The 57,671-nt window shown below is 59.3% G+C and carries 46 protein-coding genes and 4 pseudogenes; 36 read left to right on the top strand and 14 right to left on the bottom strand.

The window, feature by feature from the left end; genetic code table 11:
* The 4 genes and pseudogenes from G3N99_RS03010 to G3N99_RS03030 all read left to right on the top strand — a co-directional run.
* Positions 1 to 139, top strand: a pseudogene (locus tag G3N99_RS03010) (3-hydroxybenzoate 6-monooxygenase); the annotation flags it as partial.
* A gap of 16 nt (positions 140 to 155) precedes the next feature.
* Positions 156 to 449, top strand: a pseudogene (locus G3N99_RS03015) (HU family DNA-binding protein).
* Positions 446 to 1,572: pseudogene (locus G3N99_RS03020) on the top strand (PDDEXK nuclease domain-containing protein). The pseudogenes G3N99_RS03015 and G3N99_RS03020 overlap by 4 nt, the downstream one beginning before the upstream one ends.
* A 238-nt stretch (positions 1,573 to 1,810) precedes the next feature.
* The gene (locus tag G3N99_RS03030) at positions 1,811 to 1,975 is read left to right on the top strand and encodes a hypothetical protein (RefSeq protein WP_174984778.1); all 165 of its coding nucleotides are present in this window, start codon (positions 1,811 to 1,813) and stop codon (positions 1,973 to 1,975) included.
* A gap of 643 nt (positions 1,976 to 2,618) precedes the next feature.
* On the opposite strand, the gene G3N99_RS03035 is transcribed toward G3N99_RS03030, so the two are convergent.
* Positions 2,619 to 2,864 carry a helix-turn-helix transcriptional regulator gene (locus tag G3N99_RS03035; protein ID WP_041492845.1) on the bottom strand — a complete coding sequence of 82 codons (246 nt, stop codon included), beginning with the start codon at positions 2,862 to 2,864 and terminating at the stop codon, positions 2,619 to 2,621.
* A gap of 90 nt (positions 2,865 to 2,954) precedes the next feature.
* Here G3N99_RS03035 and G3N99_RS03040 point away from each other — a divergent pair, with 90 nt between their 5' ends.
* Positions 2,955 to 3,416, top strand: coding sequence for a hypothetical protein (locus G3N99_RS03040; RefSeq protein WP_174984775.1), 462 nt, complete (start codon positions 2,955 to 2,957; stop codon positions 3,414 to 3,416).
* 113 nt (positions 3,417 to 3,529) lie between these two features.
* Positions 3,530 to 4,048: a 3'-5' exoribonuclease gene (locus tag G3N99_RS03045; protein ID WP_174984772.1), complete on the top strand. Its 519-nt coding sequence runs from the start codon at positions 3,530 to 3,532 to the stop codon at positions 4,046 to 4,048.
* 81 nt (positions 4,049 to 4,129) lie between these two features.
* Here the strand turns inward: G3N99_RS03045 and G3N99_RS03050 are convergent, their stop codons facing one another.
* Positions 4,130 to 5,896, bottom strand: a complete 1,767-nt coding sequence (locus tag G3N99_RS03050; RefSeq protein ID WP_174984769.1) for a phage integrase family protein — start codon at positions 5,894 to 5,896, stop codon at positions 4,130 to 4,132.
* A 402-nt stretch (positions 5,897 to 6,298) separates the two neighbouring features.
* The gene (locus G3N99_RS03055; RefSeq protein WP_206121610.1) at positions 6,299 to 6,856 is read right to left on the bottom strand and encodes a hypothetical protein; all 558 of its coding nucleotides are present in this window, start codon (positions 6,854 to 6,856) and stop codon (positions 6,299 to 6,301) included.
* 474 nt (positions 6,857 to 7,330) lie between these two features.
* Between G3N99_RS03055 and G3N99_RS03060 the strand changes: the two genes are divergently transcribed.
* The 13 genes from G3N99_RS03060 (at position 7,331) to G3N99_RS03120 (ending at position 22,003) form a co-directional block, all read left to right on the top strand.
* Complete coding sequence (locus G3N99_RS03060) at positions 7,331 to 9,616, top strand: AAA family ATPase (RefSeq protein WP_206121611.1); 2,286 nt, start codon at positions 7,331 to 7,333, stop codon at positions 9,614 to 9,616.
* 1 nt (position 9,617) lies between these two features.
* The gene (locus G3N99_RS03065) at positions 9,618 to 10,631 is read left to right on the top strand and encodes a hypothetical protein (protein ID WP_206121612.1); all 1,014 of its coding nucleotides are present in this window, start codon (positions 9,618 to 9,620) and stop codon (positions 10,629 to 10,631) included.
* A 300-nt stretch (positions 10,632 to 10,931) separates the two neighbouring features.
* A complete protein-coding gene (locus G3N99_RS03070) occupies positions 10,932 to 11,708 on the top strand; it encodes a hypothetical protein (RefSeq protein WP_206121613.1) in 777 nt (258 codons plus the stop codon).
* 3 nt (positions 11,709 to 11,711) lie between these two features.
* The gene (locus G3N99_RS03075; RefSeq protein WP_206121614.1) at positions 11,712 to 12,347 is read left to right on the top strand and encodes a hypothetical protein; all 636 of its coding nucleotides are present in this window, start codon (positions 11,712 to 11,714) and stop codon (positions 12,345 to 12,347) included.
* A gap of 447 nt (positions 12,348 to 12,794) precedes the next feature.
* Positions 12,795 to 13,268, top strand: coding sequence for a hypothetical protein (locus G3N99_RS03080; protein WP_206121615.1), 474 nt, complete (start codon positions 12,795 to 12,797; stop codon positions 13,266 to 13,268).
* Positions 13,269 to 13,271: 3 nt separating this feature from the next.
* Positions 13,272 to 13,760: a hypothetical protein gene (locus tag G3N99_RS03085; RefSeq protein ID WP_206121616.1), complete on the top strand. Its 489-nt coding sequence runs from the start codon at positions 13,272 to 13,274 to the stop codon at positions 13,758 to 13,760.
* A complete protein-coding gene (locus G3N99_RS03090; protein ID WP_206121617.1) occupies positions 13,708 to 14,223 on the top strand; it encodes a Mov34/MPN/PAD-1 family protein in 516 nt (171 codons plus the stop codon). Before G3N99_RS03085 ends, G3N99_RS03090 begins: the two co-directional genes overlap by 53 nt.
* An 8-nt stretch (positions 14,224 to 14,231) precedes the next feature.
* A complete protein-coding gene (locus tag G3N99_RS03095; RefSeq protein ID WP_206121618.1) occupies positions 14,232 to 15,596 on the top strand; it encodes a hypothetical protein in 1,365 nt (454 codons plus the stop codon).
* 51 nt (positions 15,597 to 15,647) lie between these two features.
* Positions 15,648 to 16,361, top strand: a complete 714-nt coding sequence (locus G3N99_RS03100) for a hypothetical protein (protein WP_206121619.1) — start codon at positions 15,648 to 15,650, stop codon at positions 16,359 to 16,361.
* Between the two features lie 110 nt (positions 16,362 to 16,471).
* Complete coding sequence (locus G3N99_RS41725; protein ID WP_206121620.1) at positions 16,472 to 17,635, top strand: ATP-binding protein; 1,164 nt, start codon at positions 16,472 to 16,474, stop codon at positions 17,633 to 17,635.
* 19 nt (positions 17,636 to 17,654) lie between these two features.
* A complete protein-coding gene (locus G3N99_RS03110; RefSeq protein ID WP_206121621.1) occupies positions 17,655 to 20,267 on the top strand; it encodes a S8 family peptidase in 2,613 nt (870 codons plus the stop codon).
* A gap of 25 nt (positions 20,268 to 20,292) precedes the next feature.
* The gene (locus tag G3N99_RS03115; protein ID WP_206121622.1) at positions 20,293 to 21,774 is read left to right on the top strand and encodes a S8 family serine peptidase; all 1,482 of its coding nucleotides are present in this window, start codon (positions 20,293 to 20,295) and stop codon (positions 21,772 to 21,774) included.
* 13 nt (positions 21,775 to 21,787) lie between these two features.
* Entirely contained in the window at positions 21,788 to 22,003 is a 216-nt protein-coding gene (locus G3N99_RS03120; protein ID WP_206121623.1) for a hypothetical protein, read from the top strand.
* A gap of 1,527 nt (positions 22,004 to 23,530) precedes the next feature.
* On the opposite strand, the gene G3N99_RS03125 is transcribed toward G3N99_RS03120, so the two are convergent.
* Together G3N99_RS03125 and G3N99_RS03130 are read right to left on the bottom strand one after the other, a co-directional pair.
* Positions 23,531 to 23,830 (bottom strand): H-NS histone family protein, encoded by a 300-nt coding sequence (locus tag G3N99_RS03125; RefSeq protein ID WP_206121624.1) that lies wholly within the window; start codon positions 23,828 to 23,830, stop codon positions 23,531 to 23,533.
* A 490-nt stretch (positions 23,831 to 24,320) separates the two neighbouring features.
* Entirely contained in the window at positions 24,321 to 25,241 is a 921-nt protein-coding gene (locus tag G3N99_RS03130) for a hypothetical protein (RefSeq protein ID WP_206121625.1), read from the bottom strand.
* Between the two features lie 635 nt (positions 25,242 to 25,876).
* Here G3N99_RS03130 and G3N99_RS03135 point away from each other — a divergent pair.
* The 8 genes from G3N99_RS03135 to G3N99_RS03170 all read left to right on the top strand — a co-directional run bounded on the left by G3N99_RS03135 (position 25,877) and on the right by G3N99_RS03170 (position 39,146).
* On the top strand, positions 25,877 to 26,944 hold the full coding sequence (locus tag G3N99_RS03135) for a TnsA endonuclease N-terminal domain-containing protein (protein ID WP_206121626.1): 1,068 nt from the start codon (positions 25,877 to 25,879) through the stop codon (positions 26,942 to 26,944).
* 1 nt (position 26,945) lies between these two features.
* On the top strand, positions 26,946 to 29,336 hold the full coding sequence (locus G3N99_RS03140) for a hypothetical protein (protein ID WP_206121627.1): 2,391 nt from the start codon (positions 26,946 to 26,948) through the stop codon (positions 29,334 to 29,336).
* An 81-nt stretch (positions 29,337 to 29,417) separates the two neighbouring features.
* Positions 29,418 to 30,998 (top strand): ATP-binding protein, encoded by a 1,581-nt coding sequence (locus tag G3N99_RS03145; protein ID WP_206121628.1) that lies wholly within the window; start codon positions 29,418 to 29,420, stop codon positions 30,996 to 30,998.
* Positions 30,999 to 31,044: 46 nt separating this feature from the next.
* Positions 31,045 to 32,424, top strand: coding sequence for a TniQ family protein (locus G3N99_RS03150; protein WP_206121629.1), 1,380 nt, complete (start codon positions 31,045 to 31,047; stop codon positions 32,422 to 32,424).
* A 547-nt stretch (positions 32,425 to 32,971) separates the two neighbouring features.
* Positions 32,972 to 33,667, top strand: a complete 696-nt coding sequence (locus G3N99_RS41730) for a hypothetical protein (protein WP_241011442.1) — start codon at positions 32,972 to 32,974, stop codon at positions 33,665 to 33,667.
* Positions 33,668 to 34,704: 1,037 nt separating this feature from the next.
* Positions 34,705 to 35,775 carry a polyamine ABC transporter substrate-binding protein gene (locus G3N99_RS03160; protein ID WP_241011445.1) on the top strand — a complete coding sequence of 357 codons (1,071 nt, stop codon included), beginning with the start codon at positions 34,705 to 34,707 and terminating at the stop codon, positions 35,773 to 35,775.
* 235 nt (positions 35,776 to 36,010) lie between these two features.
* Positions 36,011 to 37,555, top strand: coding sequence for a DUF3138 family protein (locus tag G3N99_RS03165; RefSeq protein ID WP_206121632.1), 1,545 nt, complete (start codon positions 36,011 to 36,013; stop codon positions 37,553 to 37,555).
* Positions 37,556 to 37,574: 19 nt separating this feature from the next.
* On the top strand, positions 37,575 to 39,146 hold the full coding sequence (locus tag G3N99_RS03170) for an agmatine deiminase family protein (RefSeq protein WP_346778462.1): 1,572 nt from the start codon (positions 37,575 to 37,577) through the stop codon (positions 39,144 to 39,146).
* A gap of 165 nt (positions 39,147 to 39,311) precedes the next feature.
* Here G3N99_RS03170 and G3N99_RS03175 read toward each other — a convergent pair whose 3' ends face one another.
* The 3 genes from G3N99_RS03175 to G3N99_RS03185 all read right to left on the bottom strand — a co-directional run bounded on the left by G3N99_RS03175 (position 39,312) and on the right by G3N99_RS03185 (position 40,972).
* Positions 39,312 to 39,641 (bottom strand): hypothetical protein, encoded by a 330-nt coding sequence (locus G3N99_RS03175; protein WP_174937177.1) that lies wholly within the window; start codon positions 39,639 to 39,641, stop codon positions 39,312 to 39,314.
* 81 nt (positions 39,642 to 39,722) lie between these two features.
* Positions 39,723 to 40,142, bottom strand: coding sequence for a tautomerase family protein (locus G3N99_RS03180; RefSeq protein WP_174937179.1), 420 nt, complete (start codon positions 40,140 to 40,142; stop codon positions 39,723 to 39,725).
* 38 nt (positions 40,143 to 40,180) lie between these two features.
* Positions 40,181 to 40,972, bottom strand: coding sequence for an SDR family oxidoreductase (locus G3N99_RS03185; protein WP_206121633.1), 792 nt, complete (start codon positions 40,970 to 40,972; stop codon positions 40,181 to 40,183).
* 159 nt (positions 40,973 to 41,131) lie between these two features.
* On the opposite strand from G3N99_RS03185, the gene G3N99_RS03190 reads away from it, so the two are divergent.
* Complete coding sequence (locus G3N99_RS03190) at positions 41,132 to 41,638, top strand: helix-turn-helix domain-containing protein (protein WP_174945836.1); 507 nt, start codon at positions 41,132 to 41,134, stop codon at positions 41,636 to 41,638.
* Positions 41,639 to 41,672: 34 nt separating this feature from the next.
* On the opposite strand, the gene G3N99_RS03195 is transcribed toward G3N99_RS03190, so the two are convergent.
* A complete protein-coding gene (locus G3N99_RS03195; RefSeq protein ID WP_206121634.1) occupies positions 41,673 to 42,215 on the bottom strand; it encodes a carboxymuconolactone decarboxylase family protein in 543 nt (180 codons plus the stop codon).
* A gap of 257 nt (positions 42,216 to 42,472) precedes the next feature.
* Here G3N99_RS03195 and G3N99_RS03200 point away from each other — a divergent pair, with 257 nt between their 5' ends.
* From G3N99_RS03200 to G3N99_RS03215, 4 genes and pseudogenes are all read left to right on the top strand, one after another.
* Positions 42,473 to 42,784, top strand: a complete 312-nt coding sequence (locus G3N99_RS03200) for a winged helix-turn-helix transcriptional regulator (RefSeq protein WP_241011443.1) — start codon at positions 42,473 to 42,475, stop codon at positions 42,782 to 42,784.
* Between the two features lie 92 nt (positions 42,785 to 42,876).
* The gene (locus G3N99_RS03205; RefSeq protein WP_206121636.1) at positions 42,877 to 43,557 is read left to right on the top strand and encodes an HAD-IA family hydrolase; all 681 of its coding nucleotides are present in this window, start codon (positions 42,877 to 42,879) and stop codon (positions 43,555 to 43,557) included.
* Between the two features lie 225 nt (positions 43,558 to 43,782).
* Complete coding sequence (locus tag G3N99_RS03210) at positions 43,783 to 44,952, top strand: alpha/beta fold hydrolase (protein ID WP_206121637.1); 1,170 nt, start codon at positions 43,783 to 43,785, stop codon at positions 44,950 to 44,952.
* 127 nt (positions 44,953 to 45,079) lie between these two features.
* A pseudogene (locus tag G3N99_RS03215) lies at positions 45,080 to 46,045 on the top strand (D-2-hydroxyacid dehydrogenase family protein); the annotation flags it as partial.
* A 277-nt stretch (positions 46,046 to 46,322) separates the two neighbouring features.
* Here G3N99_RS03215 and G3N99_RS03220 read toward each other — a convergent pair.
* The 4 genes from G3N99_RS03220 to G3N99_RS03235 all read right to left on the bottom strand — a co-directional run bounded on the left by G3N99_RS03220 (position 46,323) and on the right by G3N99_RS03235 (position 49,538).
* Positions 46,323 to 47,462 (bottom strand): patatin-like phospholipase family protein, encoded by a 1,140-nt coding sequence (locus G3N99_RS03220; protein ID WP_206121639.1) that lies wholly within the window; start codon positions 47,460 to 47,462, stop codon positions 46,323 to 46,325.
* Positions 47,463 to 47,673: 211 nt separating this feature from the next.
* Entirely contained in the window at positions 47,674 to 48,135 is a 462-nt protein-coding gene (locus G3N99_RS03225; protein ID WP_174945822.1) for a cupin domain-containing protein, read from the bottom strand.
* A 94-nt stretch (positions 48,136 to 48,229) separates the two neighbouring features.
* Positions 48,230 to 48,568 (bottom strand): cupredoxin domain-containing protein, encoded by a 339-nt coding sequence (locus G3N99_RS03230; protein WP_174986218.1) that lies wholly within the window; start codon positions 48,566 to 48,568, stop codon positions 48,230 to 48,232.
* A gap of 25 nt (positions 48,569 to 48,593) precedes the next feature.
* Positions 48,594 to 49,538, bottom strand: a complete 945-nt coding sequence (locus G3N99_RS03235) for a metallophosphoesterase (protein ID WP_206121640.1) — start codon at positions 49,536 to 49,538, stop codon at positions 48,594 to 48,596.
* A 255-nt stretch (positions 49,539 to 49,793) separates the two neighbouring features.
* On the opposite strand from G3N99_RS03235, the gene G3N99_RS03240 reads away from it, so the two are divergent.
* From G3N99_RS03240 to G3N99_RS03250, 3 genes are all read left to right on the top strand, one after another.
* Positions 49,794 to 51,383, top strand: a complete 1,590-nt coding sequence (locus G3N99_RS03240; protein WP_174945817.1) for an inorganic phosphate transporter — start codon at positions 49,794 to 49,796, stop codon at positions 51,381 to 51,383.
* Between the two features lie 81 nt (positions 51,384 to 51,464).
* Positions 51,465 to 53,216, top strand: a complete 1,752-nt coding sequence (locus G3N99_RS03245; RefSeq protein WP_174937205.1) for an ABC transporter permease subunit — start codon at positions 51,465 to 51,467, stop codon at positions 53,214 to 53,216.
* Positions 53,217 to 53,227: 11 nt separating this feature from the next.
* Positions 53,228 to 54,574 carry a nitrate/sulfonate/bicarbonate ABC transporter ATP-binding protein gene (locus G3N99_RS03250; RefSeq protein WP_174945815.1) on the top strand — a complete coding sequence of 449 codons (1,347 nt, stop codon included), beginning with the start codon at positions 53,228 to 53,230 and terminating at the stop codon, positions 54,572 to 54,574.
* 27 nt (positions 54,575 to 54,601) lie between these two features.
* On the opposite strand, the gene G3N99_RS03255 is transcribed toward G3N99_RS03250, so the two are convergent.
* Positions 54,602 to 55,480, bottom strand: a complete 879-nt coding sequence (locus tag G3N99_RS03255; protein ID WP_206121641.1) for a MurR/RpiR family transcriptional regulator — start codon at positions 55,478 to 55,480, stop codon at positions 54,602 to 54,604.
* A 363-nt stretch (positions 55,481 to 55,843) separates the two neighbouring features.
* Between G3N99_RS03255 and ggt the strand changes: the two genes are divergently transcribed.
* Positions 55,844 to 57,595 carry a gamma-glutamyltransferase gene (ggt, locus tag G3N99_RS03260; RefSeq protein WP_174937209.1) on the top strand — a complete coding sequence of 584 codons (1,752 nt, stop codon included), beginning with the start codon at positions 55,844 to 55,846 and terminating at the stop codon, positions 57,593 to 57,595.
* Positions 57,596 to 57,671 lie beyond the last annotated feature (76 nt).

Raw genomic sequence — 57,671 nt, forward strand, 5'->3', positions numbered from 1 at the left:
GCGGATCTATCACGCGAAGGGCGTCGAGCGGCAGGTGCGCAACGGGCTCTGGGTCGGCCGCACGCAGGCGCAGTTCTACGACGCGCTCGACTGGCTGCACGGCTGGCGCGCGGAGGATTGCCTGAAGACGGTCGCATGACGGAACCGAGGGTTACTTGACCAAGCAGGAACTCATCGATGCGATCGCAGCGGACACGGGTGTCAGCAAAACCGACGCAAGCAAAACCGACGAAAGCAAAACCGTCCAGGCAGTCTTGGGCGCGATCACGGACGCAGTGAGTCGCGGCGAATCGGTACAGCTCATTGGTTTCGGCGTGTTTTCGCAGGTGCAGTGAGCTGCTCGTGCGGGACGTAATCCGACGACGGGCGCGGAGATTGCCATCCCGGCCGCGAAAACCGTGAAGTTCACTGCCGGCAAGGCGTTCAAGGACGCGGTGAACGCGCTGTGACACAGTGCGATGTCGGGCAGGCCGCTTATGCCGGCCTGCACCGTGAAATTGCTGATGTAGTCGCGTCGGCGCGCGAAGCGACAGCTCGCACGGTCAACGCCCTGATGACGGCGACATATTGGGAGATCGGGCGACGAATCGTTGAGTTCGAGCAGGGCGGGGAGGGGCGTGCCGCTTATGGCGAGACGGTGATCCGCCGTTTGGGAACCGATCTGTCAGAGCGATTTGGTCGCGGCTTTGGACGGCGCAATCTCGCACAGATGCGCGTCTTTTATCTGACGTGGCTTGCGGACCGGATTGTGCAGACAGTGTCTGCACAATCCACGCCCGCCCGGAACGTCCCGACAGCGTCTACAAAATCAACCAAGGCAGCGGCGAAGGTGCCGACTGGCGTGGCGTTTGAGCTAAGTTCAATCGCTCAGGCTTTTCCGTTGCCCTGGTCCGCCTACGTTCGCCTCCTCGCGGTGAAAGCGAAAGCTGCTCGCAACTTTTAGGAAACCGAAGCGCTGCGTGAGGGCCGGCCTGTGCGACAGCTTGACCGTCAGATCAGCAGTCAGCTCTATGAGCGGCTGGCGCTGTCACGCAACAAGGCGTCCTTGCTCGGAAAGGCGGCTGAAGCGCAACCCGGCGATCTTCTATCGCCTGAGGAGGCGATCTGCGATCCGTTTGTCCTCGAATTTCATGACATGAAGGACGAATATTCGGAGTCGGATCTCGAAGCAGCCTTGATTCAGCATTTGGCTGACTTCCTACTCGAGCTCGGTGATGACTTTGCGTTCATAGGTCGCCAGCGGCGTCTACGGATCGATGACACTTGATTTCGAGTCGACCTTGTGTTTTTTCACCGGCGCTTGCGACGCCTGCTCATTATCGATCTGAAGGTTGGCCGCTTCAGCGATGCGGACGCGGGGCAGATGTATCTCTACCGCAACTACGCGCATGAACATTGGATGAAGCAGGGCGAGAACCACCGGTCGGTTTGATTCTATGTGCTGAAAAAGGTGAGGCCGAGGCGCATTATGCATTCGGCAACCTACCGAACAAGATACTCGCAGCGGAGTATCAGACGGTCCTCCCGGATGAGGCCACTTTCGCGCGAGAATTGGAGCGTACCAGAATCTAACTGGAAACTGGAGCGCCGTGGCCGCAAGGCGTGACTTCCCGTCCGAGGGATCCGAGATGCGGGCATGCGTGGAGTCTGTGAATCACACACATCAGTCAACGCATTATGCGTTCGCTTCGAAGCAACCAGTGGTTTTCTTCGTGAAGTCGGCAACCGACCTCTGCTATGCAGGCGCCACTTCGATGTGGCAGCAGGTGCGCCATCCGCACCTGGTGGCATTCGATCCAGGGTCGCGGACATGGCGTTGCTGTACGGGGCAGGCCCGACAGTTCCGGTGTTCTGCCCAGCGTTACCTAGACTGGCGCAAAAGGTCGAGAACGTCTACTTTCCGACGCTGCAGGCGCGCATCGAACTCAAGGAGGAAAGCACCGCGCGCTGGCGGGCGATCAGGAAGGGCACTTGAGTTGCCGTCGGGGCCGCTGCGGCCACGGGCGCGTCGTGATCGGGCGACGTCGATCTGATCGGCATCCCGTTTGAGCGGCGCTGCGCGGCAAGGGAGTCCTGGCGCCGGCGACAGGCGGTCACTCACGAAAAAGCCCGTGAGAAGCGTCATTTTGTTGTGCGCACAACCAATTTGACATAAGCTAAATTGCCATCCGGCCGTACTGTAGCAGCCATATCCTATTGTCGTGTTTTTGACTGCTGGCATGCTGGACGGCTCGTTGAGCTGGCGCGGAGCCGACCATGCAACCAGCCGGATTGGTGACACTGACGATGCGAGAGCTTGATCGACTCAAGGTAATCCAGGCCGTGGTGGACACGACCTTCGCAACAACGCGCTGTAATTCAGATTGTCGGCGAGCAGTTTGCAATAGGACACTTCCTGGACATCGGGGCGCGACTATCTAAGAGTGTGATTCGAGTGGATGCGCGTCTCTTTGATGTAAGCAAGCTCAATATTCGATGAGAGTCGGTGATGTCGCGCCAATGGTGATGGGATTGCTTATCGCGGCCTTCCTCGTCGGTGAGTTGGTGAGTCACAAGTCCGCAATCACTATGAACGCTGGCGTGACAAAGATTGGCCTTGCACGCAAAACACTACTGCTTTAGAGACCAGAGCTTTTCAGAAGCTTTGATGGTGAAATATTCAGAGCGTCAGCGATTCGGATGAGGTTGAGGATGGTCAAATTGCGCTGGCCTCTTTCGATACGGCCCATGTGACTTCGATCGATTCCCGTGAGAAGGGCAAGCGCTTCCTGCGAGACGCCAAACTCCAGCCGGCGAGCACGGACCGTCGCGCCAATCGCGGCCAGATGTCCTGCATCGTCCCGTTTGCCAGATACCCTTTGCATCCAATGATGGTCGCGGTATGATGCTCGTTTGGCCACGGCATTTACGACCCATTTTCTCGGGTACGGCCAGTTTCTCTAGCTGCAAGGCATATGTTTTTGATTCAGGATGGGAACCGTCTACCGTTTCAGTCGGCGATGGCCGGTGCGGCTGTATGGGCGGTGATGGAACAGTGGACGCCTGGCGACTTACTGGTACTACGGGTGTCTGAAAAGCGAGCACGCGGGATTCCCTGCGTGATCTGGACGGATCTCACATCGGGAGCAGCATCGCTGAAGCAGTTTCTCGACGGCAGTAACGTGCTGCGAGGGGCGGCGGTGGTCAGCACGCGCCGTGCGCGTCAGGTAGATGACTGGTATCTGGATCCACTGAGCGAAATCCGGGTTGGGGCGACCGAATTAAGCGCGGACGACCGCACATTGCTGACGGTGACGCAGTTCACGACGGTGACGGGGCGAAAGTTTTCCGTGCCGAGCGGTTTCGCGACGCGCTACGCCCGAGGCAAAAGAGTCTGGCAAGCAAGGCGATCGCGTCCGGGCTCGGCGCCGAAATGATCGAGAAGGGCGCGTGTTCCGATGGACAGGCCGTGTGCGCGGATTTGCCTGTCGTAGTGGGATGGGGAGGAAGTCCGGGTGTTATGTGCTGAATGTGCCCAAGGTGAACGACTATGACGTATACCCGCTTCCACAACGGGCCGACTTGGTCGGTACCATCCAACGGTCGTGGCAGTTGGGGAAATCGTTTCTTCGTCGATACCGAGTTCACGGATTTCGAGGCACCTCAACTCATTAGTCTCGCCATCGTCGGGGAAAACGGATCAGAGTTCTACGGCGAATGCACGGACTACGATACTGCGCGCTGTAGTGACTTCGTTCGGGCCGCGGTGCTGCCGCAACTGGGGCGATTCAGGGAGCGCGCGATGCCGTTTAATCAACTGCGTCAGGCGCTACGGGCTTGGATCGGAGGTATCCCGACTGGCTCTAAGCCGGTGCTCTGCTATGACTTGGTGACAGACTTGAACCTGGTGCAATTTCTATTCGATGGCCAGTTGCCTGAGGGTTGGATGCTCGAGGATATCCGTGGCCAGATCGACCCTCGGCGGCAAGCCGAATACTTCGCACGGCATGGCGGCGAGCACCACGCACTGCACGACGCTCGAGCGAACGCGTATGCTTACATCGGTTGACCGTGATCCAGTCGAGGCCGCTGCGTGGCCGGCAGCAATTTTTTCCCCTATGCCGCACCTAGCCTCGTGTGTTTGACGCGACTATTGGACTGCGCGGGACGTGCCTCGACGATGTGATCGACGGGGCTGGCGCTGGAAGGCCGCGCTGACCTGGCGCGCACGCTTTGCCTCTTCTCCATGGAGATAGGTCGAGGTGGTGGCCACCGACGCGTGGCGCAGATTGTCACGCACGACGACCAATTCCACCCCGGCGTCCAGCGCATGCGTGGCGTGCGTATGTCGCAGCCAATGGGGGCTGGCGTGCCGTAGCTTCTCGGCAAGCGCCGGATGACGGGCGTTTGCGCGCTCGGCCGTCTCCCGAAAAAACTCACCTAACACCTGCCGCAACCGCGTCGCACTGATGCCGGCGTGGCGTTCCCCGCGACGCTCTGCATTGAGCGCGGCGACCAACGGTGTCGCCGGATGCCAACGAGTGCGCATGACCGGCAGACCCCGCGCCTTCAGTGCGCGCCGCAGCGCGTCTCGCGCGAGGGGCGGCAGGGCAACGCGCCCCGATTTCGCCCCTTTTCCTGTTACCTGCAGCCATAAGGCGCCGCGGGCGTCAGCCGTGATGCCGCCCAGTGTCGCCGCCACCAGTTCCTGTGCCCGCAGGCCCGTCGCGTAGCCGAAATCCAGCACAAAACGCAGTCGCTCTGCAGCCGGTGCGGTCCAGCCAGTCCGCTCGACCTGGTCGGCCGCAGCCCGTACGATCTTCCATTCCCGGCCAGTCAACGCCCGCCCGGTATCGAACGGTGCACGGGCTGCGCCGCCGCGCACTGTCACGCCTGCAAACGGATTGAGCACGACGTAGTGCTGGTCAACGAGCCATCCGAAGAGCGCGCGCAGGATGGCCAGCGCATGGGCCGCCGACCGCGCTGTCAGGTGTCCCGTGAACGGACGCCACGCGGGCGTCGTGCGCGGGCGCGGTGGACCGATCCAGCGGGCGGCGGGCGTCGGATGGCGCAGGAAGGCCCGATAGGCGATCGCGTCGTCGGTGGTGAGCGACGAGAGGGGCTGGCGGCGCTCGACAATGGCCCACAGCAACAGCCGTTCGGCCTCGCGCCGGTAGGCACGCACCGTATGGGTGCCCTCGTGGAGTACCAGCCATGCCTCGATTGCCTGGTGGTCGTTGGCGGCGGCGAGGCCGCAGGTGTCGGGCGGGGCCCGGAAGCGGCCCCGCGAACCATCCAGGTCAGCGGGCAGTGCATCCAGGGACCATCGCGGGATCAACTGAACGGTCGCGGTCTCGTACGGAACGAGCGCGGCGGCACGCTGGGCCAGGTTCGAGTGCGCCGCGACAAAGGTTGCGACGCGGTGCGCACCCTGGCGCCCCAGCCCAGGCATCGCTAGCCACCAGCCTTGGCGATGGGCCATCCGGACCAGCAGGTCGGCGAACGAGTCGACGCCAGCGGCCGCCAGTGCACGCACGATGCGCGGCGGCAGCCAGTGGGTCACCGGGTCGGTCGGCTGTGGCGCCGGGATGGGGGTCGTCCGCAGGACGTCGAGCGCGGTAACGACCCGTGCCGCGTGGCGGGTACGATCCGCGGCCGGATGCGTGAATAGCGGGATCAGATCATCGCGCCGACGGGCGGCTGCGCACGCGACGAGCTGGCGACGGATGCGGCTCAGGAGGCCACGCGATGACTGGCCATCGGCCTTGCGGTGCGGCAGGTAGCGCTCAACTGCCGCGCGGGCCGTGAGCCCGGCGTGCCAGGCACGCAGGGCGGCCAGCGAAGCGAGATCGGGCAGGGCGGGCGCAGTGAGATTTCCGCTGGCTGGCCCTGCGGAGGAGGTCGACGCAGTTCTCATGCAACCAGTTTAGGTCGCGCGCAAGGCACTGGCGATAAGACTATTTATCGCAAGTTTCCTATTTGCACATCTGGTCGTGAGGTGACGTTTCACGTCGGGTGTGGATGGCAAGTCGAACACTGCCGCGGCCGGACATGTTTGCGTAAACGGGTGATATTTAGCTCAATTCCCCTGGAGAGTGGGCTAGGTGATACCTGGCGGGCGCCCGGTGTTGGCAAGCGGTTGCATGTCGGATTGACTGTTACCTGCCAGACGCCTGGATAGGTCATCGAGCGTCGAAAATGATCGGTCCTATCTCGCTTGAACTGCAGACAAAAGCAGGCGATGTGCCGCGGCATGTGCCGTGCCTGTCTTTAATGGATGACCGGACATGACGGCGATCATGATTCGGGCATGGATCCACTACATCGAGGAGGCGTTGCTTGGTCCATAAACCGAGAGAGAAGCCGTCCCGGGAGGCAACTTGATCGTGGGCCCCAGAACTCGGGCTTGAGCCGCGTTGATCCATGCAAATCTCAACGCTCGACAACCCCGTATCCCCTCGACAGCGGGGCTTTTCAAGAAAAACACGGTGGTTTCGACCGTGTCGCCGGCGGATAGATTGACCGGAAATACCTTGGGCGCGGGAAAGGTTGGCATGGGCTGTGGCATATCTGACGACTGCCATGCAGAGATCATCACGTTGGGCGCGCGATCGCTGACGCATGCAACACTTGGTTCGGTCAGACTCTCCGCGTGATTGGTCGGGTTGCTGATGCGTACAACGATTTCGTCAAATCTTCGATCCTGCATGTCGATTTTGATGATGCTGGCCATGACGTGCGCTCGATGATAGACAAGGCTGTCCCATGCCTCGAGCGCGTCTTTTGAGTGAGAGATAGCCGCCCCGGCGGCTACTGCGATACTCACGAAGGCACCCCAGATCCAGGATGCTTTGTTCTTGCGTTTGGCCGTGTTCATTTTTCAAGTAAGTTGATATTGGATTGGCTGCCCAGGGTGCTCCTGGTTTCCCAGTCACAATATACCCAACACGTTTCGTGACCTCCTTTTTGCTCGTACGCGAGGTCGATGCTGACCAACCTGGAGGGCTTGTGTAGCGAGGGTTTCTCTGTCCGTGAACACCTCATCCGGTAACTGTTCGATTTTTGTTCCGCGATCGGTAGAAATGACATAGATCCGTCGTTATACTTTCGGTGAGGCGCAGGATTTAATAACCTGGGGAGAGGGGGCGTAAATTTTCATCCATGTTTCGAACATTCTGCAATTTCGTGGAAAGTCCCCCAATTTTTATTGAGGGGGCGGACGTCGCCAAATTGGGAATTTTCCTGAGCGATTACGTACCTGATCTTTCAGGTTTCGACCGTAATGAGCTGATCTCGCAGCTGGGCTGGCAAGCCGTGTACTTAGTGATTTAAGCTTACAACAAACCGAATAATGCAATTATTTGATAGATCCACAGTCGAAGTTCCTGCTGTCTTGCAGAGTTCTTATGCGAGGAAAGCTAGAGAAGAACTTCTTTATCTGTTCGAAATGGACGAGAAAGTACGAGCACAAACGCGGACGCCGCGTTTTGCGAATTTTCTCGATGACACGTCGTTGCAAGCAGCGCTATTTGACCTTTTTCATGGAAAATGTGCTTTCTGTGAATCAAAACTTTCAGGTGCTCCGCAAGTTGTCCCGTTTCGCCCGTCTTCGGACGTGTCACCAATGGGCGACGCTAGCATCCAGCATCTTTACTATGGCTGGTTGGCACTAGCCTGGCAAAATCTCTATCCAATCTGCAGCGGATGCAATAAAAGTGATCGGCATGACTTCTTTCCGGTCTACGGAAAACGGGTGGAATTGCCGTCCTTGATGACCCTTCGTCGCTATGTTAAGGAGGATACGGGACTTTGGCCAGAATATCCAATTAAAGAGCGGCCTGCACTGCTGGATCCGTGTGGAAAACGAAGGCCCCGACTCGCAATCGGACTCCATGAGAACGGAGAGCTGTTCTCGAAAAAGAGCTTAGCCGCTGGCAACACGATTGAGAAATTCGATCTGAATCGAAGCAACCTCGTTAGGCGTCGACGCCGAATCATTTACGGATACGTGTCTCGCCTATTGAAGTTGGGTCCTCAAGTGGAAAGTATTTCCAGAATGCCTTACGTATTCGCGTTTCAGGACCTTGAGTTTGGTGGTCTGTGGCACGGGCTGCTTTGCGACGCTGTCGAAGCAATTGTTGGTCGTACATTGCAAAATGAGAGGGCGCTGGATCGCAATTTCTGGGAGTTCTATAGGGATCACCCACGGGGGGCGTCGTTTCGCAAACAAGTTCTCCGAAAACTGATTGAGTGGCATCACACCAGCGAACCTCACCCTCAGTCCGCCGGCACGAAAGATATTCGTGATCCGGGCAGACTTATTTCGATTAAGCTGAAAAATTTCAAGTCCGTCGAGGCACTGGAGGTCAGACTGCCGACCGATCAGAGGCGTGATCGTGAGCTTACCCCCGCCTTACTGATTCTGGGTGAGAACGCAGTGGGGAAGAGTACGGTCCTGGAAGCAATTGCTCTGGGACTAAGCCCCGAAGCACTGGGCAAAGGCATGGATGGCGATCTGGACCGGTTCAGGCTCAATCCAGCCTATCTCGGTGGTAAGCGATCGTCGCGGCATCGTACTGCACGACTGCACTTCGAATTTGAGAACGGGAAGCGAACCGTCGCCATTGGTGAATCGTTCGCGGCCTCAGCGCAATCGCCCGTTCCTCTGATCTTTGCCTATGGAGCGTTCCGGCAATTTGTTGAGAATCGCCAAAGCAACACTGCGCTGTCTCCGGTCGCTACTTTGTTTAATCAGGAAGCCATTCTTCCAAATCCTGAGGAGTGGCTACTGGGGCTGGATTCGGATGATTTCGATATGGTCATACGTGCACTGCGCGAGATCATCAGCGTCGAAGGGAATTTTGAGATTGTCGAGCGGGATCATTCGGCAAGACGATGTTACGTGGTATCACGTATCGAAACCGGAGGCGGATCCAAAAGACTTCGTACGCCTCTGGGTACCGTGTCATCGGGGTTCAGGTCGGTGCTTGCGATGACATGTGACATTTTTCGCGGGCTCATGGACCGAATGCCCCAAAAAAAATCCAGGGGTCTGGATGTCGCAACAGGGATTGTACTGATCGATGAGGTGGAGGCGCATCTTCACCCGCGATGGAAAATGCAGATCATGAGGGGACTTCGGAGTGCGCTACCTCGGATGACTTTCATCGTCACAAGCCACGATCCACTTTGCCTGAGAGGGATGGAAGACGATGAGGTGGTCGTCATGCGGCGTGCTGTTCAAGACCGTCTGAACCCCGGCATCATGGTCAAAGTTGAGCTTAATGATGATCTCCCGAAAGTCAGTCAACTGACAGTTGAGCAGCTGTTGACGGCTGATTTCTTCGGACTTTTGAGCACCGACCGACCCGAGGTCGAGCAGCAGATGGCCCGCGTTGCTGATCTGTTAGCAAAAAGGCGAAATGGGGAGCTGAGCGAACAAGAGGCCGAAGTTGTGAAGAACTTTGAGGGCGAGATCGCAGAGTCCCTGCCCGTGGGATCGTCGGAGGCTCAACGTCTCGTTCAAGAAGCAGTTGCAGAGTTTCTGAAAGAGCGGCGCAATAAATCGGCTGAGCAAGCAGCAAATCTCCGAAAGGCGGCCAAGGACCGGATCCTCGACATCCTGCGGGGAGTCTAACGTGAGGAAAGTTGATCGAAGTGCGGTAGCGGCTCCCGCGGGGCTGAAGAGAAAGGACCGGAACCGAAAGACAGAGCTGGATCGCGCGCGTGATCATGTGAAGAGTACTGATCCCAAAAAAGGGACCTTCGTGTTCTCGGTGTACAAGTTGCCCGACGTGAAGCTGGCCCTAGAAAAGCTGTTTCACGGGAAATGCGCCTACTGTGAGAGTGCCTATGCCTCGACCGCACCCGTGGACGTCGAGCATTTTCGACCGAAGGGCGCAGTCGCAGAAGACGAGAAACATCCGGGGTACTGGTGGCTTGCCAGCGACTGGGAGAATTTGCTGCCTTCATGCATCGACTGCAATAGACGAAGAGGACAACGTACCCCTTCCGGCTTCAGCAAACTGCTGAAATATGACGAAAAATCGCGTGAATTCAATAAGTCTAAAATACTGAAAACGGGGAAGGCTGACAGCTTTCCGATATCGGGAACCCGCGCGCAGGCCGAACAAACGAAGTTCGATAAGGAAAGCGCTTTGCTGCTGGATCCATGTAGAGATAATCCCTCTGATCACATTGCCTTCAATGTGAATGGAGTGACATCTATCGCACTGGTCTACCCGAAAGGTGACGGCAATGTCGCGCGAACCCGATTCCATCTCGCGAAAACTGATGAGGCTAAAGATATCAACGAACACGGGAGCGACGCGGACGCACTTAGTCTGAGTGAGCGCGGTGCGATATCGATTCATGTGTACGGCTTGAACCGGCTAGGACTGGTCCATGAGCGCACCCGAATCCTGCGGCACCTCAATTTTCTCCGAGGTGTCGTCCTTGAACTGTTGACCGTAGCGGATGCGGTTGACGGGGACGATGAAATACCTTTGATGAAACGGCGGACAATCTCGCGGCGGTTGTGCGATTTGAGTGACCGCATTCTCGGGGAAATCAAGGAAATGGCACATGATTCAGCACCATATTCAGTCATGGTGAGTGAATGGATTGCCGAGTTCAGAAAGGAGCTTGAATGAAGGGGCGCGCTGGAGGCGATGCGGGGAGAAGGGGGGAAGTCCGGACGCGAATTCGATGTCAGTTAGGCGAGATGCCTCGCGTGCATGTACGTAGCTGTGGCGATCACGATTTCAGTTGGTCGAGTGCATCGATCTAAGCAATAGGCTGGTCCCCCGGCTAGCCTCAGTTGAGTTCAATGGAGTATTTAATAGGGTCGAAACATATATAAAAATGCATAATTGAAAATTTTTTCGCTTTGCCTTTCCGGTTTTTCGAAGTCGTTGCTATTTGAGGATATGAAGCGCTGAAAGGGAGGCCCTATGGCCCGACAGTTGACGAAAAGGACGCTTGCCGGCGTGACGATGACCCGTTTGCCACAGGTTCAGGTCGAGGTTGAGGAACTCCTCCGGCTAACGGATGAGATGTTGCTTGAGCGAGCTGCAATCGCTACGAAAGGAGCAAAAGGTTACTGTAGTTCAGAGGCTCTGGTCGCGCTGTATCGCGAGGCGTGTCGAACAGGCAATGCGAAGGTGGTGAACGGATTGATCCCCCGGCTCACGAGTCACTGCAGCAAGCTTGCCAAGCACAAGCTCTTCGTACGCGGTATCGATTCGGACGAGGCGACCCAGAACGTCGTGGACAGATTCGTTGACTTGTTGGTCGCCGCGGCAGGGGATGGACTTTGCGAGCAGCTTGACTTCTTTGAGGTGCTATTCGACAACGCGGTAACCTCGCTCGCCGCGAGCGAGGCGCGCCGCGCTCATGTCAGGTATTCACGGTCCGTGCCGATTTCGGGGGACACGGACGATGATGACGCACCAAATCGGGATCTGGCGGAGCGAGTCAGAGCTGACTTGTCTTTGCCACTGGGGTTGACCGAGCCAGAGCGGGGCGTGTTCACCGCTCAGGTGCTTGCTGAAATTGCGAATCTTCCTGAGGCGCAACGAACGCTGGCCATCATGACGGTTCTTGGGGTTCAGAGTGAATCGAACGACCCGAGGGAGCTGACCATTTCCGCTACGCTTGACGTCCAACCCAAGACGGTGAGGAACCGTCAGAAACGAGTCGCAGAGAAGCTCGTCAACTTTAAGGAGTGAATGATGACCATCAACAATCCTCAAGCCGAGCTGCAAATTGAGGAGGTGCTGTTGCAATTTGCAGCGGAGCGGGAACTGCCGACCGCTGATCAACTGAGCCACTATATCCAAGCGTTCCCTCAGTACAAGGACGATCTCATCGATTTCGCAGCGTCGTTGGTCAATGACACGTTTTCTGAGGAACCCGCCGAATCAGATGCCACCAGGGCGGTCGCTAGCCGTGCCGTTAGCCGCTTCCACAACCTTCGCTTCGAGCAAGAAAGAGCGCAGGTCGGGCGGGCGCCGAAAAAAGTGGAAAACCCCATCGCGCCCTTGTCGCGCACGGATTTCGGCCGTTTGGTTGAAGCGTTGGGTTTGCCAAAGCAGGTGGTGACCAAGCTTCGAGACAGAAAGATCAGTTTCCCGACGATTCCGAATGGCCTTATCGATGCGCTAACCCGCAACCTTCAAGTTGCGCGGGAGGTCACCGTTTCTCATCTGATGGCGAGACCAGAGGTGGCAAGACTGGCCACTTCTTCGTGCACATCCAGCGGGGCGACGTCTAACAAGCAGGAGTCGTTCGATGAGGCTTTGCGGCATGCTGGACTGTCTTCGGCTGATATTTTGGTGCTCATGAAGCGCTTCGCTCGCGAGCAGTGATCGTCGATTATCTATCTCTTTTGAGAGTATTCCTGTTCTAACCGATCGCCCCGTCAGCCTAGCAACGAGGCATCGTACCTTCTGTTGGACCTCAGTCGGCCATGAAACGTACAGTTCCGCGCGATTCATGGCCGACCAGATGCCGTCACGCAAGACTTACTCCGATTCTCGCTCTCACTTCCCTCTGACGCCACCGTAGAGAGTTCTACGTGCCCGCTGTGCGCCGAGTCGCCGTGCCCGCCTGACCTGATCTGCTGCCGTTCGGTATGGCCTGGGTGGCGCTGTTGGCCAGCTGTCGGGAAATGGGTGCGGATTGCCGGTTTCGCGAGTGACACTCGCAAAGAAAGCCGCTCGAGACTTTCCGGTTTTTGTGGCTCGATGCGATTTCCTTTGTGAAAGCCATCACCAGTGTTCGGCTGGTAAGGTAAACGATGAGGATTGCGAATCATGACTATTTTCTACCAAATGCAAAGCTGTCGCGAAGTTCGGAGTCTGGATGTGATCGAGGGCATCACGCTGGCTGAACTGGTCAGCACTGTGTCAGGGAGCATGGTTGAGCAACTGAAGGCATTCGAAGAAGACGGAGACCTCATATTGACGGAGGAGCGACTGATCGTGATTCTGCGCGAGAAGCGTCATCCGAAGCTGCACTTCCATCCACACTGTGAAGTCAAGGTGGTGGTGCATTTCAATGGCCGGGTGATCGAGCGCCTGGCGTCGCCCGCGATGACCGTCAGCCGCCTGAAGAAATGGGCTGACAGCGAGTTCGGCGTCGATCCCGTGCACGCCGCGGAGCACGTACTGCAATTGAGCGGGACGACCGAGCGTCCGATTGGTTCGACCCACTTGGGTGCGCTCACGCAGCACGGTGGCCACTGTGTTTCGTTCGACCTCGTGCCGAACGAGCGTTTCCAGGGGTAAGACATGAACGCCGCTCGACCGAGTTTGACACCCGATGCTCGCGCCTTTGGTGCGGATGTCGCGGCCGTACCGTTCTGTCTCGGTGAGGTGGACGGGAAGTGGCATTTGCGAGAAATCGTATGGCCGAAAGCATTAATCGACGTAAAGGCGTCCGTCGGTACCTTCTGCTTGCGCTTTGACCTCAGTGGCTTTCCGGCACAGCCGCCGACCGCTCAACTCTGGGACCCGGAGGCCAACTGCCCGCTACCGTTTCACCGATGGCCGCGTGGTAAGGGCGGGCGAGTCAGCGACGTATTCCGACCTGACTGGCAGCAAGGCACGGCGCTTTATCTCGCCTGCGATCGGGTGACGATCATGACGCATCCCAACTGGGTTTCCCAAATGCCAGCCAGGCTTTGGCGGACCAACGGATCCATCGTTCAGTATCTCGAGGAAGTCTATGTCCTTCTCAATTCGGAAGATTATTCGCCGCCTTTGGTCGCCGCAGCATAGGTTGGTATGCGACGTTCGGCTGTGGCATCGATTGGTGCGTGCACTTAGGCAACGCAGCGATGGACGAAGGGAGAGTGGCGCGTTCCTGCTTGGCGATATCGACGGCGAGGTGCGCACGATAACGAGCTTCGTGATGTATGACGATATCGATCCGCATGCACTCGATAGTGGGTACGTCCATATCGATGGTTGCCATATGGGACGTCTCTGGGCGCTCTGTCGTGAGCAAGGTGTGTCAGTGGTTGCAGATATCCATACGCATCCAGGTGGATACGGTCAGAGCGAGACGGACCGGCAGAACCCGATGGTCGCGGTAAGGGGGCATATCGGAATCATCGTGCCGGAGTTTGCGGTGCGAACCGTGTCCAGACAGAACCTGGGTATCTATGTGTACCAAGGTGCGCACAAATGGGATGAGGTCGGCGAGCGCCGAAATCGGAAATTCATGTACATCGGCTTATGAGGGAAATCGTGACCAGCCAATTCCATGCAGAGTCGTTACACCGTACGGTCAAGCGACTGGTTGATAGCGGGCGAGCGAAGTCTTTCGACGAAGCGCAGGCCATCGCCGACGGATTTCGCCTCCACCTTGACCTATCAGCGTCATTCTGCCTGCACGAGCAAATCGCAGCGATTGCACTTGTGGAGTTGGGCCGACGTGCGTTCCTCGGTGGCGTATCCGTATCGGGAGTCCTTGATGTGGCGCTTCACCACACGCTTGGCGACGAGAAATTGCTGCGCGACGCGCTAAAGCGTGCAGGTGCGCGTGAGGTGGAACCGGCAGAGGGTGTTCCGATCATCAAGGTTGGAGCCGCCGGTGATCCACGTTCGCCGTTTCACATTCGCCTTCTCATGGCGGGCTGGCGCGCAGGCGTGACCCCGGTGGATGAGCGGCTCGAGATGGTCACGGCGACCGATGGATACGTCATGCCACTCGCTGCAGTCGCGGCTGCAGCACTTGCGGTGAGCGAAGCGTTTCGCTATGTCAGCGACGGAAGTGGCACTGGATTGGAGACCACCGGTTTGTCACTGTGGGCGCCAGGAGAATTGAAGTGGGTGGTAGCACACGCCGACGGTCCTAGGCTGCAAGTGCTTCCATCGTCAGCGTGGTTGCTCGGATTGGGGCACCTTGGCCAAGCATTTGCATGGTGCTTGAGTCTACTGCCTTACCCGCGCGAGCAGGATATGCGGCCGCATCTGATTCTGCAGGATACGGATGTCGTCGGTGCTTCGACGGAAAGTACCTCGGTGCTCACAAATGCCCGTGACAAGAACAGCAAGAAGACGCGGGTCGTGGCTGCGTGGATGGAGCGTAAGGGTTTCTCAACGAATATTGTTGAGCGCGGCTTCGATTCTGATACGCGGCGTGGTCTTGGGGAGCCTTCGCTTGTATTCTGCGGCGTCGACAATCCGGAGGCCCGACGCGCGCTCGATGCCGCAGGCTTTAGCTTCATTGTCGAGGCCGGACTGGGAGGTCGATACGACGATTTCCAATGCCTCCGTGTGCACACGTTCCCTGCATCTCGCACTACACCGGAGACGTGGGTGCCGCACCCGATTTCAGAGCCGGTCCTTAGCGAAGCCTACGTCCATTTGGTGAAGCAAGGGCAGGTTAGCCAATGCGGCATTGTTCAATTGGCGGAGAAAGCGGTTGGAGCAGCTTTTGTCGGCGCTTTTACGGCAGCGCTCGCGGTTTCGGAGGCTCTGCGTGTGTTACATGGTCAATCACCGAGCGAAGTGGCAGACATCGATATGTTCGCGCTTGGTTGCCGCAACGTAGTCCAAAATCGCCGGGATTTCAGTTCCATCAATCCTGGTTTCGTTGCAGTCGAGTAGTTCGGTCAGGCGGGACGCCTGCAAATAAACTATGAAGAAGGAAACGTATCAATGAGCCACTACGAGAACACTTCGGTCAAGGTCAAAGGCGTTGGCAACCACGTGGGAGACACGGTCAAGGTTACGAACAACAACGTGACCAACAACATGTATCGCGATCCGCCAAATAATGGTGGGGGCACGCAGAATTGGTTGCTACCCATCATGTTTCTTGCGCTATTGGTCGTATGGTTTTTCTTTCGCCACTTCGAGCAAATTGAATCGCTCCTCAAGAATGCGATTGTTGTAGTGATAATCCCGAGCGCATTGGCGTCTCTCGTCGCATTTGGGCGGGATCGTGACATTGGCCCCACCACCTTGGCTCTCCTTCCAGCCACTGCTGCTGCACTAACAGCGTACTTGCTGCTCGGGATCATTCGAGACAACGTACCACCACAGATTCTCGCGTTCGCTGCGACGGCAACGGCTGGAAAGTTCTGGGGAACCTTGATCCGTGAGGATCTCCAAGTCACATTGCAGAACGGTGGTGCGATTGCGTTGTGCGTATCGGCGATTGCCATCAACGGGCTTGCAGGGCTTCGCGCGTTCGCCGCTACCAATAGCACCTGGTGCGGATGGTTGTGGGCGTTGACGTGGCGCTACTCTCCCGTGCGTCATATCTGGAGTCAGCTTATGTTGCTGGGTGGTGCCCTCCTTCTAACGACTGGACGCGCATACGAGCTCTTCGTCTGGCTTCAGGAGGCCATTCGTGCAGCGCTGACTTGAGAGTGCGTCGACACCGTTTTCGTAGGGGTAACAGGCTGACCATGATGAGGCTGCTTGACGAAATGAGCGTCATGTAGTCTCATCTGCACATTTTGGTCGGTTTCATGCACGTGAAGTCATCAAAATCGCACATCTCAGGCGTGGTTCAAGAGCTATGTGGCGCTGCGATGAGCGCGCCGGGCGGGCCCGAGCTCGTGCGGCGCCTTGCGGACGAACTCTTGAAGGCGGGAGAAGTGAAAGACGCAGAGACAATCCGCAAGCTTGTCTCGTCTCCCGAAAATGGGGAGCCAGTCGCACCGATGCAAAGCGGAGCGTCGTCGCTTCTCACTGGCGAGCCGCTGACGCGGAGCTCGCGAGTTCCAGTCGATCGAGAAACGGCTGCGCCAGTAGCCACGGTTCTTGTGGCCAAGTCAATGCCAGAAGTCGGTCCTATCTTGCCGGACGCATTGTCGACGGCAGTGAATACTTGGGTCACGGAGTGGAGTCGCGCAACCGAACTTAAGGCGGTCGGCATTGAACCGGCGCGGAGTTGCGTGTTGTTCGGTGATCCTGGAACAGGAAAGACCGAACTGGCGCTCTGGCTCGCCCGTCAAATGAAGCTTCCTGTAATCCTTGCGCGATTGGACGGCTTGATGTCGTCGTTTCTTGGTACGACCTCACGCAACATTGGTAACTTGTTCGCATTTGCGAACCGTCATCGTGCCTTGTTGGTTTTGGATGAATTTGATGCAATCGCGAAGCTACGGGATGACCCTAATGAAGTCGGTGAAATAAAGCGCGTTGTTAACACTTTGCTTCAAAATCTGGATGAGCGAGCACATCACGGGCTCACTATCGGCATCACCAATCATCCTCAATTGCTCGATCCCGCTATCTGGCGCCGGTTCGAGCTTCAGATTGAGATGCCCAAACCGGATCAACTCGGGCGAACGCAAATAATCGAGCGGTACGCGAAGCCTATCGACTTCGGACGTGCTCAGTCAAAGTTGCTCGCGTGTATATTGGACGGGGCGTCCGGCGCTGAGATTCAAGACGTTGTTAAGTCAATAAAAAAGAGTTGGATTCTAGATGGGCCGAATGTATCCTTCGCAGAGCGTCTGCAGACGGTGATTTGTACACATGCGGCGAGAGTGCCCAAGCAAGCGATTGAAATCGTTAACAATCCGCTGAAGGAATTCGCTCGAGCGGTACTTGAACGATATTCATTCACCACTGTAGAGCTTGGTGAAATATTTGGTGTCAACAGAACAACGATAAGTCGCTGGGTGACTTGACCCGGCAACGGGGAAAATAATGGCCGCGGACTATCCGCTGTTGTATGTGTCGAACCCGTCTGCCTTGCAGCGGGATCGCAAAACGGTTCCGGGCGGGAAAAAGACCGATTTCTATGCCGACCGTGATGACGCATTCGCGGCTCATCGTACGTATGTTACAAACAGCATTCGAACGATCCAGGCGCAGCTTGGTGAGAGTAGCGTACGCTTTGGTCCGACCGGATTTGTCAAAGTTAGCCTTCAGGAGAAGGCCTGGGCGAAGTCTCATCGTCCCGTCCGAAGGCTGTTCACCCAAGATACCGCTCCGGTTGTTGGTGGGGCCGACATCGGGGAACTTATTGTTCGTGCCGATGATGTTGGGTTGAGTCGTGTTCTCGAGAGGATTGAGGCGGCCGATGCGAAGACGAAGCGCAGGCTCGACAAACACGGCGACCTAGTTTTAGATCCGAATCGGGAGCGGTCGGAACTGGGGGCGCTGGAAAATCTCCACTTGTGGTCGGTCGCGGACCGACGCATCCCGGATACGGAGAGCGCCATTCGTCTGCTTAATGAGCAGAAATTGGCTCCGATGTATTCGGTTCGCTTCTTCGAACCGATTTCCAGTGCGTTGGCGAAGCTTCGTTCGGCTTCCGACACGCTACGGTCTGCAGATCTACCAGCTGACACGTTTGTCCGATCTCTGGTCGAACTCAGTCGTTCCTTGGGGATCTATGTTGTACTTCAGAGCGGGCTCGAATCAGTTTCGTCGGCATACATTGGTCTGACGGACTCTCCAGGTTTTGCCGTGCTCGATGGCATTTCCTCTCTGTCAAAAGTGGGAGAGCAACTCAGGGTCGATGGAGATTATTCGTTTGACGCACATCGGACGTTGTTGGCGCTGCTTGGTGACCACCCCGACATCCGGACCGTTGCGATTCCCAATCTGTTGGCCACGGATCAGAATTCCACCCTTATCGAGGCCGCGGCACCGCAGAGAATCCAGCGCACCTCAACTGTCGTCTCTTTACTACCCGCAGACATTCCCGAGCCAAAGGAGAATGTTGCTTATCCAACGGTGGCTGTTGTCGACGGAGGTATCGCGGATACGTTGAGTAGTTGGGTTAAGGGTATTTATGGCGGTATTCCGGAAAATCATCGCGATCTCGAGCACGGAACGTATATCGCCGGATTGCTGGTTGGAGCTCAGACATTTAATCCGGAGTATAGTGCGCGCCTTGAGGATGACGGTTGTTGGTTGATTGATATTGCGTTGCAGACGAAAGATGCATTCGCAGGGGAATATTACGAGAATGGCTCCGCAAAATTCATGGACGCTCTCGATCAACTCATTGGCGAGTGTCGGCGGAATCACTCTGTGCGTGTCTTTAACTTCAGCTTGAATAACAATACTGAGGTTTCGAAAAGTGATTTTAGTGAAGAGGCAATCAAGCTGGATGAGATTGCCCGCCGGCATGACGTATTCTTTGTTATTTCTGCAGGCAATGCGGTAGGCAACGACGCACGCCCAGAGTGGCACAAAAATACGATGGAGGCGGCGATTCAACTTATTGAAAGTAGGTCTGATACGCTTTTGGGGCCTGCAGATTCTCTGATTAACGTGTCTGTTGGGGCCACTAACGGGCATGGCGTGCCCAACTGCATTCCTGATGCTCCCGCTCGATATAGTCGGCGTGGTCCAGGAGTGCGGGGATCAGTGAAGCCCGATATCTGCCACATCGGAGGAGCGGATGGGCGTGACCTGACGGGGCTGGCGAGCGTAACTGAGGATGGAATGGTGGCCGCAGTGAAGGGCACCAGCATGGCAGTTCCTCTGGCGGCAAAAACGTTGGCACAGCTTGATTTGGAGTTGGGGCTGGAGGCTCGCCGCGAGATCGTGCAAGCACTTTTTCTTCACAATACATATTTTCCAGCGCCGCTACGTAATTTGAAGGCTCGACGTGTGGGGCGAGGGCTGGTTGGCTTTGGCTATCCGCGTCCGACTTCTGAGACGCTGATATTGAATCGACACACATTCGGTGTCGTTGTATGTGACAGTCTAAAGAAGGACGATAACTGCGTTATCGATTTCAGATGGCCGCGCGAACTCGTCGATGCCGAAGGGCGCTGCAGAGGGATTGCGCGCCTCACGTTGGTCTACTCGCCGCCACTCGACTTTGATTATGGTGCTGAGGCGGCACGTATCAGTCTTGAACCCTCGCTGCGTCAACGAGAAGACGAAACGCAACCTCGTGACTTCAGCGAGGACGACGAGGAGGAAGATGAAGAGTCTGAAGATGCGACCAAGGTGGGCTGGATCGGGCGAATCAAGCCGGTTCATTCGCGTGGATTGAAACGAACTTCTCGTGAATCTGCCCTGCTGTTGGATGGACTCAAATGGAGTCCGGTCAAGGTGTTGGAGGGAAGTTTCCGTGGTATTGGGCGGTCTGCCGAATGGCGCATGACAGTCAATTATGTCGCTCGGAATCAAGTCGAGTTTCCCAAAGACGGTGTTCCGTTCGCGGCAGTACTGACGATCACTGATCCTGACGGCAAAGCTAATGTCTACGAGGATCTTAAGCAGGAGTTGGTTGTGAATTCAGCGACCGTGCTGAATGACATCCGAACTGCGCTTCGTGTGCGTCCGCGGACGTAGGATTTGATTTATCGGATAGATAGAAATGGCGTCTAACACCCACAAGTACATCATCATGGCCGAGACTGTTGAAGGTTCGGCGTTTGTCGGTCCGTTTCAACGTTCTAGTTTTCAGGGTGGAGGTGTCACGGCCCTCCTTCGTAGAGCATTTTCGGCCGGTGCAAAGATTCCTGTTACGTCGTCCGCGGTGGATGACGTTGCGATGCTCGAGTTGACCGACGACCAGGCGCGCACGTTCGAGGCCGCCAACGGAGCGATCAAGCTACATCCAGTTCGAACTTATCGTCTTGCAGCGATCGAAATCGACCGCGTGCTGATGTCGGCAGGACCGTATTCCTTTGGAGTCGTACCGCCGGCGACGAACAGCCCATTTCGCATTCGAGTGCAGGGACCTCATGGTGAACCTGTTGCGAACGCCGCGGTCCTTGTTTGTGAGTGGGGTACGAATAATCTCTTGCAGGGCAAGACGGATGCAACCGGACATGCAACGATCCCCACAGGAATTGGGCTTGCCAATTTTGTGAAAATCACGCCGTTTGCTGATTTCTGGGGGCAATCCAAATCGGGGGTCATGGCGACACATGGGCCTGTTGTCTTCACGCTTGACGCGCTTGAACCGACGTATGTCGATTGCTTCAAGTTTCATTATCCGGAGAGTCATTCGCGCCAGGGCGCGACGCAATTGGGCCGCCGGGTCAAGGTTGCAGTGATTGACACGGGCGTGGACGACCATCCGGATCTTGGCAATGTCATTGACCGCATTTCTCATACGCAGGCCGACGACGCGGACGACCTGGGTGACAACGGCACTGGGCACGGTACGCATGTTGCCGGAATCATCGGAGGTTGCGGGCGTATGAGAGGGCTTGCACCCAATGCAGAGTTGATGAGCTTTCGCGTGTTCGAGCGTGACGCGGTAGAGGCTGACACTTTGTACATATTTGAGGCTGTCCGCAATGCAGTGGATCGTGGCGCAGATGTCATCAATTTGAGTCTCGGGCAGGAAAAAGTCGACGAGGTGCTTGAAGAGGCTATTAAATATGCTGAAAGGAACGGAGTGTTAGTTGTCGCGGCCTCGGGCAACGATGGGCACAGTGCTTCCGTATTTCCCGCAAGCTATCCGGAAGTTGTTTCGGTCGCGGCCGTTGGTCGATCTGGTACATTCCCGCCTGGTTCAGTGCACGCGGGTTGGCCTAAGCGAGTTGAGGGAACTGACTCGAACGATTTTGTGCCCGCGTTCTCGAACCATGGAAAGGTCGAACTGGCCGCGCCTGGCGTCGCTGTCATATCGACCGTCGGTGTTGGCGGCTATGCTGCAAAAGATGGGACGTCAATGGCGTGTCCAGTGGTCTCAGGTTTCGCGGCTTGGTTGTTGGAGGCCGCACCTGAGTTGTCAGGACGAGTTCGCTGCCCTCAGCGCCTCGCGGACCTGAAGGCGTTGCTGTACAGGACGTGTAATTCGCTCGGATTCGATAAATTTGACGTAGGGAATGGGTTGCCTCACTGATTGGAGGTCCGTCATGAGTCGATATTTGCTGTTTTTCAAGGGATCCGGTGACATCCCGCAGGACGACCTTCGGATCATTCGTAATCATGCTGGAGTGACGGTTTTGGACGTCCGACCGTCCAAGACTTTGGTGCTCGAGCTGGATGGTTCCGCCGGAGACTTCCTTGTGGACGTGGGCAAGATGAAAGATTGGGTTGCCAGCGAGCAAAGAAAGTACAGATTGAACTAGGGTTCTCGTATCGAAGGCGGAACAAGTCACAACTGTAGCTGTGCGTCGAGTTTGGCATACTCCGTCCGTTGACGAATTGCGAGGGGTGCACAAACTGGACGAACAGTGTAGATCAGTCTACGTGGATTAGACATATGAAGTACCAGCGTTCTGTGGCAGGTGGGCTAGCGCGCGTGTGCGATGCGGATTTTTTTGAGATTGTGATTGGTCAAGCGCGGGAGATTCTGCGACATGAGTTCCGGCACCGTGACAACTGCGGGCGATGCATCGACATAGACCACGTCGCTGCGTGCTTCGCTGAGCCGCTGCTATGGCTAACAGACGGGCTGCCGAACCAGTCGACCTGTAGGAGCCTCGCTCATGCGTAAAGCATCTAGGAGGGCATGCCGAACATTGAGCAAGGCGCAACTCTTGCCGCTGCCTCCTGTGCATGTGCGTCGACTGTCACTGAAGAATCATTGTGCGCTTGCTTCATTGCGGGACGGCCACGGTAATGTTGACGGAATCGCGACGCTGTCGAATGTACTGGAATTGGCGTTTCAATTGTGCGACGACAAGGACGTGACGCCGTACCGTCAGGCGCAGGTTGCACTGAACGCATGTGTTGAGCGAGCAGGGCGAGGGGGCGCATGGTCAGTTACCGATGCTGAGCGAATGGCGCTTGAAGCGCTAGTCGTCGCGCATGATACCCAGCTCGCGTCGGTACCAGTACATCGTTATCTTGACGCGCTCGAATGCGTACAGCGGGGGACTGGGACAGACACCGATTCTTGATGGGGCGCATCGGCCGATCCGTCTGCTCGAGGTTGCCGCAGTCGGAAATTATCTACACGGTGGTGTCCCGTCGGAATATTCAACGCGCGCACATTGCAGAACTTCGAGATCGAGTCATTCAGGACGAAGTGCAGACTCAAACCCAGCGCCACCTGCGAGTTTTAGGTGGTCGAATACGTGTCGCAGACGGAATGGCGTATCACTGCGACCAGCCTTGTTATTCGTTGATTGCGGCCTCTACGGCGCATCTTGCTGACCGAGTGTACATGTTCGTGTCCCGTCTGCTGTTTTGATTAGGGAGCGTACTTTGGCTCTCGATCTTGCACTGATGGGGGAGACTGCTTCTTCAAATGATCTTGTGCAACTGAGAGATGCGTTTCGAAGACTGATGGGACCACTTGCCGACCTTCGGCTATGTAGTAACCCGCTGTGGCAAGCAATGCTTGACCAACATCGGACGTGCTGCTGCCGCAGAGGACGGGGCTGGTAACTAGTGCTACCGGAATGAGGTCTGACCGACTCCGTTAAGCCGTCCGCAAAGACGCTTTCCGCAGTCACCGGTGGTGGATTAAGGCTCGGTTGCTGCAGTTGTCAATCGATTAGATTCGTTAGTTGTTGCTCTAATTGGCGAATCCGATAGCATGAGCTCTGCTGAGGCCTTGGCTATCATTCCGCGCAGCTGCAATTAGCGGTGGCTCGATAGGCCGCGGGCCAGAAGTGGTCCGCGGTTGCCAGGATGAAAGGTGTAGAGTCTTACTCTTGAATGAGGAATCGATTGCGGTTCTTCGCGTCCTTGATCCATGCCGGCGCACGACCGCGGCCAGACCAAGTTGCCCCCGTCTTTGGATCGAGATACTTGGCGGCAACCGGCGCCGCTGGCGTCCGTGCAGTACGGCCTCGACGTACTCCGAAGATGTCCTTTTCTGTGATCCCGAATTCCGCAACTTGAGCGCGAATGGCTTCGATGATGGAGTGGAGTTCCGTGAGGCGAGCTGCTTCTGCTTTCTCGGCCAGCGCGTCCATCTGAGCTTTCAGTTCTTGGTACGTTGCCATGAATCCTCCCTTGGTTGTGCTACACATATGATAGCCCGTTCGTTGTCGAAGATGGCATGACTACTGCGCTATTTTTCAGCCTTAGGTAACCGCAATTTGTTCCCCCTGTCGCAGAGAACTGCTCCGCTCCCCATCAATCATCGTTGCCATTGCCTCCAATCAACGGCGCTGAGTGATAGCCGGATCGTTCGCCTGGCTGCTGTCCCTTCGATATCGTCGAGGGGCAAGCTATAGACGCGGCATTTGCTCGATCGGTGCGCACTCCTTTTCCTTGGCGAGCGATGCGGATAGTCATCGATGATCGTTAGCACCGGAACGGCGAATTGAGTGGCTCCGTCACTTTGAGGCACACGGTATTGTTGAGTGAAAAATAATCAATAAATGATGATAAAAATGTAAGAGTAACGAGGTGTGGCGGAGCGTTATGACATGTCAAGAATCATCGTTATTTGGTTGTGTTGTATATTTTTCGTAAAATCTTTAGTCTATGTTAATTGATTTTTCGTCGCCTAATTTTAATAATTTGATGTGCTAAATATTTTGTCGTGCACGTTGGTATGTTCCACGCTTCAAAGAGAATTTTCCACCCAGACTCAGGATGTCGGCTCACATCAAGCTCTGCGTGAAGTGACTCCAAGTCATCGTTAAATTTTCGGTAAGCATCCCATCCGTACGAAAATTCGTGTTTAAATCGACGATCAGGTTGCCGCCCAGAAAGCTGATGTCGAGCGATACCGTTTTCGAATCGATTCTGCTTCTGTAGATACCGTCTGAAGCTATTTTTCATCAAGATGGAAAGGCGCGATTTTGGGCTGGGCGCTGCCGTCGGGCGCTTAATAGGAATTTGCGGTTCGAATTCAAGTAGGTAGTGGCGCAGTGGTCCGCAAATATAGTTGAACACTGGGTCGCCTGCATACGAAGTGGAATGCAGAGAGGCAATCAAACGTGACCTCTCTCGCTGTTCTACTGGCGACGCCTGCTCGAGAATGGATAGGCGGTAGAGTGCCCAAGCCCGGATATAAGAGAGCGCCGGCATGCCAGGGAGGGGTTCTTCTATCAGAGACAGGATGCCTCGAACGAATTCCACTGAAACGGTGCCCTTGATCAGTTCCCAGATCGGCGAAGTGGACCATAGGTAAGCCGTGACTCCGCCGGGTAGCGCGCGCACGGTTCCGGTCAGATCGTGCCCGTACTTGCCCCGCCGACCTGAACTCGGCTCGCGTTCGCCCCGTAGATATTGATAGACGATCTTGCTATTGCGCTCAGCGTGGCAGCTCGACTGATTTCCGCGGATTGTTCGACCTCTATTGAACAAATTGCTCAGCCATGAGGCAGTTCTATGTGTATAGGTAACAGCCGCCGCGGCATATGCCATCCCGCGTAGCCCACCCAGCCGAAGATGCTTCGGCACTTTCCTTTTTTCCTGCACATCGTCTGGCGGGGAAAGCAACTTTCGCCAGTATCGAAATCCGTTGCATGACAAGGAATTCATATGCTTAACCAGGTCAGAGGAATGTACCGGAATACACCATTGCACTCTAGTGGAAACCACTAGAGATGTCCGCCGGATTTAGCTTTCCGGAACGGCCCCATTTCTTATGTACGTTTTTTTGCTATTTGCCTCATGTTCACTAAGCTGCCCAGCTATGAAGGTGCGCCGGACTTTTGCCGGTGATGGTGGGATTGCATTGTGCATCACTAATAGGTACCGATTAGGACGCGGAGGAATCGCTATGGACGGACCATAGATTGAGAAGCTGATAGGAAAAAAGGCCTTCGGGCGCCAACCCAAAAGGCCTTTTTGGAACTGATCGAATTGCGAAATCGACAGTCCCATCCTAGTCAGCCCCTCCCATAGAGTCAAGCGAGCCCCGATTTTTTTTGAAAAATCGTGGGTGGCGCTCGTCCCAACGTACGCCGAGCTGCGCACACATCAAACGCTGTTGTGCCGATCAGCGTTTCAAAGTGTTTGGTCACCGAGGTAGCACGTCTCTGGAATACGCCACGTGCTGGCTCGTCGACTTACGCCGCGCTTCGATACTGGTAATGGAGGGCATCATCATGTCCGATGCACGCGAAGTTCATACGAATCCCAACAAGCCGGTAAGGGCCAGAGGTCTCGATCCACAATGGGAGGAAGGGCGCCTGTCCCAAAAAAACAGGGACCGTTACATCAAAGAGGGACGTGGCATGGGTGAGATGAGTACCTATGTGCCGGGCCGGACGCTCAGCGAATTGCGCGGCATCGGTCGTCTGCACCGGTTCTGCTGTAGCCGCTGCGGCGGACGCCAGGTTGTGCTGGCTTCGGATTTGATCTTGTCCACTTTTCTGAAGCGGCATTGGGACCGTCGAACGCAAGAACTGCGTGAATATTATCCAGTATTGGATGTTGACGAGACAGCGCGTATCGCTCGCTTCTTAGGTGTAAAGCATCCGACGTATAGGGACCGCAGTCCATGCGTCCTGATTACAGATTTGATGGTCAGCAAGATCGACTCGCGCGGCTGCAAGTGGGTCGCAATTGAGTCGGTTTCGGTGTGCAGGCGTTCGATCGAGGCTTCCGTAAAGCGATTGATTCTGGAGGAATATTGGCGGCGCCGAGGCATTCCACTGCGTACGGAGTACTCGGCGGGATTGAACGACTTCTACGCTCGAAATCTCTGGCAGCTCTTCGGGATTAGCGAGCAACTTCTCGCATACGGTCTCGGTGAACGCGAGCGGATTGTGCAAGAGGCCGTGAGTCGACGATTGCGTTGCTGCAGCTACACATGGATCTTAGACGCCTGCTTCTATGTGGCCAGTGAGTGTGATTTCACGAGAGCCGAATGCGTGCGAGCAGCGCTTCAATTGATCGCTAGCCGTAGGATTGCTTGTCGCCTTGATGTGCCCCTTCTGTTGAATCAACCGGCGAGCTCTGTCCGAATTTCGAGCGGACAACAGGAGATAAGACACAGATTCCCGGGTCGGGAATCCGATTGTGCCAAAAATGTCCGAGCGACTTGGCAAGGAGCGCGTGGTATTAGCACTGAAAGACGAATTCCCGATAACGACGCTCTCAGTAACTGGGAGGCATCGTCGAGCGCTTCGCGTGAATTAATTCCTGACCGGAGGTGATATGAAAGCCAAAGGGCATCGCTTCGTATTGCCGGCGGTTGGAGAACTGGTGTGCGATAAATCAGACGGGAAGTTGTATCGAGTCGTGCTCGCCGGCAGCGGAGGCCCTGACGTCGCGCTGTGTCATGTATTTGGTAGTCGATTGGAGATAAAACACGTCTCCATCGAGGAGTTCCTAAGGCGCATAGCGCTTGACTATCAAAACGAGGATCAGTTTGTTCGTGTAGAGGACGATCCTTTTGATGCATACAAGCGAGTCATAGCTTGTACCAAGGGACATGAGTCAAAGAGTGTGGAGAACTGGGAGCGAATCGAGGGGCTGGTGGAGGATCGCAATCTCTTCAAAAGGTTATTGTACGCTGGTACGACTCGGAAGTTGATTTTTGAACAACACGCTAAGGCTCAAGGCGTCAGTCTACAGTTGATTCGGCGACTACATCGTTTCTATCTGCAACGAGGCATGACTCCGTTGTCGGTGGCTAGCAGCCTTTGGCGATGTGGTCGAATGGAGCAACCGGCACGTTTCCGTGATAGTGATGACGTAAGCGCAAAAATTAAGCAAAGAATCTTTACAAAACGCCCGGGTCGTCGATCGTCCGATGGCGGCCATTACGCAATTCCTTCCGAGCTACTGAACCGACTCCTGCAGCAATACGTTGACATCTACCTGACCAGCAAGGAAGGGCCTTGGCAAGTTGACATTCCCAACAAGCTAGCTAAGCGGATCAAGTGCAAGATTCCGGACGCGCGCTTTCCGGCACGTCGTACCGCTCAAAAGGCAAAGCAACGTGGAGAGTCAAAACGTAGAACTACTCGACAATGGCCGCATGCGCCACCGATGCGCGACGGTCCACGCCGGCGCCAAACCATGCAAAGGTTGGTGGACCATCTGAACTATGTTTGCCGTTGCACGAGGGAAGTAAGGGATGTCACGGGGCAAGTTATCACTCTCGAGCTGGCTCCGTTTGAAGAGGTCACGGTCCGGCAGTTCCAAAACTATTGGCTAACGCGGGTTCCGGTTGTTGTCCGCAAGCGCCGCGCTATGGGGGAGCGGAAATACGCACTAACGGGACGCCCGAAGCGTGGGCATGCGCTACAGCATAGTGTGGGGCCTGGCAATGAATACATGATTGACGCCACGGTCGCGGATGTGTTTCTGGTATCACGATATGACCGAACCGTTGTCGTAGGGCGTCCCACCGTCTATTTAGTGATGGACGTTTGGAGCCGCATGATTGTCGGTGTTCTTGTCACCCTCGATCCGCCATCGTTTGCGGCAGTAGCGCTAGTCCTCGAGAACATCGTTACACCCAAGGACGAGTTTTGTGCACGGTACGGTCTTCAGATCGATCCAGGGCAATGGCCTTGTCACGACCTTCCTGGAAACGGCATGTCGGCCGATCGTGGTAGTGACTATATGAAGATTGAAGCATGGAAAAGAGTCAACCATCAATTGCATCTACCGATCAGCAACGTCAAGGCGCGCGATCCATTGATGCACGCGTTGATGGAGCGCAGGTTCGGCACCATTCCGGCTCATTTCCAGCGAGAAAGTTTTGGTGTTGTGGAGAAAGACGCGACCGCCCGTGGGGCCCCTCACTATGCATGGGATGCAACCGACACGCTCAGCGAGTTCACTAAGAAATTGATAAGGGCCATCCTCGTCTATATTCAAACGCCTATCGGGCGGGAAGGCGCGGAGCCAGACATGATCTTCCAGGGCATGGCGGATACACCACTCAATCGATGGAACTGGGGCATGGAAAATCGTACAGGGTCGTTGCGTCACCATTCGCTAGACGAAGTCCGTATGGCGACCTGGCCACATTCGACCGCCCTACCTACAGAGCGTGGGCTTCTATGGCAGGGGGTGTATTACACGTCTCCCTATATCGAAAGCACGCTCATTCATTGTTGGGGGCGAGACGCTCGTGAACCAGTACCAATTCAGTTCAATCCAGGTGACATGTCCCGCATCTTATTGGAGGGGAAGGGGCGCCTTGAGTACGGCTATCAAGCGGGAACCAACAAGCAGATGCCAGGCGATGTTGACCTTATGGAGTGGAACATCCGAAGTTTGATCGACCGTGCAAATTCAAGGCGAGAGAAGCGGAAGATGCAGCCGCAACGAGTGATGGAAATTCTCAATAACGCAGAGGAAGGTCGGAAATCAAAGAGGGAGCAAAAGGTGGCTCTGAAACACGCGGGGCTAACCCATCCTGAGACAGTCGGGATGCGTGAGGCTCGCGAACGAGAACGAGATGCGAGCAGGAGATCGAAGGGACCACCTCTGACGAAAAAGCGGCGTGATTCGAGCCAAGAAGAGGATCAGGCCACATCGGATATCGAGGCTAGCCTTCGTCGAAATGTGCTGGATTTGCTCGGTGACTAGAGGGGTAAAAATAAGAATGACATGATGATGGGGGGGGTGAAATTCCAACATAGTAGAAATTTATAAATTAGGAGTACTATCATGAAAGGCACAAAAAAGTCTAATTCGAGTGATGAATCATATCGTGATGTTCCTCTTGATCTGGCAGGGGATGATATTTTTCTAAATGTTTGCCCGTCTGTCGAGGCGGTTTATCATTCGTCAAGTCTGGAACTGCAGGAGCACGGTGAAAATCCTCTGATTCTTGCATTGCCACCATTCGGCCCAATGAAACCGATTCTCAATGGAATGGCGGCGGCATTTAACGTACCTCACGCCCAGCTCTATCGAAATTGGCCGATAGACCGAAAGATTCTTGCCATCAGTCGCATCTCTCAGGTGCTAGTGCTACAGGCCGAACTGGTGGAACTGCTGAGTTGGCTGCACACCGCGATCCGGCATCGCTACTCCGGTCTAGTACCGACCCGCTCCCTGAGGAAACGAGCACAAGAAAACTATGCGTTAGTACAGGCGGGCTCCCCTCGGCCGATCTGTCTTCCGGGAGATTCCCACGCGCTCAGTAGATTTGTCTTTGGCATTTCAGGAGCGGGAAAAACGACATTGGCGAAAATGGTACTGAGTACGTTTCCAATGATCGTTGAGCATCGAGAGTACGAGGGAGTTCCAGCAAGATTCGTGCAGGTGGTATGGGCTTTTGTTTCCTGTCCCGCCAACGGTTCAGTGCTAACTCTGATGAAAGGAATTCTGCATTGGTTCGATCTATACCTTGGAACGTACTATGTCGAGGAAATATCATCTAGATCCAATACGACAGATTATATTTTAAAGGTTGAGGATGTGTTGCGTCGCCATTTTGTAGGTGTTTTGGTGATTGATGAAATTCAGTTTGCCTTGAAGGCGGCAGATAAAACACAACTGATCGATTTTCTCACGAATTTACTGAATAGTAACAACTGTACGTTCATCTTGCTCGGGACACCCGAGGCTCGCGAGTACATGGTCCGGAGCTTTCGTACTACTCGTCGTTCATCTGGTGACGGGGCTATTGAGATGGGGCCATTCTCCATGGGTAAGCTATGGAAACGTCTGGCAAGCGCGATTATTAGCATAGATTTTCTCCCGATTCCACCAAGTGATTCAGAAGAAATCATGAAAGTATTGCATGAAGTGAGTGCCGGATTGCCGGCATTTGCAAAAATGGCATGGAAGCTAACGCAGTATAGGGGGGTGCAGGCTGGGAGTAGGAGTGTTACGCCGGCGCTTGTTCGGGAGGCTGTCGAGGCTGGTTTCGGTCCAGTAGAAAATCTGCTGCAGGCATTGCGGACTAGAGATTATGTAACATTGGCGAAATGCGTAGACCTCGCAACTGCGGACGTCGAGGCATTCCGGGAGAGAGTGGCGCGTGAGAAGCGACGGCTGCAGATCGGTACGAAACTGGTGGATGATGCCTTTTTGGAATCATTCTCTGCCGCCGTAGCAGTGTTGATTGAAATGGGACGGTCAGAAATTGAGGCTGAATCTCTAGTACGTCGAATCCTGGAAACCGACCGCACGCTCTCATTTGAGGACGTGATTCGTCGAGCATTGTCGCCCGTTGACGCATCCCAGAGCGTGCCTATCAAACGGAAGGGGCGACCAAGAGTGATTTCTAGGAAAGTCTGATCGGTTCAGTAGGTGTTTCTCATCAGATAGGGCGATGGAGAATCGCATGACGGTTTTTCTCGATGAACCTTTGCCTGACGAGGCCTTGTTCAGTGTTGTCGCAAGATATCTCGAGGACGCGAAAGTGACGTCGCGGAGCGCATTTCAGAAGTACCCGTCAGGCTCGGATGCTGGCCTATTGACTGGTATTACACGTGGACTGGATCGCATAGCAACCGAAACGGCTATGGTATGGGGAATGAGCGTAGATGAAATTCGCGAGAGGTTGACGCTTTACCCATACTATGCCGAGTTGTGTGGTCCGAAACTAGGGGAGACCAGACAAGGTGGTTCTGCCAAGCAGCCGACATGGTTAAGCAGGGCAACTCCGGGTCGCCTTGGTATGAGACATTGCGAGGTGTGCTGGAAAGAGGATATCGCTTTTGATATTCCACGATATTGGCGGCGGGCCCATCAATTACCCGGTGTCCTCACATGCTTATTGCATCAGTGCCCGCTTAACTATAGCGGCTGTGGCGCCGCGCAATCATTGATTGAATCAGGTCGACGGTTTGATGTGGGGAATAGCATTAAACCCGTGGGTTCGTCAAATCAACAGGAGGCACGACGTAGATTTGCAATGCTCTCGAAAAATGTGCTAACCCGTCGAAAGAATGCTAGCCAGTATCTTGAAAGAGCGGCACGAATCGATTGTGCGCGAGCCATCGGATACGCGAATGGAAAATCCGTCGAATTCAGGGATATGATGGGGGATCTTACGAGGCTAATGGGTTGTGCGTATTTTGAAAGGGTTGGCGTATCGTTGCACAATGATTATTGGATACGCAGGGCGTTTTGGCGGACTAAGAGTGAATCTGGCAGTGCATTGAAATATTTGCTCTTGGAATTCTTGCTGCAAGAAAATGTTGGCAGAATTCGAAGACTGGTCACTCCAATATGCCCCAGGGCTGCATCGGTGGTCGATTTTCAGCATCGACTTTTAATTCGGGAGATCGGCGAATGTGAATCGCATTATATATGTTCGTGCGGTTTCTCTTTCATTTATTTCCATAACTGCCCTGAGGGCGCCGATGTGTTGAAGCCGACGCATGACGGTGTCGATCTAGCGATCGCGGCTGGGTATCTTATCGCGCGAGGATATTCGACGAATAAGGTGAGTCATCACTTGAGTGTTGAGAAGGAGCGGCTGGAAAATATGTTGAGAGTTCAACATGAGGTCGGCTCGTGGAGATGCCAGCGGACACGTGCAAAACACCTAGCGGCATGGATCGAACTCGTCGATCGTTACGTCGACGCGAATACGGCCCTGACGAACGACCGCGGTCACTGGTGTGTCGTCGCTGAACTAGCGCGCAGTTTGCCGAGTCACCTTATCCCATCAAGGTGTGCCTTTTCAAAGGGTACGGAGAATGGCGATCTATCTTGATGAGCCTCTAGACGATGAGCCGCTCTTTGGTGTCGTGGCTCGCTATCTTGAATCTGAGCCGACTAAACTACTGATACCGACAATACGTCGCCTGTTCGGGAGGTGGATCAGAGCGTCCTATGCGGCTGGCGGATTGGATTGCGTAGCTCGAGAGACAAAGGGGTGTTGGTGCCTGTCACCGACAGAGATTGCCGAGAGTATGACGGATTTCCCGTATTTTTCATCGATGCTCACGCCCGATCGAACAAAGCAGATCTTGGAGAGGACGTGTGGATTATCGCCTAATGGAGTAACAAAGGCGCGTCCGATAACGACTTGGACAAAACCCTGGCACGGACACAGATTTTGTCCGGTGTGCCTTCGCGAGGACAAGTTATCAGATGGATACCCTCATTGGCGACGTAGTCATCAGCTCCCTGGCGTAGTTGTCTGTCATTTGCATGGCGAAATGCTATGGGAGCTCGATAGATACGTCGACAATGGAACTATGGGATATATATCACCTTCTACAGCTATTCGACTCGGAGCATCGCGGATCAACATTCGATTGACTGGTTTGCAAAAGAAAAATTGTCGTGTGGTTGCTCAAGTTTCATCGGAGCTTATAAAAGGTGATCTCTCGATTAACGCTTTGATGTTTCCAAGTGAATTTTGGGATTTTATGGGCGAGGCGTCTCGATACTTGGTTGGCTTGAGGTATGGGGCTTGCATAGAAAGATTGATTGTGAATTGCTTCGGGAGTGATTATACAAATAAGCATACAATTATTCCGGAGTGGCGCAATTTTTTTATCAACTTGAATAAAATGGGGAATCCAATTAGAAAAGTAATTGCGCTGTCGCTTATGCGAATCGTTCGGGAAACCCCGCGCCTCGTGGCGAATAGATGTTTCATGGATATCTATAATTATTCAAAACCGGAAGAAATAAGGGTTAAGATGCCGCGTAAAAAGGTTCCGCATTTGACTTGTCCGAGTAAAATGGCACGGCACGGTGCTGGTCACGCCGTTAAAACGGCGCGTTGGGATTTGGATCGAGTACGTGCGGTGTGCGACTGCGGCATGCATTTTTGGTGTAGGGATACGGGGGCAGGATTCACGCCGGTGCGCATTACTCGATGGGGCCCAGATTACCGCAGAGAGGTGCTTCGATTACATGAACTAGGGATGAGGTGTCGAGTCATCGCTCACCAAATAAACGTACCAGAGAGAACTGTAAAACATTTCCTTTATATCAGCCGTTGAGTCGGCGCAGGCGGGGGGGCGATTGCATTGAGGGGCTAGGCAACACCAGGCGAAGCCGAGGTGTTTAAATTTTTACCGCGGGGCAGAGAAATCCATCATTGCCCTGTACTCTCCTGTCTTGCGATGTGTCCCTGTTTTACAAGGCTTCGTGATCTAACGTAGCTACTACCGAGTGCAGACTCTTGTGTGTTTCGCGATCTTTATCCAACTACATTGCGATTCAAGTGCCAACTTTCAGTGACATATGGTCGTAGTCAGGGAATTCCTGTTCCCCATGTTAACTGGAAATTCAAGTGTGGACATTTATGTGCGTTCACAATAGGTGTCGACGGGGATGACGGATTGCACTTTAGGGCGCAATCGCAGGGGGGCGGGTGCCTGGACAGCATGCGGGATCGGGCGCGCGTCGCTCGGTGAATGTGCGATGCCGGTATCGACGAGTTTGCAGGCGGATGCGATGTCGGGCTGGCAACGGGATGTCGGTGTGTCGCATCGCGCCGCACAGGTGAGGTTTCCTCATATCGGTCACGGCGCAGGGTGACCAGCGGGTGTCGTCGGCAACCCGGACAGCGTTTCGCGTCGCGCAAGCCGCTTGTCTTGGCGCCTGCCGAGCGCCGCGAAGGCATGAGGAAAATTGATCAAATCAAGCAAAAAACATCAATTTTCACCAGACATTGTTCTACCCACAATGGCTCACCCGTCGGCAAGGCGAGTGCGGCAAGACCCGATGGGCAGCGGCTTTCATGCAACGCAGCCGCCATTCATATCGTCCGATTATATCGGAGTAGAAAGCAAATTGTCATCGAGTTGCGATGCAGGAGAAAGCATCAGGGGAGCCCGTACGCCGCTGCGCGATGCGTGCGTCGGTGGGGAGTCACGACTGCATGAGCACGGACGATTCATACGGCGCGCACCGATCGCCGCCCGGTTTCTTTCAATTTGCCATCGACCTTCACGCGTATTCACTACCTTCAAGGAAAACAGCAATGCGCTTCTGTCCTCTTCGCCAAAGCGTCACCGGCGTTGCGCTCGTTGTCATGGCCGGGCTGCTGTCGTGCGGCTCGCTGCCGGCGATCGCGGCCGCTCCGGAACTCAACGTGTACAACTGGTCGGACTATATCGCCAAGGACACGATCCCGAACTTCGAAAAGACGTCCGGCATTCACGTTCGGTACGACAACTACGACAGTGACGACACGCTTCAGGCAAAGCTCCTGGCCGGGAGTTCGGGCTATGACATCGTGGTGCCGTCGTCGTTGTACATGGCGAGGCAAATTCAGGCCGGCATGCTTCAGAAGCTCGACAAGTCGAAGATTCCCAACCTCAGGAATCTCGATCCGGTCCTGATGAAAATGATCGCGGATGTCGATCCGGGCGCGCAATACGGTGTGCCTTGGGCCTTTGGCACGGACGGGATCGGCTACAACGTCAAGGAAGTGAAGAAGGCGCTGGGCGACAACGCACCGGTCGACAGTTGGGCGCTGGTGTACGACGTGGACAACGTGTCGAAGCTGAAGCAGTGCGGCGTATCGTTTCTCGATCAGGCCGCCGATGCATTCGCAACCGCGTTGCAGTATCTGCACAAGGATCCGAACAGCGCGAATCCCGCGGACTACCAGGCGGCCTTCGACTTGCTGAAGAAGGTGCGCCCCTACATCACCCAGTTCAATTCGTCGGGCTACATCAACGATCTCGCCAACAACGATGTTTGCGTGGCGATCGGCTGGTCGGGCGACGTGGGCATTGCGCGGCGGCGTGCGGCAGACGCGAAGCGTTCCTACGAAATCCGTTTCTCGAACGTAAAGGAAGGCGGTCTGATGTGGTTCGACATGATGGCGATTCCGAAGGATGCGCCGCATCCTGAAGCGGCCATGAAGTGGATCGACTATATCGAGGACCCGAAGGTCAACGCGGCGATCACCAACGAAGTGTTCTATCCGACCGCCAACCGTGCCGCTCGGCCGCTCGTCAACCCGGTCGTCTCGCAGGACCTGAGCGTGTATCCCCCCGACGACGTGTTGCGCAAGATGACGCTGATGAAGCCGTTGCCGATTGAAATCGTCCGTCTCGAGAACCGCCTCTGGGCGCAATTGAAGGCGGGGCGCTGATCGTGCCGAACAGCGCGATGCCGGCACGCGCCGGTTGCCACGCGGACTGAACCCGCAGTCATGCCAGGTTGCCTGCACCGATAGCGAGCGGGCGCATTCCTCGAACACCACCCAGTTTGTGAGCCGCCCTGTGCGCCTCGCACGGGGACGTTCGTGCTCGCGCCCGCGAAACGACCGGTTTGCGGCAGCCCGGCCCAGACGGCATGAACCACGATAAAAAACACGGAGACGCTGTATGAGAAGAAAACTGATTGGTCTGCTGGTGGCGGGCTGCCTGCCCGGCGTCGCGGCAGCAGACACCTTGTCGGACCAGATCCGGGCATTGCAGGCGCAACTCGACGTATTGCAGAAAGAGATGGCAGGACTGCGGGCGCACGCGCCGGACCGGCCGGCAGCCGCCGAGCTTGCACCTGCACCGATCGATCCGTCATCGCCCGGCTATGGCAAGGCGCAGGCGACGCTCACCAACGACGACGTCACGGCCATGAAGCAACAGCTTGCCGTTCAGCAGCTGAAGGTGAACACGCTCGAGGACGCGGCGAATACCGGGCCGATTGCCGGTCTCTCGGTGACGGGCTACATCGATCCGACCTACGTGTACAACCGTGCGCAGGGCAGCTCGTCATTCCTGTTCGCGAATCACGAGAATACCGGTGGTTACTTCAACAGCACGTTCGGCGATCTGTACCTGGACATCAAGAAGACCTTCGGTGTCGGCCCGATGGCGCCATCCGCTGAAATCACGCTGATGCCCAATCGAGGCAACGGCATCACGCTGATGCAGAACGAGCGCGGTCAGATCGGCAACAACATCCTGAATACGGCAGTCGTCAGTGTTCCGCTCACGGGCACGACGACATTCGTCGCGGGCCTGATGTCCAGCTTCGGCGGCTACGAAGTGCAGCAGTCGAATCAGATGCTCACGCTGACCCACAACCTGCTGTACGACTTCTCCGATCCCGGCAGCTATGTCGGCCTCGGTGCGAACTATACGAAGGGCAGCTGGACGTGGAAGTTCCTGCTGGGCAACGAGCAGTACCGGACCAATGGCGCCATTACGCAAACGGGAACCAATGCGCTGGGCGACCCGGTCACGACCAGCAACAAGATACCGTCATTCACGGCACGCGCCGACTATGCGTGGTCCAGTGCGCTCGATATCGGCGCGTCGTTCAACATCGGCCGGCAGACGTTGCCGAGTGCCGTCAACCCCGCAACCGGTGCCGTGAGCTATGGCATTGGCGGTCAGGCGCCGAGCGGCTTTGGCGCATTCTTCTTCTCGGAAGCCGATCTGACTTATCAGCTTGCAGACGTTCAGTACAACGCAGAAATCGACTACGGCCAGCAGCAGAACGCCGCGTTCAATGGCGGACAGGCGCAATGGTATGGCGTGTCGTTGCTCGCGCATCGGAAGTTCAGCTTGCCGGGTGTCGGCAGGATGGGCATGACGCTCCGCTACGACTTCCTCGCCGACAGCAAGAACGGCGGCGGTGGCGGCGGTGTCGCGCTGAATGGCCAGGGACGCGACCCGTACAACGGCTTCGGTATCGGCGCAGACTGTTTCGCCAATTCGCAGGCGAGCGGTGGAATGGGCCTTCAGTGCAAGGGTTCGAACCGTCAGGACGTCGCGCTCGATCTGCTGTTTTTCCCGACCGCCCAGATCACGGTGAAGGTCGAGTACCGACACGACTGGGCCAACAACAAGGTGTTCCTGCGAAACGACGGCTCGTACAGCAAAAGCAACGACCTGCTCGCGACGCAGTTCATCTACTCGTTCTAGCGCCGCGTGACGCGCTGCCGTGCCGGCCGACGGGGATTCCCGTCGGCCGGACCCACCCAGTTGGCTCATAGCTCATGGAGATGCGATGAAAGACAAACGTACCAGGCTGTCGTGTGTGGAAACCGGGCGCGCGCCGCTCACCCGCCGCGGTTTTATCAAGGGATCGGCGGTGCTGCTCGGCGCGTCGTGGGTAGGTGCGCTGGCGGGATGTGGCGGCGAGGACGCGCCGGCGAATCCCGCGGCGATTCGCGCGTCCACGCGTCAGGCGGTCAATCCGTCGGCATATCTGCTGCCGGGCGAGGATGCGCCGCACACGGCGACGTACATGGCATTTGCGTCGGGTTCGGAAGGCATCTGGACGCCGCTCACCGCGCAGAGCACGGATGCGGGCATCGACCGGGTTCGCGCCGATCTGATGGACGTCGCGAAGGCGATCGGCACCTACGAGCCGGTCAACCTGCTGGTGTTGCCGGTCGACCTGGGCGCCGCTCAGGCGTTGCTGGCGACGGCAAGCGGCGCGAACCCGGCGATCCACGCAAACTATCTGGCACGCGGAGCAGGCGTGGGTGGCGTCAACCTGATCGCGCTGGTCAATGGCTTCGATGATCTGTGGACGCGCGATACCGGCTGTGTCTTCGTGAAGGATACGGCCAATGGCAATGCGTTGTGCGCGGTGAACTTCAACTTCAACGGCTGGGGGAATGCGAACACGGACGGCGTGAACCTCAATGCGGGTATGACGGTGCCGCCTGACGTTGCGGCGGGCAGCAACCGGTCCAAGGCGGGCAAATTCTTCCAGCCGTTCGGCAGCGATCGCACGCTGGCCGGATGGATGGCGCAGGCAAACAACGCGACGCTGATCCAAAGTACGTTGACGCTGGAGGGCGGGGCGATTGAATTCGACGGGGAAGCGACGGCGATCCTGACCGAATCCGCCGTGCTGCACGTCAGCCGCAATCCGCAGCTGTTCGATATGCCGGATGGGGTCGTTGGCAACGCGACCCTGCTGCCGACTGCCCGGGACACGGTGCTCGCGGAACTGCAGCGTACGCTCGGCGTGCAGAAGATCATCTGGATTCCCGGCACGGCGATCTATCCGCAAGGCTGCGGAGCCGGCGGGCAAGGTGGCGCGTCCACGCCGGCAAACGAGACCGACATCACGAACGGGCACGTCGATTTCTACGCGAAGTTCCTTTCGCCCGGCGTCGTCGCGTACTGCTATGACGCGTCGAATTCGATGGGAGAGCGGGCGCTCAGCGAGGCCAACTGGCAGCACCTGAACAATCAAACGGACGCAAGCGGAAGGACGCTTCAGTTGATCGAGCTGACCACGCCGGCCAACTATGGAACCTCGAACGGCGTGACGTTGAACGAGAAGCAGCTAACCAACTTCGCGGCCGGCTACATCAATTTCTACAAATGCAATGGCGCGATCATCATGCCGAAGTTCAACGACGCATCGGCCGATGCCGCCGCGCTGACGGCGATCCAGCCGTATGCGGGATCGCGGGATATCGTTCAGGTGGATATTCTCGGCATTGCGTCAGGGGGCGGGGGCGTGCATTGCGCGACGCGTGAAGTTCCTGCCTAGGGCGGCGTCCTGCATGAAAGACCCGACGGTCGGATCGATCGTTTGTCCGGACCGGGCCCGGGAGACTGGAAGTCGTCGACTTTCCTGCCTTCCGGAGCCCGGCCGGGTGAACCGGCGTGACAAGGTTCGACGCGCTTTTGCAGGTCGACTCGACAGGGGGGCACCTCAATCCGGCTGAGCCTTCCCCACGATCTCGTACCGCCCCTGCGTCGCATCGACATGCGCGACCGTATCGAGCACGCGTATCACGGGCGGAAAGCCGTACACGCGCTCGACCATCGCCTTGTATTCGTCGCCGTGCCAACGCGCGGCGGCTTCGCGCGTGCGCCACACGTACACGCCGCCGCCTTCGTGCGTTGCCGCGTCGTAGAAGTACCACTTGTGCAGCAGGTCCGGGTTCACGGCCCACTTCGCGGCAGTCGCCTCATAGCGCGCCCGCAGCGTGGGCAGGTCGACGTCGGGCTGCAGCTTGAAGAAGACGATTTCGGTGATCATGGCAGTGCCTCCATTCGCGAATCGCGGGGATGCCTCCGGGGGCTTCCGGGTCAGGCTGCGGGCACCGGGAGGCGCCGTTGCTCAGTACGGCGACGGCCGGTTTTCCGTGCGCCACTTGAGATCGGCCGGCGTGCCGGGCCGCGGCGGGCGCAGCCCCTCGATCGTCCACAGCCCGAACGGCGTTTCGCCGATATGGATTTCCCAGCGCAGGCCGCGCTCGCCGATGAACGGTGCGAGACGCTGGCCGACATGCTGCATGAACCGCGCCTGCTCGGCGGGGTCTTCGATCTGCCGCGCAATGTGGTCGACCCGGATCCGCACGAAGTCGTCGGTCGGCTTGCCGCCGATCAGGAACGATGCGCTCGGCAGCGGCTGGAACAGCACGTTCACGTAAAAGCGCGGCAGAAACCCGTCGTAGAAGCCGACGATGCGCTCGGCGATCTCCAGCTTGTCGGTGTCGGTATAGGCGTGTTCGGGATGGTAGATGTTCCAGAGTGGCATGTGTGTTCCCCGGTTCGTGAAAGAGAGCAGGTGTGGCCTCAGATTGCGCTGTAGCGCGCGGCGGGCTGGCCATCCCGCGTGACGGCGTGAAGGAGGTGGCTGCGCGCGCCGTCGAACTGTTGCCAGGCGCCGAGATCGTGGAGCGTCGGAAAGCACACGGATTCCTCGTGATCCAGTGCGTGCAGCGCGGTGTCGACGAGGGTTTCAGGCGACATGAACAGCGAATCCGGGAACGGCGCGGCTGCGTTGCCGAAAAACTCCGTACGCACCGGCCCCGGCATGACGGCCTGAACCGCGATGCCGCGCGGCGCGAGCTCGGCGTGCAGCGAACGCGTGAAATTGAGCACGTACGCTTTCGAGCCGCTGTATCCGCCCGCGCCGGGTACGGGCATCAGCGTGACGATCGACCCGATGTTCACGATCGTGCCGCGTCCGGCTGCACTGCAGCGGCGCGCGGCCGCGAGCGAGAGCCGGGTCAGCGCGAGTACGTTGACCCGGATCATCGCGTCGACGGCGGCCGGGTCGACCGATGCCGACAGGCCCAGTGCACCGACGCCGGCGGCGTTGACGATGCCGGCGAACTCGACGGTGCCGTCGATCAGCGCCTCTACCTGCGCGACGCCGTCGTGGCTCGACAGGTCGGCGGCGACAGCCTTCGCATTGCAGCCATATGCGGACCGGAGCCGGTCGGCGAGTGCCGCGAGTCGGTCGCGTCGGCGCGCAACCAGGATCAGGTCGTAGCCGCGAGCGGCGAGACGGTCCGCATAGACGGCGCCGATACCCGATGACGCGCCGGTGACGACGATCACGCCTCGATCTTCTTGCTGCATGTTCAAGCCTCCACGGATTGGACTGACAAGGTTTCTCGTAACTCTTATTATCAGAGTAAGTGGCGGGCGACGCGCCGTCAAGCGTTGCCGGATGCGATACGATTACCGCCGCGCGCGCCGACATGGGCTGCGCGTCGAAGTCAGGAAAGGTGATTCGCGATGAAATCCAAGAGTTTTGACGGCATGACCTGTTCGATCGCCAGCGTGCTCGACGCGCTCGGCGATCGATGGAGCACGCTGATCGTGCGCGATCTGGCGCTCGGTCTGGCGCGTTACGACGATCTGCGCCAGTCCACGGGCGTGACCCATGCGACGCTGTCGGACCGGCTGAAGGCGCTCGAAGGCAGGGGGCTGATCGAGCGCCGGTTGTATCAGTCGCGCCCCGACCGGTACGAATACCATCTGACGCCGCGCGGCCGCGACATCGGCATCGTGCTGATGGCGCTCGCGCAGGTCGGCGATGCGTGGGGGCAGGCGGAATCGAAGGCGCCGCCGCTGCGTTTCATGGAGGCGCGCTCGGGGCATGCGGTGCGGCTGGCGGTGGTCGATGCCGAGACGGGCAGCCCGATCGACCTGCCGGACCTGCGCGTGGAGGCCGGGCCCGGCGCGGACGAGGTCATGCACTGGCGGCTCGAGAAGACGCGCGCGCGGCGCGGCGAATCGTGACGCATGAATTGCCGCCGCGCAGCCGGGGCGCGGTTCATGACGGGAATCGCGCGGCGCCCGGTTCCGGCGGCAGGCGCAGCCCGTTCGCGAGGTAGCTGACGGTCCGGTAGAAGCCCGCGAGCATCAGCAGTTCGAGCAGCGCCTCGTCGCTGAAATGCGGGCGCAATGCCTGCCACAGGTCGTCGTCGATGTCGCACTGCCGATGCAGTGTGTCGCACAGCCGGATCAGCAACCGGTCCTCATTGCTCCAGCATGCATCGTCGGCCGAGCCGCGGGCCAGCGAGCGAATCTGTTCGCTGTTCAATCCCGCGGCCGTCGAAAACACGGAGATGTGCACGCCCCATTCATATTCGGACCGGCACAGCGCGGTCGTGCGGTCGATGACGATCTCGCGTTGCCGGATGTCGAGGTGGCCTTTGTCCAGCAGGCCGGCGGCGAAGAACTTCGTGAACAGGCGTGCGTCGCGCGCCAGCGTGGTGAAGAGGCGCAACGGCGGGCGGCCGCGCATGATCCGGTCGAGCGACGCGGCGATGTCGGGGGCGAACGGCGGCACTGCGCATGCGATACGCTGAGTCATGTGAACTCCTTCGTGCTCGTGCTCATGGCGGGTGCGTGCGACTGCTCGCAATCGCCGATGGCGGAGTCGGTAGCGTAGGTGGCGTGCTTTAAAAAGTAAAGCAAGAGGGATGAAAATCCCCTCGACGCTGCGATGCGGCATGCTCACGACATCGCATCGATTCGTTGACGTCACGCGATGGATGCTTTAAAAAGTACAGCATGACCACGCCAAAAATCGGACAACGCGTTCGCGGATCGAAGACGGGACGACCCATCATGGTCGTGCTGGATCTGCTCGGGCGGCGCACCACGCTGCGCATCCTGTGGGAGCTGCACGGCGAGCCGCTCACATTCCGCGCACTGCAGGAAGCCTGCGAAACGAATGCGCGCCTGCTCAACACGCGGCTGGCCGAGCTCAAGGCGTCGGGCCTCGTCGAGCATGGCGAGGGCGGCTACTGCATGACCGCCGAAGGCCGGCGGCTCGAGGCGTCGCTGCAGCCGTTGCTGGGGTGGGCAAAACAATGGGCGAAGCGCGACCCGGACGGGTTCGACGCGGCCGATCGCGAGCAATCCGGTCAGGAACGCTGAGCGATCGACACGATCAGAACGCGGGTGCGCATCGTAATGCCATGCCGGTTCGCGCATCGTGCGCGAGCCTCTTTTGATTGCGGAGTCCTTTCATGTCGGTTCGGGCTGTCATCTTCGATTTCGACCTGACGCTGGCGGATTCGTCCGCCGCGATCGTCGAGTGCACGGAATACGCGTTGCATCAGCTGGATGCCGCCGGCGCGACGCCGGCGCAGATCGGTGCCGTGATCGGGCTGCCGCTGCACGAGATGTTCCGCTCGTTGACGGGCGAAACCGAGCCGGCGCGGGCCGATGCGTTTGCGCGTCACTTCGTGGCCCGTGCCGACGAGATCATGGTGCACGGCACGCGCATCTATCCCGAGGTGCCGTCACTGCTCACGCGTCTGCGCGAGCAGGGTCTCGCAGTCGCGATCGTGTCGTCGAAGTTCCGCTACCGGATCGAGGCGATCCTTGCGCTGAATGAAATGCAGTCGCTCGTCGACGTGCTGATCGGCGGGGAAGACGTGCAGCGTCACAAGCCCGATCCCGAAGGGCTCGTGCTGGCGCTGGCGCGGCTGGGCTTGCCGGCCGGTTCGGCGATCTACGTGGGCGACCACGCGGTGGACGCGCAGGCGGCCGAGCGCGCCGGCGTGGCGTTCGTCGGTGCGGTGAGCGGGATGACGTCGTTCGACGGATGGGCACGCGCGGGCAAGCAGGCGGTGGTCGCGCATATCGGCGAGCTGGACGCGATCGTGCAACGGATGCAGCGCGATCCGTCCGGAGCGTCGGGCTGACGCGCCGCGAGCCTGTCGATCGTCGGGATGTCGATGATCCTGACGATCCTCTTCCAGGGCAGTGCGATCGGCCCACCGGCGGCGGGCGGCCATCCCGGCCATGCGGGGCAACCGGATGCGATGTGGAACCGGCCGAATGAACCGTTTCCCGTAACGATCCGGCGGCGCGCGACGGATTCTGCGACCATCGCCGTTAAAGTCATACCTGCCACTCGATCCGTCGCCATGTCACTCGTTTCCGTTGCCTTCGCCAGCCTCCGGTCGTCGCGCGTGCTGCCGGCCGCCCGAACCCTGTCATCCGCCATTGCGCTCGCGGCCGCTTGTGCCGTGCTCGGCGTGCCGGGCGGCGCGCGTCCGGCCGAAGCCGCCACCCCCACGCAGCGCGAACGCCTCGAGGCGCCGGTCAAGGCCGTCGCCGGCCAGCGCGTGGCCGTCGATACGCCACAGGGCGGCGGGGTGCTGCCCGTCTACGCCGATCGTCCGCTCGACCAGGCCGCACCCGACGTCACACGCGTCTTCATCGTGATTCACGGCACGCTGCGCAATGCCGACGCGTACTACGCATCGGGGCTCAAGGTCGTCGAAAAGGCCGGTGCGGCCGGGAAGGGCACGATGGTCGTCGCGCCTCAGTTCCTGACCCGCGCCGACACGCGCGCGTTTTCGTTGCCCGTGCAAACGCTGGCGTGGACGCAGGAAGGATGGAAGGGCGGCGAAGCGGCCCGTCAGCCGGGGCCGATCAGTTCGTTCACGGCGCTCGACGCATTGCTCGCGCATTTCGCCGACCGCAGCCTGTATCCCGCGTTGTCGACCGTGGTCGTGATCGGCCATTCGGCCGGCGCGCAGTTGCTGCAGCGCTATGCAGTGGCCGGGCACGAAGGCGATGCGCTGGAGCGGGCCGGCATTGCGGTGCGTTATGTGGTGGCGAACCCGTCGAGCTACCTGTATTTCGACGACGAGCGGCCGGATGGGCAGGCGATCGCAGGCGGAACCTGCCCGAGCGCGACGGAGTGGAAATACGGGTTGAAGTCGGCGCCGCCTTATGTCGCGTCGCAGGACGTGCGCGATCTCGAAACACGCTATGTCGAGCGTCATGTCGTGTACCTGCTCGGCCAGGCCGACACGAACCCTTACACCCACTTCATCGACCGCTCGTGCGCGGCCATGGCGCAGGGCCCGTACCGGCTCGCGCGCGGGCTCGCGTATTTCGACTACCTGAAGAAGCGGCATCCTGACGATCTCGCGCAGCAGGTCGTCGAAGTGCCGGGCGTCGGGCATGACGGTCTCGGCATGTTCACGTCCGCTTGCGGGCTGGCCGTGCTGTTCGGGCAGGCATTGCCGCCATCGTGTCCGGTCGTTGCCGGTACGGCATCGGACATGCGCTCGGCAGGGCAGTGAGTGCGCGTGCGAGGTGCGTGCACGGCGGAAATCGATCGATCAGAAAAATGCAGGAATCGGCAAGATAAATTCATTTCCCTGCGAAGCACTCCCGGTTCAGGATGACGGCGTTGCCAGGAGCGCCCCCATGAACATCACGATCCTCGACGATTATTTCGGCACGCTGCGCACGCTGCCGTGCTTTCGCAAGCTGGACGGGCACGCGGTCACGATCTGGAACGATCACGTGCAGGACGTCGACGCGCTGGCCGAACGCCTGCGCGACACGGAAGTGCTGGTGCTGATCCGCGAGCGCACGCAGATTCGCGCACCGCTGATTGCGCGGCTGCCGAAGCTGCGGCTGATCAGCCAGCGCAGCGTCTATCCGCATATCGACATCGACGCGTGCACAGCGCACGGCGTGATCGTGTCGTCGAACCAGCATGCGGGCACGCCTTCCTATGCGGCCGCCGAGCTCACATGGGGCCTCGTGCTTGCCGCGATGCGCCGGATTCCGCAGCAGATGCGCGCGCTGCAGGCCGGCGACTGGCAGATCGGCGTCGGGCGGACGTTGCGCGGGCGCACGCTGGGAATCTACGGCTATGGCCGGATCGGTGCGGAGGTCGCCCGGTATGGCGCCGCGTTCGGAATGAATGTAGTGATCTGGGCGCGCGAAGCGTCGCTGCAGCGTGCGCGCGACGACGGGTGGAACACGGCGCCGGACAAGCCCACCTTCTTCGAAACCTGCGACGTGCTTTCGCTGCACATGCGGCTCGTGCCGGCCACGCGCGGCATCGTGACGGCCGAGGATCTGGGCCGGATGAAGCCGGGCGCGCTGCTGGTGAACACGAGCCGGGCAGGCCTCGTCGTACCGGGCGCGCTCGAAGCGGCGTTGCAGGCCGGCCGGCCCGGGATGGCGGCGGTGGACGTCTACGAGACGGAGCCGTTGCGCGACCCGCGGCATCCGCTGCTGCGGTTGCCCAATGTCGTGTGTACGCCGCATATCGGTTACGTGACCGAGGACGAATACGAGACGCAGTTTTCGGATGTGTTCGACCAGATCGTGGCCTATGCGGCCGGGCAGCCGATCCACGTGGTCAATCCGGACGTGCTCGAGCGCGAAACGGCGTCGATCGAGCCGCTGATCCTCGACCTGCTCGAATGGATCGGGCCTGCCGGGCGGCCCTATGACGAAGTGATCGATGCGTGGCGCACGTCGTGCCCGCGCTTGCCGGTGTGGGAGGAAGCCTGCGCGCGCGGCTACGTGGTGCGGCGCCCCGCGCGTGACGGCGTGGCGATGGTCGAGGTGAATGCGGCCGGCCGTGCCCGGCTTCAGGCCGATCGCGCGTGATCGTGCCGGTGCTGTCGGCGCACGGTTGCGGGGCCGCGTGTCATGCCGGGTTTTCCGAAATGGGCGGCGCGCTGGCGTCGAATACCGTCAGGCCTTCGGTCGGGTCCGTCGGCGTGTCCCACGGACGTGCCGCGATGGCCCGTTGCGCGGCGTCGTAGCCGGCCTGCCGGCGGGCGGCGATGCCGTCCGGCGTGAAATCGATGTCCTTCAGCTGATTGTCGCCGGCGAGCCGCGGCGCCGCGAGCTTGACCAGGTGCATCGTGGTTTCGCAACCCCACGCGGCGAGCCGGCGCACGGCCGGCGACGCACGTTCGGCTTCCGGCACGTGCCGGGCCAGTTCGCGGATCACGTGGCGCAGCCGGTGGATCTGCTGCTGGCGCGCGATGTGGCTGTCGGTGCGGCTCGCATACTGGATGTCCTTCTGCCGCTCCGACACCTGCCAGATGCTCTCGGGTTCGGGGCCGGCCGGGTTCCACATCTGGACGGAGAAGATGATCGAGCTGCGGCGCGGGTTGTCGTCGAGCACGACCTCGACCGGCGTGTTCGAATACACGCCGCCATCCCAGTACGGTTCGCCGTCGATCCGTATCGCCGGGAACGCGGGCGGCAGCGCGCCCGAACTCATGATGTGCTCGATCCCGAGCCGTGTGTCGCGCGAATCGAAATAGCGCATCGTGCCCGTACACGCATTGACCGCGCTGACGGTCAGGCGCGGATGGCCCGCGTTCAGCAGGTCGGGATCGATCAGCGACATGAGCGTGTCGCGCAGCGGCGCGATCCGGTAATACGACGCGCGATCGACGCCGAGGCGAACCATCGGCCCGAGCCACGATGCCGGATTGGGCTGGAAGAATCCCGCGATGCCGCCGCCGATGATCATCAGCTCGGCCAGCGTCCGGTCCCAGCCGGGCAGCAGCGGCGCGGTGTCGAATCGGGTCCGTTCGGTCACACGGCGCCAGAATGCCGACAGTTTCTCGTAGCGCAACGCCGGCGGGTTGCCGGCGATCAGCGCCGCGTTGATCGCGCCGATCGACGTGCCGACCACCCAGTCGGGCCGGATACCGGCTTCGTCCATCGCCTGAAAGACGCCGAGCTGGAACGCGCCCAGTGCGCCGCCGCCCTGGAGGACGAGCACCACTTGCCCGGGGAGATCCATGCGTGCCGGCTGGCTCGCGGTCATGGCTGGCCTCGCTGCGTGTGACGGTGGGTCTGATCCGAACGGATCGATTCAGTTTAGGCGATCGGCGGCGGAGGGCGGCCCGCAGTGCAACGGGCGGCTGCATGTGCTTCGTCAGTCGCTTCCGACCCTCAAGTGCGTTCGGGGTAGGGCGCTTGCATGCGGCGAATCGCGCCGTTTGGGGCCGCGCATCCACCGGCATGAACAGCCGGCGTCACGCGTCCGGGTACGGCGTGCCGTCCTTGTGCAGAAACCGGCCGTCGCGGCTCGGGCTCATCATGTCGATGTCCGGGCAGGTGATCACGTCGTCCGGCGAGCGCGAGCCGACCTCGAGATACACGGCAACCGCATCCGACCGGTTGACCAGGTGATGGCCGTTGCCCGAGTCTTTCGGGAACGCCGCGCAGTCGCCGGCGCGCAGCACGGTTTCGCCGCCGTCCTCGATCAGCACGAGTTCACCTTCGAGCACGTAGACGAATTCGTCTTCGCCGGAGTGCCAGTGGCGTTGGCTCGACCAGCCGCCCGGCGGCACGCGCATCAGGTTGACGCCGACATCGCGCAGCCCGCCTGCGTCGCCGACGCGCTGGCGGATGCGCTGCGCGCACGGTGCGTCGAACGGTTGCGGATAGCCGCTGCCGCGGCGTTCGGGTACGGCGCTGAGGTCGATCCTGGGCATGAGCGGCTCCGTCGGCCACGCGGGCGAATGGGATGGGGGCATTGTAGGCGGCCCGCCGTCCGCCATTCGTCCGCGTGTTGTGTCGTGCGCCGCGTCATTCGACCGTGATGGTCTCCTTCATGTACGGGTGAATCCCGCAGAACACCTTGTAGACGCCCGGCTTGTCGAAGCGGAACGAGTACGTATCGTTCTGGTCGAGTGCGCTCGAGTGAAAGATGCCGGCATCGTTGACGACCGTGTGCGGCTCTCCGTCGAGGTTCTTCCACGTGATCGTCGTGCCGGCCTTGATCGTGGTCGACATCGGCGAAAACATGAAGTTGTGGATCGTCACGAGCGTGGCGTCCGGGCCTTGCGCGAACGCGGCGAGCGGGGCGGTGGTGGCTGCGCTCGCGATCAGGGCCGCGAGGATGCGAGCGTGCTTGAAGCGGGTCATGTCGGTCTCCTTTGGGTTCGGTGCGTCAGGCCAGCGTCGCATCGCGCAGCGACGACGCGACCGGATGGCCGGCGAATTCGACGGTCGTCACGCCGAGCATCGACGGCAGCCGGTCGCGCGGTACGGTGAGCGGCACGGGGCCCGGGCCGTTGCCCGCCGTCGGCTGCGGGAACGCGGTGGAGCGCGCGGTGTGGAACGTCACGTTGCCCTCGACCTTCGACACGATCTGATGGATGTGCCCGTTCAATACGGTGACCGAGCCGAAGCGGCGCAGCAGCGTCATCGTCTGCGGCGCGTCGCCGGTGCCCCAGCCCCACGGCTCGTAGATGGTCCACATCGGCATGTGCGAGAACACGACGATCGGCGTGCTCGACGAGCGGCCCTTGAGATCCTGCGCGAGCCACGCGAGCTGGTCGTCGCCGAAGCTGCCGAGCCCGTTCGGCTTGAAGTGCATCACGTTGACGAGGCCGATGAAGTGCACGCCCGCGTGATCGAAGCTGTAATACCCGCGGTTGTCCGACGCCTTGCCGAACCGGCCGAAATATTCGGCGCCCGAACCGTCGGTGACGTCGTGCTCGCCGGGCACCGTATGCAGTTCCGGCACGCGCAGCGCGGAGAGCAACTGCGACGCGTGATCGAACTCCTCGGGCTTGGACAGGTGCGTGATGTCGCCGGTATGGATGGCCAGCGCGGGCATCGCCGGCATGCCGTTGACGAGGTCGATCGTCTGCTTCAGCGTGGCCGACACGTCGGGGTTCGCCTCCTTGTTGAAGCCGATGTGCGTGTCGCTGACCTGCACGAACAGCGGGCGGCCCGCGTTGGCCGGGAGCGCGTCGCCGGTCTGCGCGAGCGCGAGGTCGAACGGCGTCAGGATGCCGCCCGACAGCGTGAACAGCGTGCCGAGGCCGCCGAAGGCCATGCACTGCAGGGCCTTGCGGCGCGACGGGTTGGTGGGGGTCGATGAAGACATGTGAGCCTCGCATTCGTGTGACGAAACCGGACGGCCGGATCGTCCTGGAATAAACCGGCGCCTTCGCGTGCCATACCGGCGCAGCGGCGGATTTATTCCCGTGCGTTACAAGGTCGAACACCCGTGTTTGCGGCTTGCGCGGCGGTGCAGGTTTTTTGAAGGATGACCTGTCAATGTCTTGTAAGTGACACGTCACATTTACGTCACGACCGACCGATAGCCTGCCACTCCGAGTCACCTCTCCGGAGCCCCTTCATGCCGAATCTCGCGGCAACGGAAACCAGCGGTGCGGTCAGCAACCGCACGCGCACCATCAGCCTCGCGCTGTTTTTTCTGATCATTGCCTGCGGCATCGTCTACGTCGGCATCCATCTCAGCGCCGACCTCAGTCCCGTCAAGGAAAGCTCGGTCCTCCCGTTCCTGCTGCTGATCGTCGCGCTGCTGATCGCACTCGGCTTCGAGTTCGTCAACGGCTTCCACGACACCGCGAATGCGGTCGCGACCGTCATCTACACGCATTCGCTCGACCCGCATCTGGCCGTCGTCTGGTCGGGCCTCTGGAACCTGTTCGGCGTGCTCGTGTCGAGCGGCGCCGTCGCGTTCGGCATCCTGCAGTTGCTGCCGGTCGAGCTGATCCTGCAGGTGGGCAGCGGCTCGGGCTTCGCGATGGTGTTCTCGCTGCTGATCGCGGCCGTCACGTGGAACCTCGCGACCTGGTATTTCGGGCTGCCGTCGTCGAGCTCGCACACGCTCGTCGGCTCGATCATCGGCGTCGGCCTGATGAACCAGATCGTCAGCGGCCCGTCGGCCACGAGCGGTGTCGACTGGAACCAGGCGCTCGGCGTCGGCAAGGCGCTGCTGTTCTCGCCGCTGATCGGCTTCGTGCTGTCCGCGCTCGTGCTGCTGCTGTTGAAGGCGCTCGTGCGCGTGCCGGCGCTGTACCAGGAGCCGAAGGGCAACAAGCCGCCGCCGTTCTGGATCCGCCTGCTGCTGATCCTCACCTGCACGGGCGTGTCGTTCGCACACGGGTCGAACGACGGGCAGAAGGGCATGGGGCTGATCATGCTGATCCTGATCGGCGTGATGCCGACCGCGTACGCGCTGAACAAGGCCGTGACGCCGGACCAGACGAGCACGTTCGTCGCGGTGGCGCGCCACGCGTCGACGACGCTCGTCAAGTATGCGGACCCGGCCGCGCAGTCGGCCGACCCGCGCGCCGACGTCGAGGCGTACGTGCGAACGCACAAGCTGACGCCCGCGACGGTCCCGGCACTGGGCAAGCTCACCGACACGATCGCCGACCAGGTCGCACAGGCCGGCGGCATCTCGAGCGTGCCGCAGAACCTCGTCGACAACGTGCGCAACAACATGTACGTCGCGTCCGAGGCGATCCGGCTGATGGAGAAGGCGAAGGCGCCGGCGTTCTCGGTCGAGGACGCGAGCGCGCTCGAAGCGTTCAAGAAGCAGATGGACCGCGCGACGAAATTCATCCCGACCTGGGTGAAGGTCGCGGTCGCGATCGCGCTCGGCCTCGGCACGATGGTCGGCTGGAAGCGGATCGTCGTGACGGTCGGCGAGAAGATCGGCAAGTCGCATCTCACCTACGGGCAGGGCGCATCGGCCGAGGCCGTCGCGATGCTGACGATCGGGATGGCCGACGCATACGGGCTGCCGGTATCGACGACGCACGTGCTGGCGTCTGGCGTGGCCGGCACGATGACGGCGAGCGGCTCGGGCCTGCGCTGGGATACGGTGCGCAACCTCGTGCTTGCGTGGGTGCTCACGCTGCCCGCATCGATCGCGCTGTCGGCCGGCCTGTACTGGGTGCTGCACGGACTGTTCTGACCCGCGCCGGGGGGCGCGACGTCCGGCCGCGCGATGCGCGGCCGGTCCCATCGATTTTCAATTCAACACAAGACGCTACCGATGGATATCAGTTTCGATCCGAACCGCACCGCGAACGCTTCGGCGTGGCGCGTGCTGCCCAACCGCTGGGATGCCGTCGCGTTTCCGCTGATCATCTGCCTGCTCGCGATGGCGATCGTCGGCTTCCACCAGACGATGGCGCCGATCGGTGTGCTGCAGACGCAGAAGATCTCGCTCGATCCGTCGAACCTGCCCGAATACGCGTTGCGCACCACGCTGCGGATGCTTGCCGCGATGGTTGCGTCGCTCGTGTTCACGCTCGTCTACGGCACGCTCGCCGCGAAAAGCCGCCGCGCCGGCATGGTGCTGATTCCGATCCTCGACATCCTGCAGTCGGTGCCGGTGCTCGGCTACATCTCGTTTACCGTCACGTTCTTCCTCGCGCTGTTTCCGGGCCGCGTGCTCGGTGCGGAGCTCGCGGCGATCTTCGCGATCTTCACGAGCCAGGCGTGGAACATGACGTTCAGCTTCTACCAGTCGCTGCGCACGGTGCCGCGCGACCTGAGCGAAGTGTCGCGCGGCTTTCACCTGACGCCGTGGCAACGCTTCTGGAAGCTCGAAGTGCCGTTCTCGATGCCGGGCCTGATCTGGAACATGATGATGTCGATGTCGGGCGGCTGGTTCTTCGTCGTCGCGTCGGAAGCGATCACCGTCGGCAACCAGACCATCACGCTGCCGGGCATCGGGGCGTATCTCGCGCAGGCGATCTCCGACAAGAACCTCGCCGCGGTCGGCTGGGTGATCGTCGCGATGTCGGTCGTGATCCTCGCCTATGACCAGTTCCTGTTCCGTCCGCTCGTCGCGTGGGCCGACAAGTTCCGGATGGAAAACACCGCGTCGGGCGATGCGCCGCAATCCTGGCTGCTCGACATGATGCGTCGCACGCACCTGATCCATCAGCTGCTCGTGCCGGCCGGCTGGCTGCTGTCGCAGGCCGCGCGGATTCCGCTGCGCTTTCCGTCGATGAAGGGCGTGCGTGCGCGCGGCGCGTCGTCGCGCAGGTCGTCGCGCATCGGCGACATCGTGTGGGGTACGTTCGTGATCCTGCTGACGGTGTACGTCGTGTGGCGCGTCGTCACGTTCGTCGCGACCGGTGTGACGATGGGCGAAGTCGGGCACGTGCTCGTGCTCGGGCTCATCACGCTGCTGCGCGTGCTGGTGCTGATCGCGATCGCATCGGTGATCTGGGTGCCGCTCGGCGTGCTGATCGGGCTGCGCCCGGCGCTGGCCGAGAAGATCCAGCCGCTCGCGCAGTTTCTCGCCGCGTTCCCGGCGAACCTGCTGTTCCCGGTGTTCGTGATCGTGATCGTTCACTTCCACCTGAATGCGGACATCTGGCTGTCGCCGCTGATCGTGCTCGGCACGCAGTGGTACATCCTGTTCAACGTGATCGCCGGTGCGATGTCCTATCCGAACGACTACAAGGAAGCGACGAAGAATTTCCGGATCCGCGGCTGGCAGTGGTGGCGGCAGGCGATCCTGCCCGGCATCTTCCCGTACTACGTGACCGGTGCGATCACCGCATCGGGCGGCGCGTGGAACGCGAGCATCGTGTCCGAGTTCGTGCAGTGGGGCGACACGAAGGTCGTTGCTCACGGCCTCGGCGCGTACATCGCGCAGACCACCGCCGCCGGCGATTTCCCGAAGATCATCCTGGGCATCGCCGTGATGTCCCTGTTCGTTACCCTGTTCAACCGTCTGCTGTGGCGTCCGATGTACGCCTATGCGGAATCCCGGCTCCGTCTCGATTGAGAGTAAGCGCGATGCAAAATTCGAACGTTATCAACGCCCCCGTCAAGACGAACCAGCCGCTGCAGCCGCCGCGCCTCGGCGATGAAATCCTGCGCGTGGAGCACGTGAACCGCGGCTTCAACAAGTCGCAGGGCGAACTGCTCGTGCTCGACGATGCGAACCTGTCGCTGCGCGAAGGCGAGATCGTCGGGCTGCTCGGCCGCTCCGGCTCGGGCAAGTCGACGCTGCTGCGGATCATCGCCGGCCTGATCGAGCCGACCGGCGGCGAAGTGACCTATCTCGGCAAGCCGCTGGACGGCCCGGCCGAAGGAGTCGCGATGGTGTTCCAGACCTTCGCGCTGTTCCCGTGGCTCACCGTGCTGCAGAACGTGGAAGCCGGCCTTGAAGCGCTCGGCGTCGGCGCACGCGAGCGACGCGAACGTGCGCTCGCCGCGATCGACCTGATCGGTCTCGACGGCTTCGAAAACGCGTACCCGCGCGAGTTGTCGGGCGGCATGCGTCAGCGCGTGGGCTTTGCGCGTGCGCTCGTCGTCGATCCGACGATCCTGCTGATGGACGAGCCGTTCTCCGCACTCGACGTGCTGACGGCCGAAACGCTGCGTACCGACCTGCTCGACCTGTGGACGCAGGGCCGCATGCCGATCAAGTCGGTGCTGATCGTCACGCACAACATCGAGGAAGCGGTGTTCATGTGCGACCGGATCCTCGTGCTGTCGTCGAACCCGGGCCGCGTGATCGCCGAGATCAAGGTGCCGTTCAAGCATCCGCGCAATCGTCTCGACACCGATTTCCGCAAGCTCGTCGACGACATCTACGCGAAGATGACCGCGCGCCAGACCAACGAGGCGACGAAGAAGGGGCTGGAGCTCGGCAGCTGGATGCCGCGCGTGTCGACCAACCTGATGGCCGGCCTGATCGAGACGCTCGCGATGGCGCCGTACCACGGCCGCGCGGACATGCCGGAAATCGCGCGCACGCTGCACCTCGAGGTCGACGAACTGTTCCCGATCGCCGAAGTGCTGCAGTACCTCGGCTTCGCGGACGTGCGCGAAGGGGACGTGTTCCTGACGCCGCCCGCGCGCGTGTTCGCGGAATTCGGCACGCAGGAGCGCAAGCTGATGTTCGCGGACCACCTGCTGAAGCACGTGCCGCTCGCCGCGCGGATTCGGAAGGTGTTGAACGAGCGCCCGGGCCATCGCGCGCCGCGCGTGCGCTTCGAGCAGGAGCTGGAGGATTTCCTGTCCGATGAAGCGGCCGAGGAAACGCTCGACGCGGTGATCGACTGGGGGCGTTACGGGGAAGTGTTCTCGTATAACGACAAGACCGAGGTGTTCAGTCTCGAGGATGTCGAGAGCTGAAGCCTGCGCCCGAATGGCGAGCTATCGTCATTCGGGCAAATCCCGCTGACTGATATCCGGCTCGCTCCCCCCAGAGTTGAGATGCTCGATCTTCTCCATCCGCTGCCGCGCCAGTTCCGGCAGCTGGTTCGTCACGCCGATCACGAGTGCTTCGGCGAGCGCGAGCGCCGGCACGTTGGTTTGTAGCATCGCGAACGGCTGCCCCCGGATGCGCAGCACGATCTCCGCGAACTCGCCGATAGGCGAGTGCCATTCGTCCGTGATCAGCAACACGCGCGCACCGAGTCGATGCGCGGCCTGCGCGAACCGGATGCTGTCCCGCTGATAACGGCGAAAATCGAAGATGACGAGCACGTCGCCGGGCCCCATGTCCGCCAGCGCGACCGACGCAAGGTTCACATTCGGTTCGACATACTGAACATGTGGCCGCGCGTACGCGAGGGTGAATGAAAACAGCGACGCGAGCGGCGCCGTGTAACGCCCGCCGCCGCAGAAGACACGCACATCCGGATTGGCCAGCAACGCCACCGCGGCGTCGAACGCCGCCGCATCGAGCCCTTCGATCGTAGTGGCCAGCGACTCGGACAGTCGCTGGAAAATCGCCGCATGGCTGTCGCGCAGGCCCGCGGACGAGTGGAACGCATCCATCCGTGCGAGCGGCGAATTCATCGCCGTGTCGATCTCGCCGTACAGCGCCTGCTGGAACGACGAGTAATTCGGAAAGCCGATCCGGACGACGAAGCGAAACACGGTCGGATCGCTCACTTCAGCCTGTTTGGCAAAGCTCGCAATCGGCCCGAGCCCGAGGCTCGGGTAGCGGTCCAGCAATGCCTGCGCGACCTTCTGTTCCGACGGCGTGAAGCTATCCATCTGGGATAACAGCAACGCCCTGATGCTCGTCCCCATCGGGCACTCCAGCTCTCTGATCTGAATGACAAACGGCAGACGGATGTCTGCCGGCGACTCCACGCATGTTAGCCGATCGACGCGCGGCAGGCCGTCAGCGGCTCTAAATTAGAGGGACGCATCACGCGATCGCCCGACGCCTCATTTTATGTAATAAAACAAACATACATCGAAATGTGGCCTTGGTCACAGTGGCAATAAATTCAGTGATAACCCTAGGTTTTAGCGAAAAAAAGCGAGTGCTATGATCGCGGCCTCGCCGGGATGTATTGTTTATTACATGCCGGATTGGCGGCGCCGACACGCGACGATGCGACGGCGCATCCCGGCCTGGCCCGGTTTATTTGTCTGGAGGATCCCGTCATGAGGCGGCTCGTAGTACTCACCCTGTTGTCGGCCATGAGCGTGTGCGCGTTCGCCGCGTCGGACCCCGCGGTCGAAGCGAAGAACGGCATGGTCGTTTCGTCGCAGCATTTCGCGTCGCAGATCGGCGTCGACATCCTGAAGGAAGGCGGCAACGCGGTGGACGCGGCGGTGGCGGTCGGCTACGCGCAAGCGGTGACCAATCCGTGCTGCGGCAACATCGGCGGCGGCGGCTTCATGACCGTGCATTTGGCTGACGGCCGCGACCGCTTCATCAATTTCCGCGAAACCGCACCGGCTGCGGCTTCCGCGAACATGTATCTCGATGCGAAGGGCAACGTCATTCCCGACGACAGCCTGTACGGCTATCGCGCGGTCGGCGTGCCGGGCACGGTTGCCGGCCTCGATCTCGCGCAGCGCAAGTACGGCAAGCTGACGCGCAAGCAGGTGATGGAGCCGGCGATCCGGCTCGCGCGCGACGGCTTCGTGCTGACGCGTGGTGATACGGACATCCTCGACACGACGATCGACCGCTTCAAGAAGGACCCGGATGCGGCCCGCATCTTCCTGCGGCCGGACGGCTCGCCGCTGCAGCCGGGCGATCGCCTGGTGCAGAAGGACCTGGCCCGCACGCTCGAGCGCATCGCGGAGCAGGGGCCCGACGCGTTCTATCACGGCGAGATCCCGAAGATCGTCGAGGCGGCGGCCAGGAAGGGCGGTGGCCTGATCACGGCGGCCGACTTCGCGTCGTACCGTGCGCAGGACATCGCGCCGCTGACGTGCACGTATCGCGGCTACGAGTTCGTGTCGGCGCCGCCGCCGAGCTCGGGTGGCGTGACGATGTGCGAGACGCTGAACATCCTCGAAGGGTATGACATGCGCAAGCTTGGCTACCATTCGGCCGCGGCGGTGCACTACATGACCGAAGCGATGCGCCACGCATACGAAGACCGCAACACGCTGCTCGGCGACCCGAACTTCATCGACAACCCGGTCGCGAAGCTGACGAGCAAGGAATACGCGGCGCAGATCCGCAAGAGCATCCATTCGGATACGGCCACGCCGTCGGTCGATGTGCAGCCGGGCGTCGGCGTGCACGAGAAGCCGGAGACGACGCATTACTCGATCATCGACCATGACGGCAACGCGGTGTCGACGACCTACACGGTCAACGGCCGCTTCGGCGCCGTGGTCATCGCGCCGGGCACGGGCTTCTTCCTGAACGACGAGATGGACGACTTCACCGTGAAGGTCGGCGCGCAGAACCTGTTCGGCCTCGTGCAGGGCACGCGCAACTCGATCGCGCCGGGCAAGCGTCCGCTGTCGTCGATGGCGCCGACCATCGTGAAGAAGGACGGCAAGGTGTTCATGGTGGTCGGCTCGCCGGGTGGCTCGCGCATCATCACGATCACGCTGCAGACGGTGCTGAACGTGATCGACTACGGGATGACGCCGCAGGACGCGGTCACCGCGCCGCGCATCCACCACCAGTGGCTGCCCGACGAGGTCTACTACGAAACCTACGGCCTGTCGCCCGACACGCTCGCGATCCTGCGCAACATGGGCTACAAGATGGTCGAGCAGACGCCGTGGGGCGCCGCCGAGCTGATCATGGTCGGCCTGCCGGGCACCGAAGCGGCGAGCCGCCAGAGTTCCGGGAACGATTCGTCCGTATCCGGCAACGTGCGGGTCGGCTTCATCTACGGCTACAACGATCCGCGCCGTCCGGCCGGCTCGGCAATCGGTTACTGATCTGGCCTGATCGCATCATGCTGAATCGCTGCCGCCGGCGTTTGCCCTCACGCGAATGCCGTTGCGGTGGCAGCAC

The organism is Burkholderia sp. Ac-20392 (assembly GCF_017104585.1).
GTDB classification, from domain to species: domain Bacteria; phylum Pseudomonadota; class Gammaproteobacteria; order Burkholderiales; family Burkholderiaceae; genus Burkholderia; species Burkholderia lata.

Bases quoted from the DNA above. Each gene is read 5' to 3' on its own strand.
- G3N99_RS03200 (WP_241011443.1), top strand. From the start codon at position 42,473: ATGGTCGTGCTGGATCTGCTCGGGCGGCGCACCACGCTGCGCATCCTG.
- G3N99_RS03255 (WP_206121641.1), bottom strand. From the start codon at position 55,480: ATGGGGACGAGCATCAGGGCGTTGCTGTTATCCCAGATGGATAGCTTC.
- G3N99_RS03100 (WP_206121619.1), top strand. From the start codon at position 15,648: ATGAGCCACTACGAGAACACTTCGGTCAAGGTCAAAGGCGTTGGCAAC.
- G3N99_RS03150 (WP_206121629.1), top strand. From the start codon at position 31,045: ATGACGGTTTTTCTCGATGAACCTTTGCCTGACGAGGCCTTGTTCAGT.
- G3N99_RS03205 (WP_206121636.1), top strand. From the start codon at position 42,877: ATGTCGGTTCGGGCTGTCATCTTCGATTTCGACCTGACGCTGGCGGAT.
- G3N99_RS03165 (WP_206121632.1), top strand. From the start codon at position 36,011: ATGAGAAGAAAACTGATTGGTCTGCTGGTGGCGGGCTGCCTGCCCGGC.
- G3N99_RS03145 (WP_206121628.1), top strand. From the start codon at position 29,418: ATGAAAGGCACAAAAAAGTCTAATTCGAGTGATGAATCATATCGTGAT.
- G3N99_RS03230 (WP_174986218.1), bottom strand. From the start codon at position 48,568: ATGACCCGCTTCAAGCACGCTCGCATCCTCGCGGCCCTGATCGCGAGC.
- G3N99_RS03220 (WP_206121639.1), bottom strand. From the start codon at position 47,462: ATGACCGCGAGCCAGCCGGCACGCATGGATCTCCCCGGGCAAGTGGTG.
- G3N99_RS03125 (WP_206121624.1), bottom strand. From the start codon at position 23,830: ATGGCAACGTACCAAGAACTGAAAGCTCAGATGGACGCGCTGGCCGAG.
- G3N99_RS03180 (WP_174937179.1), bottom strand. From the start codon at position 40,142: ATGCCACTCTGGAACATCTACCATCCCGAACACGCCTATACCGACACC.
- G3N99_RS03030 (WP_174984778.1), top strand. From the start codon at position 1,811: ATGGCGTTGCTGTACGGGGCAGGCCCGACAGTTCCGGTGTTCTGCCCA.
- G3N99_RS03090 (WP_206121617.1), top strand. From the start codon at position 13,708: ATGTCCTTCTCAATTCGGAAGATTATTCGCCGCCTTTGGTCGCCGCAG.
- G3N99_RS03060 (WP_206121611.1), top strand. From the start codon at position 7,331: ATGCAATTATTTGATAGATCCACAGTCGAAGTTCCTGCTGTCTTGCAG.
- ggt (WP_174937209.1), top strand. From the start codon at position 55,844: ATGAGGCGGCTCGTAGTACTCACCCTGTTGTCGGCCATGAGCGTGTGC.
- G3N99_RS03190 (WP_174945836.1), top strand. From the start codon at position 41,132: ATGAAATCCAAGAGTTTTGACGGCATGACCTGTTCGATCGCCAGCGTG.
- G3N99_RS03245 (WP_174937205.1), top strand. From the start codon at position 51,465: ATGGATATCAGTTTCGATCCGAACCGCACCGCGAACGCTTCGGCGTGG.
- G3N99_RS03235 (WP_206121640.1), bottom strand. From the start codon at position 49,538: ATGTCTTCATCGACCCCCACCAACCCGTCGCGCCGCAAGGCCCTGCAG.
- G3N99_RS03110 (WP_206121621.1), top strand. From the start codon at position 17,655: ATGGCCGCGGACTATCCGCTGTTGTATGTGTCGAACCCGTCTGCCTTG.
- G3N99_RS03195 (WP_206121634.1), bottom strand. From the start codon at position 42,215: ATGACTCAGCGTATCGCATGCGCAGTGCCGCCGTTCGCCCCCGACATC.
- G3N99_RS03080 (WP_206121615.1), top strand. From the start codon at position 12,795: ATGACTATTTTCTACCAAATGCAAAGCTGTCGCGAAGTTCGGAGTCTG.
- G3N99_RS03055 (WP_206121610.1), bottom strand. From the start codon at position 6,856: ATGAACACGGCCAAACGCAAGAACAAAGCATCCTGGATCTGGGGTGCC.
- G3N99_RS03115 (WP_206121622.1), top strand. From the start codon at position 20,293: ATGGCGTCTAACACCCACAAGTACATCATCATGGCCGAGACTGTTGAA.
- G3N99_RS03210 (WP_206121637.1), top strand. From the start codon at position 43,783: ATGTCACTCGTTTCCGTTGCCTTCGCCAGCCTCCGGTCGTCGCGCGTG.
- G3N99_RS03035 (WP_041492845.1), bottom strand. From the start codon at position 2,864: ATGCAAAGGGTATCTGGCAAACGGGACGATGCAGGACATCTGGCCGCG.
- G3N99_RS03050 (WP_174984769.1), bottom strand. From the start codon at position 5,896: ATGAGAACTGCGTCGACCTCCTCCGCAGGGCCAGCCAGCGGAAATCTC.
- G3N99_RS03160 (WP_241011445.1), top strand. From the start codon at position 34,705: ATGGCCGGGCTGCTGTCGTGCGGCTCGCTGCCGGCGATCGCGGCCGCT.
- G3N99_RS03175 (WP_174937177.1), bottom strand. From the start codon at position 39,641: ATGATCACCGAAATCGTCTTCTTCAAGCTGCAGCCCGACGTCGACCTG.
- G3N99_RS03085 (WP_206121616.1), top strand. From the start codon at position 13,272: ATGAACGCCGCTCGACCGAGTTTGACACCCGATGCTCGCGCCTTTGGT.
- G3N99_RS03240 (WP_174945817.1), top strand. From the start codon at position 49,794: ATGCCGAATCTCGCGGCAACGGAAACCAGCGGTGCGGTCAGCAACCGC.
- G3N99_RS03120 (WP_206121623.1), top strand. From the start codon at position 21,788: ATGAGTCGATATTTGCTGTTTTTCAAGGGATCCGGTGACATCCCGCAG.
- G3N99_RS03075 (WP_206121614.1), top strand. From the start codon at position 11,712: ATGACCATCAACAATCCTCAAGCCGAGCTGCAAATTGAGGAGGTGCTG.
- G3N99_RS03250 (WP_174945815.1), top strand. From the start codon at position 53,228: ATGCAAAATTCGAACGTTATCAACGCCCCCGTCAAGACGAACCAGCCG.
- G3N99_RS03070 (WP_206121613.1), top strand. From the start codon at position 10,932: ATGGCCCGACAGTTGACGAAAAGGACGCTTGCCGGCGTGACGATGACC.
- G3N99_RS03225 (WP_174945822.1), bottom strand. From the start codon at position 48,135: ATGCCCAGGATCGACCTCAGCGCCGTACCCGAACGCCGCGGCAGCGGC.
- G3N99_RS03135 (WP_206121626.1), top strand. From the start codon at position 25,877: ATGGAGGGCATCATCATGTCCGATGCACGCGAAGTTCATACGAATCCC.
- G3N99_RS03045 (WP_174984772.1), top strand. From the start codon at position 3,530: ATGACGTATACCCGCTTCCACAACGGGCCGACTTGGTCGGTACCATCC.
- G3N99_RS03185 (WP_206121633.1), bottom strand. From the start codon at position 40,972: ATGCAGCAAGAAGATCGAGGCGTGATCGTCGTCACCGGCGCGTCATCG.
- G3N99_RS03140 (WP_206121627.1), top strand. From the start codon at position 26,946: ATGAAAGCCAAAGGGCATCGCTTCGTATTGCCGGCGGTTGGAGAACTG.
- G3N99_RS03040 (WP_174984775.1), top strand. From the start codon at position 2,955: ATGTTTTTGATTCAGGATGGGAACCGTCTACCGTTTCAGTCGGCGATG.